The following is a 56,537-nucleotide window of genomic DNA, read 5'->3' on the forward strand; positions in this document are numbered from 1 at the left end:
CAGGTGAAATTGTAACTCGAATCAATAATTTAGATTCTTTAGAGAAAATAATTTCAAGTGGAATATCAAGTTTGTTAATTGATCTATCTACAATTATTATCGCTTTTATAGCTATGGCAATGATTTCATTATATTTCACACTTATAATCACATGTTTTGCTATATTTTTGTTTATTGTTTTATATTTTTTGTTAAAAAAATTGGAAGAAAAGAACTCAAACTTTATCAGTTCTAAAGAATTGACTCAAGGTTATTTGATGGAAATTTTTTCTAATTTATTATTTTTGAAAGTCTCAGCAAAAGGAGATGTTTCATATACTAAGTGGAAAGAAATGTTTAGTAATGAGCTTAAATTTGATGTAGAGCGTGAAAATTATCTAAATATTTTTCAGACTTTTATTTCTATTTATAGACTCGTACCAAACTTACTAATTTTAATTTTGGGAGGACTAGAAGTACAGCAGCATATGATGTCTCTGGGGAGTTTAATGTCATTTTTATCATTGGTTTCTTTGCTTCTTTCACCTATTACTCTAATCGTACAAAACTGTTTTCAATTTCAATTTTGTTTTACAATTTTAGATAGAGTGTTTGATATCATTTATACTCCAGAAGAAAAAAATCAATTTTCTATTTCTAAACTACCCCCATTTGAAATGATGACTTTCAGAAATTTGAGTTTTGCTTATAGTAGTGCCTATAAAGTTATTTATGATATATCATTAACTATTAAGAAAGGTGAACGTATTGCTATAGTGGGGAGGACAGGTTGCGGAAAAACTACACTTATTAAATTATTGCTACGGCTGTATGATGTAGAGAAAAATACGATTTTATATAATGGTAATGATATTAATTTATTTGATTTAAATAGTTATAGGAAGAGTTTCGGAGTTGTTTTACAAAATGATGTAATGTTTAACGACACTGTGATTTCCAATATAGATTTAACTCATAGCCATTCTATGGAGGATGTCATTTCTGCAGCAAGTTTAGCTGAATTAGATATAGAGATTAATAATATGCCCATGGGATACTATACTAGTATTGGGGATAATGGTAATAATTTATCAGGTGGGCAAAGGCAACGCTTAGCAATAGCTCGAGCTATTTTGCAAAATCCAGAGATTATGATTTTTGATGAAGGTACTGGTCAATTGGACACTATAACAGAGAAGAAAATAATGGATAATTTAAAACATAAAGGAATTACCCAAATTTTTATAACTCATAGACTATCTAACGCTCAGGAATACGATAATATTGTTGTTATGGATAACGGTAAAATCATAGATAGCGGAAAACATGATGAGTTATGTGGTAAAGAAGGTATGTATAAAAGGCTTTTTGAAACCTCATATAATTAATTTTGATTAGGTTTTATGAGTCTGTACAAGAAGTCTCGAAAAGCAGAACACGCATAGTATCAAGTAGAAGGTAAATCAGATGAAGAGTGTGCTGATTACGCAATTGCTGAGATTGAGAAGATTTCTGAGACAGTAGGTATTCCTAAGAAATTGACTGAACTTGGTATTGAAGAAAAAAATTTCGATTTTGAATACATTTCTAAGAATGCCTTGATTGATGCATGTGCACCAGGAAACCCATTTATGCCAACTTTAGAAGAAACGATTGATTTTTATAAAGAGTTGTTTTAAGAAATAATCATTTTAATTGTTTGCTAACTTAAATGTTATTTAAAGGATTGAGTTTTGTACTGTACAATGCTCAATCTTTTTTTGTAGTATGGATTAAAATATAGATTATCCTTCCCTTCTTATTGAAATCTATTTGGTAGTTTTTAAACTGAAAATATTTATTTTTTTTTTGTGTTATACTAATTTTATAATTACTTTAGGAGGAATAAAAATGGATTTATCATTTTTAGATTGGATTAGTCTAATAGCAAATATTGTAACTATTTTAGGGATAAGTGGGTTTTTAAATGATTATCTTAATAAAAGAAAAGATGAGAAAAAAATTTCTAATGACGTTTTATCTAACGCGATAAAATTAGCAAGTTTAAGTCTCGATATTTATGATCTAAAGGAACAAAAAATTTATAGAGCTTCTGATTATATCAAGGTAATAAAAACAAATCTTGAAGAATGGAAAGATTTAATAAATAATTTTGAGATAAATAGAGACTGGCAACAAGAAGAAAAATATAATCTACCAGATACAGAGGAGCATAATTTGACTTCAACTGAACAGTATAATGATGGGGAAGAGTATATGAGTACAGATTATGTATTTTGTGATGGAGAAAGTCAGCAATGCTTGTATGAGGAAGAGATACAGGATTATATAAATAATTTCAAAAAACTTTCAAAAAATGAGCAAGAGAACATATTAAAAATTGCAATATATAATGATATTTTTGATCAGCATTGGAAAAATTTCGAAGGGGATTTAAGATTATCAGAAAGCATTATTAGAGATTTTGTCGATGCAATTCTTTTATCTATTACATCAGAAGGTTTAACTTATAATGCTTATTTAAATAGTGATTTTGAGACATTAAGAGTAATTCAAATTGAAATAGATGAGCTACTAAAGTATATAGAATTGTATGTTAATTCAAATGTTAAATATGCAATTGCTCTTAAAAATCCATTTATTATTTTCCAAGAAAAATGGAAATCAAATCATAATCTTCCAATTAAATTTTCAATGGAGGATTATGCTATTCGTAGATTATCAATTATTGAAAAATTACTACTGTTACTAGATAAAATTGATAGTGAACTCCCAAAGTAAAAAATTGTTAAAGTTTTATACAATAATGGAATCTAAAATATATAATAAAAATTAGAATTTAGGTGTAAAAATATCTCTGGATAAAACTTTTATTTAGAGATATTTTTATATAAAATTTTTTATAAGGAAAAAGTTAGTCAAAAGACTTTATCTGAATCTAAATTCGGATAAGGTTTTTTATTAGCCTTGATTCTTTCATACACTTTATAGCTAAATTGGAGCAATAATTTATGATAATTTTTATCCTTACTATTATTACTTGTATTTATGGCTTGTTTATGTCGTTCAATATGAGAAAGAGCTCTTCTCAAATTTTCTTCTTTTAATTTGTTCATATTTATATTATAAACTGAAGACAGCTAATTTTGATATTTTTCTCTGAACTGTACGATTTTGCGCCTGAAATGTAGGAATCACCTTTTATTATGGTGTGATAAAACTTACAAGTCCTTTTTGTTATTCTTGACCTAGTTTTTATAGAAAGAAGGTCTAAGATGTTAAATAAAGTCAAAACTCAAGCCTTAATTAGTGTCGGAGCAGTGGCTGCAACTAGCTTTATTCTCATGATGGGATATACTGCTGGTCAACATTCTACTGCTAAACAAAGTCGCAAAGAAATCGAATTGGCTGCAGCTAAACTTGTAGAGGACAAACAAGCAGAAGATAAAGCAAGTATTTTGTCATCGGATACTGTAAAAGAATTTTTGACTCAGTACTATACGAAAGAAAAGCTCGGAGAAAATAATACACGTATTCAACCTTATATGACTGAATCGGCTTATTCTCAAGAATTGTCAAGTCAAAATGATGCCATGAACCAAGTGTATAAGGACTATATTTTGGATTATCATTTTGAAAAAGCAGATATCTTTGTCAATCAGACTACGAATCAAGCCATTGCCATGGTCTCTTATAATGTAACCTATGTATCTGATTTAAAGAATGCCAACCAATCAAAGACCAATCAGACAGAAACCAGAACGGTTAAGTTGTCTTATTCGAAACTACCTGGTAAGTTATTGGTTAATCAAGTACAGGTTTGGAAATCTGGGTTAGATGATTTGGATAAGGCCACTCCCAAAACTTTGGAAGAATCCTCATCTGTTCCATCACTACCAAATACTACAACAAAATGATGATATTGCATGGAAATAGAAGAATGTAAGCAAATTTCAATTCTTGATGTAGCCAATCGTTTAGGTATCTCCTTTAAACAAGTTTCGAGCAGTGTCTATGAACATCCTGAACACGATTCATTTCGGATTTTTTCAACTACCAATACTTTTAAATGGTTTTCAAGAGATATTCAAGGTGATGTCATTGATTTTGTTCGACTTGTTCAGGGAATTTCCTTTAAAGAAGCTCTAGCCTTTCTTTCTGAAGAACCTTTTCAAAAAGAAGCTGTTCAAGAAAAAAGAGAGAGACCATTTTATTATCCTTTAAAGAGAATAGAAGATTCTAACTGTAGTCTGGCCAGATATTACTTAACAGAATGTAGAGGAATTTCAGAAGAAATCGTACAAAGGATGATTCAACAAGGTTTAATAGCACAAGCCAGCTGGAAAACAAATGAAACAGTTGAACCTGTTATTGTTTTTAAAAGCTTTGATCATCGTCACATACTACAGGCAGCAAGCTTACAAGGGATTCATAAGAATCACTCTCTTCCTAGAGAGAGGTTAAAAACGATTCTAAAAGGAAGCCATGGACATGTTGGAATATCCTTTGATATTGGTAAACCTAATAGACTAGTCTTTTGTGAATCGTTCATCGACTTAATGAGCTATTATGAGCTGCATCAACAAAATCTATTTGATGTTCGTTTGGTATCTATGGAAGGATTAAAAAGGTCTGTTGTTGCTTATCAAACTTTACGACTGATAGCTGAAGAAAATCAGAAGTTAGAATTTTTAGATACAGTAATACCTTCTAAGTTATTGCCTTTGATTAATACAATTCGTGATACCACCATCTATTTTGATAATCATCCTGATTTATTGACACTTGCGGTAGATTGTGATGATGCAGGTAAAGATTTTTCTGATAAGTTATCTCAATCAGGATTTCCTGTTTTCCTGGATTTCCCTGATAATGAATCTGGGAAAGAAAAAGTAGACTGGAATGATGTCCTTAGAGAAAAGAAATCAGATTTACAATTGATGTTCGAGACTGCAAAAGAGACATTGAGGAATCAACCAGTAAGACAAACCTCTCAATGTTTAGAATTGTGATAACAAAATCAAGATGTTTTAGCTAATATTAGAATGAAGGAGGATCGTATATGACCATTATTGAACGCTTAGAAGAAAAGGTCACTAGGCAAGAAAGTAAGGTAGCAAGGGAGACAGAAAAACTAGCTGCTTACAAAGAGCAACTGGAGACAGCGATGTTTGCGACGTTCAAAAGACGTCAAAGCATTAGTCACATGAGTTTTGAAGAAGCTCTTGACCATGCCTTTGGTAAAGAAAGACAATTCGATGATTCTGAATTTAGAAAGGATGAAATGAGTGAATGACAAAAGATTGGAATTTTAATCAACCATTAGAAAGTAAATCAGAAAATCAAGAAGATCCAGATAAAATTGCAGCCTTATTTGGAAATCATCAAGGAGGTAATGATGTAAATTATGAAGCAGCTTTTCAAAAGCGAAAACAAGCGCCTGTGACGGAATCAAATTCTAGTTCTAAACCTAAAGTTACAGAGGTTAGAACAGGAAAAGAGACAGATATCACTACAAGTTATCAGCAACATCTTAAAAGACTTATTGCGGATAACAATAGCGATATTCAAAGCAGTCAAAAGAAAATTGAAGAGCTACATACGTTGATTGACACAAAGAATAAAGACAATAAGAAATTACAGTCCATTTATGATGCGATTTCGGAATTACACTAAGCAGTCCTGATAGGCTGCTTTTTTTGAGAGGTTATAGATGTTTACAACATTTTTTAAGAAAAATCACGACAATAGTGATGTATTTAAAAAGCTGATTCATAGACTATCTGATATGTCTGTCCAAGATCTTGAAAAAATAGACCGACTGTTAGATATCATTTTCACTCCAGATCAAGAATCAGAACAAGTAAAAACAGAATCAACTTATAGGGAAGAAACTTTGGACGACACATTAAAGGAAGCTAAGAATCAACTTCATAAGGAACAATTGGAGAAGAATTTAGAGAGATTTAGGAAAGACGGAAGGAAGTGAATAGTTTTATACAATTTTCTTTTACTTGAATAAAGTCTTGTGTTATACTTTTAGTATAGACTAGAGAAGGAAGTAAATATTTTGGAGTTGACTACCAAGCAGGAAAAGCAACTAGGTCAGACGCAGTGGTTTCATGCTACATTATTGAGACATTTAGAATCCTTAAAAAGTGGTATAGATGTTAAATTTAATTTAGGAAGTGAGCTAGATTTTGGTCCTGGTTTCTATATCACGCCTGACTTTGAACAAGCTAGAAAATTTATTAACAAGCAAGTTGAAGTATTAAATCGAAGCAGCTCTAATAATAATATTTTTGACTCAGAAGAAGAAGTAGGAATTATAGTAGAATTTCGTATTTCAAATTTTATAGAAATTTTTAAGAACCCTGACTATCATTGTCACTATTTTGCAAAACATAAAAAGTCAGAGTCAGATTTAGATTTTGCTGAATTTGTCGTTCAAAATCGGGAAAATCCAGATGAATTACAACACCATTTTGATTTTATCTATGGTGTTCAGACTGATGACAATCCAACCCAAGCTTTAGCTCGTTTTCGTCAGAATGAAATTACAAAAGAAGAAATGCTTGCTGAGTTTAGAAAACCATATTCTTTTAAACAATTATCCATCCACAACCAATCTTTTTGTGATATAATGAAAATAGAGAAGGTTTATCAATCAAAAACAGGAGAGGAGTTACAAAAATGGCAGTAGTATCATTGGAAAATAATATTAAACTATATAGTTCAGAATTATTTCAAGCACTATTAAAAGCCTCTAATTATAAATTGGATAAGCGTATTGCTCAGACTGTTGCAGAAGGCTATGCTCGTAATCTAGATTATTCTGATCCTGAACTGATGCATGTTGGTGTAACTTCGGTTGCTAACAATCTGCTTACAAAAATTAAACAAGAGTATTTTAATGTATAGTATTTTGAGAAAAGCCACCTAAAAAGAAATAACTCTTTAGGTGGCTTTTATAGAAGTAAAGTTTAGTTAGAAAAATAAGAAATAACGCACCAATTTTGGTGCGTTCTGCTTTTTTATGCTATAATGGAATTATAAAAATAAAGGAGTTTACCATGATTGGAAAGAACATTAAATCCTTACGTAAATCACATGATTTAACACAACCCGAATTTGCACGGATTGTAGGTATTTCACGAAATAGTTTGAGTCGTTATGAAAATGGCACTAGTTCAGTCTCTACAGAATTAATAGACATCATTTGTCAGAAGTTTAATGTATCTTATGTCGATATTGTAGGAGAAGATAAAATGCTCAATCCTGTTGAAGATTATGAATTGACTTTAAAAGTTGAAATTGTGAAAGAAAGAGGTGCTAATCTACTATCTCGACTCTATAGTTATCAAGATAGTCAGGGAATTAGCATTGATGATGAATCTAATCCTTGGATTTTAATGAGTGATGATCTATCTGACTTGATTCATACGAATATCTATTTAGTAGAAACTTTTGATGAAATAGAGAGATATAGCGGTTATTTGGATGGAATTGAACGTATGTTAGAGATATCTGAAAAACGGATGATAGCCTAATGGAAATCCAAGATTATACCGATAGTGAATTCAAACATGCTTTAGAGCGGAACCTTCGCTCACTGACAAGAGGAAAAAAGTCCAGTAAGCAACCTATAGCGATTTTGCTTGGAGGGCAAAGTGGTGCCGGTAAGACTACAATTCATCGTATTAAACAGAAAGAATTTCAAGGAAATATTGTTATCATAGATGGTGATAGTTTTCGTTCTCAGCACCCACACTATTTAGAACTTCAGCAAAAATATGGCAAAGATAGCGTTGCATACACCAAAGATTTTGCAGGGAAAATGGTAGAGTCTTTAGTAACAGAATTGAGCCATTTGGGATACAATCTTTTGATTGAGGGAACTTTACGGACAATTGATGTTCCAAAGAAAACAGCACAACTCTTGAAAAGTAAGGGATATGAGGTACAATTAGCCATAATCGCAACCAAGCCCGAATTGTCCTATCTGAGCACTCTTATCCGATACGAAGAACTGTATGCTATTAATCCAAATCAAGCACGCGCAACTCCAAAAGAACATCATGATTTCATTGTAAATCATCTGGTTGATAATACACGACAATTAGAAGAACTAGCTATCTTTGAAAGAATTCAAATTTACAAACGAGATAGAAGTTGTGTATATGATTCAGGAGAAGATACAACTTCAGCAGCAACCGTTCTTCATGATTTACTATTTGGAGAATGGAATCAAGTGGAGAAAGAGATGTTGAAGGTGGGGGAAAAGAGACTTAATGAATTACATGAAAAATAAACAATTGATATTTTTAGGAGAGTAGATGTGAGAGGGTTTAATAACAAGATAAAGTCTGTTTATCAAGAACTAACAAATTCCAAAGAGAAATTCGGTAGCTTTCACAAAACTTTAATTCATTTGCATACACCTGTTTCTTATGATTATAAGCTATTTTCTGATTGGACTGCAACGAAATATAGAAAAATTACTGAAGATGAACTATATAATATATTTTTTGAAAATAAGAAAATAAAAGTTGATAAGACAATTTTTTTTAGTAATTTTGATAAGATTGTTTTTTCTAGTTCAAAAGAATATATTAGTTTTCTTATGTTAGCAGAGGCAATCATAAAAAATGGAATAGAAATAGTTGTAGTAACTGATCATAATACTACCAAAGGTATTAAAAAGTTGCAAAAGGCAGTCTCAATCATAATGCAAACTTATCCGAATTATGATATACATCCTCATATTTTACATGGAGTAGAAATTAGTGCAGCGGATAAATTGCATATTGTATGTATATATGATTATGAACAAGAGTCATGGGTTAATCAATGGTTAAGTGAAAATATTATAAGTGAGAAAGATGGAAGTTATCAACATTCACTGACTATAATGAAGGATTTCAATAATCAAAAAATAGTTAACTATATTGCTCATTTCAATAGTTATGACATTTTGAAAAAAGGTTCTCACTTATCAGGTGCATATAAACGAAAAATTTTTTCTAAAGAAAATACACGATTTATTGGAGTTAAAAATATAAATTCTATTGAAGGTTCTAGAAAAAAACTATTAGCAGATTTTAATTGTGAGCCCAACTTTCTATTAGATAATGATTCTCACGAAATTGATTCACTCGGGAAGAACAATCTGTGGTTGAAAGGTGGAAAAATTTCTTTCAAGATGTTTCAAGAAGCATTGTTTGATTATAACGTATCAGTTAGTTTATGTGAGCCAAGCTTTAAACAAAAGTCTTACATAAAAGGATTATATATAGAAAATCGTGGGGGAAATAGAAGCTTTCTTGCAGGTGATAAATTAAAAAAAGATAAAGACTTCTTTTTAACATTTTCACCATCTATGAATTGTTTAATTGGAGGGAGAGGTACAGGGAAAAGCACATTAATTGATATGCTACAATTTGTACTTTCTCAAGATTGTGATAAGCAAAGCAAATTGGAATTTCTATGTAACCATGCAAATGCTTTTGTACTCTATGTTTTAGAAGAAACTGAATATATTATTGAAGTTAGTTTGCCAGATGTCAAACAAGAAAATAAGGATAATATTTTACAATATTATGGGCAAAATCGAGAGAATAGGTTTGGCTATTCTTATAGATTTAATTCTGACTCTATTAAAGAATGGACACGGTCTCAGTACACAAAAGTTTATAAAGTTGAAGGTAACTATTTTAGATTAGTTGATAAAACTAGAATTTTAGAGAAAATGTTTGATAGGAGATATTCTGTTAATGAATTAGTTAGAACAGCTGACGGTGAAAAAATTACAGAATTTATTTCTAATTTAATGATTAAAAATAAAAAATTACCGAGACCAGACTATGGGCTAAGAACTCAGACACTCGAATCGTTTGAAGTAAAATTAAAGGAACTTGATGAATATTTAAAACAGCGGAAGCAATTAATACTCGAAATTATTGAGGATTTTAATGAAACTCAGATTGGTAAGTTAAGAATTTGTTATGAGCAAATTGATAGATGGGAAGAACCGCATTTCGAAAGTTATCTTTTCAAGAATAATCGTTCTTCGTTTGATAATTATAGAATTAGTATGCAAGATGTAGCAGACGTTTTATATCTTATCTATCGGGAATTAGGAATGAAAGAATTTGTTAAAGTCATTGTAAGACAAAATATCCCTAATAAGTATTTTATGCTTTTAAAAAGTATCTCTGAAGATAATTTTGCAAAACAAGAAAATAATTGGAGAGATAAATCTGAAATTAATGAATACAACATTACGCATTTAAAAACGAGTATCTACTCTTTAATTGAAAATAGTAGTTTATTAAATGAGTTTAAAAGAGTCTTAAAAGCGCATGTAGCTAATGAAAGGTTATTTTTGGAATTTAATATTAACTCCAAAGAAACCTCACACCAACTTGATATTCTCTATAAAGAAGTTGGTGTATTAAGTTTGGGACAAAAAGTTGTAGCCATGCTTGATTTTTTATTAGCGTATAGTGATTATTCTAAAGACTTCAGACCATTGATTATTGATCAGCCTGAAGATAATCTAGATAATCGTTATATTTACATGCATTTAGTTCAGCAGTTTAGAGATGTGAAAGCTCAACGTCAAATTATTTTAGCAACACATAATGCTACAATTGTAACAAATTCTATGACAGATCAAGTTGTTATTATGGAGTCAGATGGAGTTAACGGATGGATTGAATCACAGGGATATGTTAGTGAAAAATATATAAAAAATCATATCATCAATCAATTAGAGGGAGGGAAAGATTCCTTCAAGCATAAAATGTCTATATATGAGACGGCTTTATCAGAGTAGAGCCAGAAAAAGTAGGTTAGAAATTTAGCCTACTTTTTTCTTTGTTCGACAGGCATAGTGTACATCTGAGGTCCAAGTCCTCTGTGGATATCTGCTGCAGATGAAACCAATAGCGACTCCTAAGGGTGAATATCGTGAGGTAGGGGGGAGAGGAAGGAATTAGCGGAATCAAGGCTCTATAAACGGAATCGTGACTTGAAGCCATATATCGGATGAGGAACTCTAAAATCCAAATAGGTGTCGTAACCTATATACGTAAATTACGAGAGTAAACTAGGAAAGATGTACGGCTTATTCCGTGAGCGTTTAGGACGTAGTACAACGAATCATGGGAGTCAGCTGAACCCATAGTATTGAAGAAATTTCTGTAATGGAAATGGAGCGAAGGGTGAATAACTAAATGAATATCTCTCTAATTAAATTTGTCAATCCTAATTCCTCGCCTGAAAAGACAGTGAACTGAAAATGTAAATGATGGAAGCTGATTATAAATATAGGACGGCACTGATAGAACGAATTGTAAAATGAGAAGATGAGTGAGAATAATGCTTTCGTTAAAACTTAGTTGGCCCTCTGTGTGCCGAACGGTACGCACAGTGGTGTGAGAGGGGCTAGAGATTAGTCCCTAATCGATCTGTGATAACTTCTTCAAATAATCCTTGCTATCCTAATATCATCCAAAGAAAATCGATCCTCAAATTTAAACTGGGGGTTTGGGGGCGAAGCCACCAAGTTATCTTATCGTTGGCTGTCAAAACTAGAAGGTTTTGGTCGGCTGGCGATATGATTTTTGGGATATTGTGGACACAATATCTGAGCTCGCAAAGCCTTACAAGAATGAAAATCAGTTGGTGTAAAAGTGTACGGACATTGTACGGTAGCAGACATTGTCAGTACAGGTATTTTGGAAAGGAAGTAGCAGTATGAAACGAGACGTGCGTGATATTCGGAAACAATTTCGCCTAACAGATGAAGAGGAAAAGCAAATTTTAGCTTTGATGAGAGAGCAGGGAGATACTAATTTTTCAGATTTTCTCCGTAAAAGTTTACTCTCCTCTGATTTACAAAAACAGATAGAGATATGGTTCACCCTTTGGCAATCTCAAAAACTAGAACAAATCAGCCGTGATGTTCATGAGATTTTAATTTCGATCCAGTCAGAACGTCAAGTCACCCAGGAACATGTATCTATTCTCTTAACCTGCGTACAGGAATTGATTAAAGAAGTTGGCAACTCCATTCCTCTCAGTCAAGACTTCCAAGACAAATATATGAGGTAGACACATGGAACATCGTTACCGAATCAATCTCAAGAAAGTGTTTTTGTCTGATATTGAGTTGAACCAACTAAATAGAAATATCGACCAAAGTAGCTGCCAATCTTTTTCTGAATATGCGAGACGCACCCTACTTGACCCTGGAATGAATTTCATCACCATTGATACAAATGGCTACCAAGACTTAGTGTTTGAGTTGAAGAGGATTGGCAATAACATCAATCAGATTGCTCGAAGTGTGAACCAATCTCAGTTGATTTCTAGCGAAGAATTGCAAGAGTTGAAAAAGGGAATCGCTGAATTGATAAAAGAAGTTGAGAAAGAATTTACAATACAAGCTCAAAAGCTGAGGGAGTTCCATGGTCATCACTAAGCATTTTGCCATTCATGGAAAGAGTTATCGCAGAAAGCTCATCAAGTATATTCTCAATCCTGATAAAACAAAAAATCTTACCTTAGTGTCGGATTATGATATGAGGAATTTTCTGGACTTTCCTAGCTATGAGGAAATGGTGCAGATGTATCATGAAAATTTTATCAACAATGACACGCTTTACGATTTTCGACACGATAGGCTGGAGGAGAAACAACGACAAATCCATGCTCATCATATTATTCAGTCCTTTTCGCCAGAGGACAATCTCACTCCTGAACAAATCAATCAGATTGGTTATGAGACCATGAAAGAATTGACTAGTGGAAAGTTTCGCTTTATCGTTGCGACCCACGTTGATAAAGACCATCTGCATAATCACATCATTATAAACTCGGTTGACAGCAATTCTGACAAAAAACTTAAGTGGGATTATAAAGTGGAGCGAAATCTTCGAATGATTTCAGATAGATTTTCTAAAATTGCAGGGGCGAAAATTATAGAGAATCGCTATTCTCACCAGCAGTATGAAGTTTATCGCAAGACCAATCACAAGTATGAACTCAAGCAGCGACTCTATTTTTTGATGGAACATTCTAGAGACTTTGAGGATTTCAAAAAGAATGCTCCACTACTACATGTAGAAATGGATTTTAGCCACAAGCATGCGACCTTTTTTATGACGGACTCATCCATGAAACAGGTGGTGCGTGGCAATAAACTCAATCGCAAGCAACCTTATACAGAAGAATTTTTTAAGAATTACTTTGCCAAAAGGGAAATGGAAGAACTCATGGAATTTCTCTTATCAAAGGCTGAGAATATAGATGACTTGATTGAAACTGCGAAACTTTTTGATCTAACTATCATTCCCAAACAAAAGCATGTGTATTTCCAGTTGGCAGGAGTGGAGGTGAAAGAGACAGAACTAGACCAGAAAAATCTTTATGGTGTAGAATTTTTCCAAGATTATTTTGAGAGTAGAAAAGATTGGCAAAATCCAGAAATTGAGGATTTGGTTCAATTTTATCAAGAAGAAAAATTTTCCAAAGAAAAAGAACTCCCAAGAGATGAGAAGTTCTGGGAATCCTATCAAGAGTTCAAGAGCAACAGAGATGCCGTTCATGAGTTTGAGGTAGAGTTGTCACTCAATCAAATTGAAAAAGTAGTAGATGATGGTATTTACATCAAGGTCAAGTTTGGTATTCGTCAGGAGGGGCTTATCTTTGTGCCGAATATGCAGCTCGATATTGAAGAGGAGAAGGTGAAAGTTTTTATTAGAGAAACTAGCTCCTACTATGTCTATCATAAAGACGATCCTGAGAAGAATCGCTACATGAAAGGTCGAACCTTGATTAGACAGTTCAGCTCTGAAAATCAAACGATTCCATTCCGCAGAAAAACGACAGTCGATATGATTAAAGAGAAGATTGAGGAAGTGTATACTTTACTTGAGCTGGATATGGATAAGCACTCTTATATTACAATTAAAGATGATTTAATTCATGAATTGGCAGCTTCAGAATTGAGAATCAATGCTTTGCAAGAACGAGTGACAACCTTAAATCAAGTAGCAGAATATTTACTGGCTTCAGTTGAAAATAAGCAAAAAATGAAATTGAATCTTTCAAAATTGAATATAACTGATAAAATTGGCATTGATGTTGTTGAGAAGGAATTGAATGAGTTAGGTATCCAGATAGAATTAGAGAGCAATAGATATGAGAATATCGTATTTAAAGTGAATAAGTTTATCAATCGTTTGAGTAAGAAAATTTCAAAAGAAGAAGGGATATGTTTTCAAAAATAGGAACCCAGACAACCATTATATAAAATGTGTATCTTTTATAAAACATATTTGGAATTATGATAATTTTTATTGCATCAGTCGTAGATTTAGTTATCACATACGATACAAAAAAATCATCATTTTGAGCAAATATCTCCTTATATTTATTCACTTATTTCCTTACTAGTTTTTTTATTGATTTGTTGGATAAATTCAACTGCTCAATGGTTTTATCTTATCGTTTACTCTTATTTATCATTTTTCTTTTCAATCTCTTTGCCAAGATGAACCTGACTTCAACTATCAAACTGGAGCAGGTGGAGAAATAAATCTGGAAAGACTACATTATTAAAAAGTATAGTAAATCAAGAAATAGATGGATATTTTTCAAAAGGTTTAAAAATTGGGTATTATAGTCAAGAATTAAATACACTAGACCAAGATAAAACACTCTTTGATAATATATATGAAACAAGTAGTCATAATAAACAATTAATTATAAACTTTCTTGCAATGCTAGATTTAAAATTTGATAAAATATTTGTTCCGTTTGGCAAGCTCTCTGGGGGTGAGCAAGTTAAAGGCCAACTTGCATCAGTCCTTCTGAGCGATTCAAATTTTCTTATTTTAGATGAACCAACAAACTTTCTTGATATTACCTCACTTAATGCACTAGAAAAATTCTTATTAAGTTATCCAGGTTCGATACTTTTGGTTTGTCATGACACATATTTTCAAGAAAGATTACATTTTAAAAAGTTATGCATTCTAAATAATAACTTGCTTCTAGAGGATTACTTTGAAGGTTGATTTAGTAAACTAAATAGGTGAACCATTTTATTTTTTTGATAGCTAATCAATATCCATGATGTAAAAAGCAGCGTAAAATCGTTGCTTTTTTTCTTTGTACGACTTATCCCGTGAGGTCTCATGGGAGTAAATAAGACGTAGTAACAACTAATCATAAGAAGTACCCTCGCCTATTGTTGTTATCAACTTATTCTTCGTTGAATAACAATGGCTGGGGCAGGCTCTCAGCCGAAGCCATAGTAGTGATGAAATTTCTGTAATGGAAAGGAATTCTCTTGTTACCCTTTGATAGAAGATCTTGGTATTGATTTTTACTTTGAGGATACCTATGCTTCTTGGCAAAGGGGAAATAACGAAACCTCCAATGGTTTACTCAGAGAATATTCCCCTAAGAAGGCTGATTTAACAAGCTTTAGTGATGAAGACTTGTTCTCAGCACTGTTTCATATCAACCATCTACCACGCAAATGTTTAGGTTACAGAACACCCTTCGAGGTACTTTCAAATAAGTGGTAAAAATGTTGCACTTATTCTTGCAATTTATCTTTTAAAAAAATAGGGGTAATCAGAGAAACATGGGTGCTTCATACTAGAAAAAGCTTGTAAAGATTGAAAAAAAGATGTAAAATGTTTGAAAATACAAAAAAACTATTTAAAGCTAGAATTTTCACAAGATAATTTAAAAGTGATTCAAAGTAATTTAAAAGTTGAGCGTTTTCTTTTATCACTAATTGTACGATGTTTTGCAATGATATCTCAAAAAAATAATATTCAAGTTATGTTAGAAGGGCATGGACGAATGTTTAAAGACTTTTTAGAAAATGTTATTGATGTAGTTGGGTGGTTTACTTCAGAATATCCAATAAATTTTGATGTAAAAAGAGATTTTGTTGCTCAATGTGATGAAATTGAAAGAAGAATGTTAGCAGTTCCAAATAATGGCCTCATGTATAGCAAGGTGAAAAAATCTTTATCAAAGGTTGCTTGCCCAGATATATTATTTAATTATTTGGGTGACTCTTTTGCAGATACTTCATGGAAAGTTTTAAAAAGAACTAATTATTCAATTAATAACATGATATCGGATAATAATTATCAAAAATCAATTTTTATGGTACTTCTTGAAAAGACAGACAATGCATTTGAAATTAGTATTACTAGCGACTCACAACACTATTCACTAGAATTCATGGAAGAGTTTTGTAAACTAGTCAAACAAGAATTTGAGAATTTTTTATCTTGAATATCATGGGAGGGATATTTAGATGGAATCAAAAAACAACAAATTAGAAAAAAAGAATATTTTTCTATTAATTATCAGTAGTCAATTAAATGAATTTGGCACTACAATTTATGATTACGCCAATAAATTGGTTATAGCTTCTTCGGAGAGTAAATCAAATTACTACATGAGGATTTATCAATTTTCAGAGATCATTGTACAATTGTTATTCAGCCTTTTTGGAGGTGTATTTGCGGACAGTAAGAATAAGAAAAAAATATTAATTGTTACTGATTTTATAGCTAGTTTACTTACCTTTATAGTTTTTATGTTTTATAGTGAAAGTAATGTATATATGTTGATAGTTACAAATATTTGTTTAGCGATTCTATATGCATTTAATGCTCCTGCTTATAGAGCAATAGTAGGAGATTTATTAAGTAAAAATAACATTATTAAATATAATTCTTATTCAAAATCAATTTCGGAATTTTTGAGTATCCTATCTCCAGTTATTGGGATCCTCACGATAGCATTAGTAGGATATAAATATGGAATGCTAATTAATTCTCTTAGCTTTTTATTATCTGGGTGTTTATCAGTTTTTTTCACTGAATTAAATTTTTTTGATGACTCTCCCCAAAAATCTGACGCCTTTTCAATAAAGTATGGATTTAGTTACATTTATAACAATAAAGAGTTACTTCTTTTACTGATTTCAAGTTCGATGATTAACTTCTTTTCATCAGGAATAAACTTTTATTTACCGTTTATTAATAAAATGTACGATTTGGATAAGTTATATGGCATGATTTTAATTGGTCAAGCAGTTGGGAATATTATTGGGGCTGTATCGAATAATTTTTTTAAAAGAAGTTTTTCGTCAAACCAATATAGTACATTCCTTTTGATATCATCTTTACCACTGATTATGATTCCTTTAGTGAAGATCTGGTCGATTACTTTACTTTTGTTTTCATTATCATCATTAGCTATGACAATTTTTAATGTTCAAATGCTATCGTATTTACAGTCTACAATTGAAAAGGAATATTTAGGAAGGGTATTTAGTATAATTGCATTTTTTGCTTTAATGTTAATGCCTTTAGGAACGGTTGTATTTTCATATTTTAACTTTAAAACATTACTTGTTTTTGGAGTTGTAGGAGTAGGTGACTTACTAACTTGTATACTCTTAAAACTTGCATTGAAGAGTTTAAAATGAATTCGAAATGGCATTGAAGTAATTACTATGATGAGTTATTCAATCGGTGTTGATTTTTGTAAAAAATAGACAGAGAAAAAACTTCTGTCATATTATGACAATTTCCTAGCTTTTTCTGAAAGTGACATATACTTTTCTTAGGAGAAAGCTAGATGTACTAACGGATAAGAGATTTGAGAGAAGATCACGATTTCACCCAAAAATTTGTTGCAAATTTACTTTCCTTCCCTCATACAAATTATGCACAATTGAGAGAGGAGAGGTTGCCCTAACGGCAGATGTCCTTGTGCAACTTTCTAAACTCTATAACGTTAGTACGGATTACCTATTAGGGTTAACAGATTGTCCAGATATGATAAAACATAAAATGAAATAGTCTCTCCTTGATTTGTTCATTGACAATTGAATAAACCGAGGTGGGACTTTCTTATTTGTCGAGCAATTTAGTGATATACGCCGTGATAGGTGCGAAAATTATTAGCTATAAAATAGAGTGGTTCTCTATCTGTCATGACACAAGTGAGGACAATGATACTTCTAACCGTTTAGGCTGCCATCGTAAAAAGATAGTGGGTGAAACTCCCATGAGTAGTAATATCACCAGTCATTCCCACTGGGATCAACTTAGAGTAACTTGTTATTAGGAGGGAATGTTTTGGAATAATCAGTAGTAAAATATAGTGTGCAACTTTCAATGCTTAATTTTTTATACTCCTGAAATATGCTGACTAATATTCACATAATCAAAATGTTGGAATTTATAAGTGTGAATAAAAATTTTCATACTATGTCTCCTTGGTTTTTCTTTCTTCACTTATGTGAACTCTGTCAGAAAGTCAGGCTAAATCTTATTTAGTTATAAGTAATGGCTAACTTCTATAGATTGATAATGAAAATTCTAGATTGGATTTGCATAATACTGTTATCAGTAGATCTTCTATCATTGATTTGTTTCACCGGTGTTACAGAATCTCGGTTAGTTTTACAAGTAAAAATAGAATGTTTTCTATCCTAACAACGAGCAGTATAAGCAGTTTTTTCCTTTGTTTAAATAAAACTAAAATTTAGTATTGTTCAGCTTCAGAGAAGTGCTTGTATGATTGATTTGTGAACATTTTCCTATAATTTTGTAATATTTTTGAGACTATAATATATTAGATAAACATGTCTTTTGTGTTTCACTTGATTTTACAATAAGACTAATTTTTGAAAGTCAGTAATTTTAAATAGTTGATAAAATCTTTGCTCCCAGACGGTTAATAGATATGCTTATGAGAAGTGTTTAATAAATTAATTTTAGTTCAAAATGTCCAGTTTGGACACTTTGAAAGATATCTTAGTTTTATATATTATACTTTTCTCAGGAGAAAGCTAGATGTACAGACGTTTGAGAGATTTGAGGGAAGATCACGATTTAACCCAAAAACAAATAGCTAAAATACTTTCGTTTACAAACTCAGCTTATGCTAAAATTGAACGGGGTGAGCATGCCTTGACGGCAGATGTATTGGTAACTCTCTCAAGCTTTTACGATGTCAGTACAGACTATCTATTGGGATTGACAGATTTTCCTGATAAAATTCGCTTTAGAAAATAATCTCCTCAATTTCATAGAGTGTGAAAATGAGGAGATTTTTTATTTGTTCTTTGACAATTAAATAGTCCAAAATGGTACTTTCCTCATTTGTGGAGCAGATTTGAATGGCTCGCCATGACAAGAGCGATTTTAAAACCATCAATAAAATAGAGCGATACTTTATATGCCATGATACAAATGATATACAATGATACTTCTGACCGTTCAGGCTGCCACCGTAAAAGAGCAGCAAGTGAAATTCTTATGATGACTTCATCAGTCATGCCATTGAGGTGAAAAAAATCTAAGAAAGGAAGTAGTAAAATCATGGAAACGGTAAACTATAAAGATTTAGTTGCGATTGGTTTTCCAGAGCACACATCGAGAAATATTATTAGACAAGCAAAAAAGATTGCTGTAAAAAAGTTTGAAGAAGCTAGAAAAAATGATAAGAATGCGGTACAATTAGGATGTTCACCTTTCGATAATAAAAGGTTAGGCATTGCTCCTAAAAATATTGTAGAAAATTTAATTGGTATTTCTTTTTCAGATATAGAAGGTGAGAAAAATGGTTATATCAAAGACAAAGAAATATAAAGGTGTATACAAAGATTCAAAAGGAAAAATTTATTTTCAAATTGAATTAGGAGTTGATCCAATAACTGGGAAAAGAATTCAAAAGAAAGGAAGGAAAAATCAACAGGGACTACCGTTTAATTCTTTTAAGGAAGCATATGAAGAGATACTTCGTTTAAAACATGAATTTGTGAACTCTACTATTAATAATAGTTTTCTAACTTTTAGAGAGTTTATGGAAGAGATTTATTTAAAATATTATCAACAAAAAGTTCAATTTGTAACTTATCAGACCGCTTTACCACATCATCAGTTATTTATTAAGCAATTTGGTAGTAAAAAATTATCAGATATTAGTACTATTGACTGTGAAAGATTTCGCTTAGCTATTATAGACAAGTATTCTAGTAACTATGCTAAAAATATGTGGTCTAGATTTAAAGCATGTCTGGGCTATGCAGAAAGATTGGGTTATATTGATAGAGTTCCTTTTAAAGGATTAGATAATCCTAGAGGAAAGCACCCTGATACAAAATTTTGGACATTTGATGAATTTAAGAAGATAATAAACTCTTTTGATATTAGTGAGTATGAGGGACTCCATAATTACATGACGATCTGGTTATATTTTATGACTGGCTTAAGAGTTAGTGAGGGTATTGCTCTTAAATGGGAAGATATTGATTTTGAACGTAAATGGATTCATGTTCATTCGACAATTGAGAAAGACAAAAACGGTGTATGGTATGCTAAACAACAAACAAAGACAGTAGCAGGTAATCGTAAAATTGATTTAGATGATTTTACGATTACAATACTTAAAAAATGGCGAGAAGTTCAAATCAAGAATGATGATAAAGATTATGTAATATCACGTTTTGGTGCCCCCTTGTGTAAGTCTACAATTTCTAGGATAATAAAAAGGCATGCTAAGATTACTGGTGTACCAGAAATTACGGGGAAAGGATTAAGACATAGTCATGCATCTTATCTTATAAATGTGTTACATAAGGATACTTTATATGTTTCATATCGATTAGGACACGCTGATAAGTCAACCACGTTGAATACATATAGTCACTGGTATTATTCAGGTGATTCAACAATTTCAGAAGAGATTACAAACAGTTTAGATAATCTTGGATTATCAATTTACCTACCAAATTCCTGCCAAAGTTGAAAATGGAGGAATTAACCCACTAATACTGGGAGAAAATAAGATTAGCAAATTGTTACTCTTAAATAATAGAGCAACTACATTAGTAGCTTAAAAACATGATTAAACCGCTATTCTTAGGAGTAGCGGTTTTTATTTTTTCGTGTCAGGGGGCAAAAAAGGGGAGAGTAAGTAATTTTCCAACTGTTTAACTCAACCTAAAAATCCCCAATCATAGTGATTGAGGATTGAGCCAATAAATCTTAAACAATACCTTGTGCAATCATAGCGTTTGCTACATTTTCAAAGGCAGCAATGTTTGCTCCTGCAAGGTAGTCTTTATCAAGACCATATGTTTCTGAAGTTGTTTTAGCTGTGTTGAAGATGTTTGTCATAATGTCTTTAAGACGTCCGTCAACTTCTTCACGAGTCCATGAGAGGCGAAGGCTGTTTTGGCTCATTTCAAGAGCTGAAACGGCTACACCACCAGCATTGGCAGCTTTTGCTGGTCCATAGAAGATACCATTTTCTTTGTAAACTTTGATGGCATCAAGGTCGCTTGGCATGTTGGCACCTTCAGATACACAGAACACGCCTTGAGCAACCAAGCGTTTGGCTGCTTCACCATTGATTTCGTTTTGAGTCGCACATGGAAGAGCGATATCATAGTTACCAGCGTAAGTCCAGACAGAGCCTTCATGATAAGTAGCAGTTGCTTTCTCAGCTGCATACTCAGTCAAACGAGCGCGACGTTTCTCTTTAACATCAACCAAAAGATCGAAGTCGATACCATTTTCATCGATGACATAACCATTTGAGTCAGATACAGAGATAACAGTTGCACCGAGTTCAGTTGCTTTTTGAAGAGCGTATTGAGCCACGTTACCAGAACCTGAAATAACGACTTTCTTACCAGCAAAGCTGTTGCCATTTGCTTTAAGCATTTCTTCAGTGTAGTAAACCAAACCGTAACCAGTTGCTTCTGGACGAATCAAGCTACCACCAAATCCAAGAGGTTTACCAGTCAAGACACCAGCATCAAATTGGTTAAGGCGTTTGTATTGACCGTAAAGGTAACCAATCTCACGTCCACCGACACCGATATCACCAGCAGGTACGTCAAGTGATGGTCCGATGTATTTTTGCAATTCTGTCATGAAGCTTTGGCAGAAGCGCATCACTTCAGCATCAGTTTTACCTTTAGGATCGAAGTCTGAACCACCTTTACCTCCACCGATAGGAAGTCCAGTCAAGACATTTTTAAAAATTTGTTCAAATCCGAGGAATTTCAAAATCCCTTGGTTTACAGTTGGATGGAAACGAAGTCCACCTTTATATGGTCCAACAGCTGAGTTGAATTGAACACGGTAGCCACGGTTTACTTGAACTTTTCCATCACGGTCAACCCAAGGAACACGGAAAGAAATCACGCGCTCTGGTTCAGTAATACGTGCCAAGATATTTTCTTCGATATACTCAGGGTGTTTTTCAAATACAGGTTCTAAAGTGTTGAAAAATTCTTCAACAGCTTGGAGGAACTCAGCCTCGTGCCCGTTACGAGCTTTTACAGTTTCAAACACGCTTTGGATATATTCTTTAGCAGATGTCATATCGTTCTCCTTTTGTTGTCATATTTTATTACATGAGTCATTATAGCAGAATTTTTTTTTACTGTAAAGAAAAAAACATAAATTTTCTAAAAATTCTTTCAATTTAGTTTTTTGTTTGAAAGTAGATAAAAAACGAACGTTTTTCTTATAAATGACTTTCTTAAAGAGAAAATCTGAAAATATGGTATAATATTAGCAATAAAAGGAATCCGGAGGATCAGAATCATGGTATTAACGAAAACACAAATTGCTGGTTTTGAGTTTGACAATTGCTTGATGAATGCAGCAGGTGTGGCTTGTATGACGATAGCGGAGTTAGAAGGGGTTAAAAACTCAGCGGCAGGAACTTTTGTCACTAAGACAGCGACCTTGGACTTCCGTCAGGGAAATCCTGAGCCTCGCTACCAAGATGTTCCACTTGGTTCTATCAACTCTATGGGTTTGCCAAACAATGGCTTAGACTATTATTTGGACTATCTTTTGGATTTGCAGGAAAAAGAGCCGAACCGAACTTTCTTCTTATCTCTAGTCGGCATGTCTCCAGAGGAAACCCATATCATCTTGAAAAAAGTCCAAGAGAGTGACTTTCGTGGCCTGACTGAGCTAAACCTCTCCTGTCCAAATGTTCCAGGTAAACCTCAGATTGCCTATGATTTTGAGACAACAGACCGGATTTTGGCAGAAGTATTTGCTTACTTTACAAAACCTCTGGGAATTAAATTGCCACCATATTTTGACATTGTTCATTTTGACCAAGCGGCAGCTATTTTCAACAAGTACCCGCTCAAGTTTGTCAACTGTGTCAACTCTATCGGAAATGGCCTTTATATAGAAGACGAGTCTGTCGTTATCCGTCCTAAAAATGGTTTCGGTGGCATTGGTGGAGAGTATATCAAACCGACTGCTCTAGCCAATGTTCACGCTTTCTACCAACGCTTAAATCCTCAAATCCAAATCATCGGAACAGGTGGCGTTTTGACTGGTCGTGATGCCTTTGAACACATCCTCTGTGGAGCCAGTATGGTGCAGGTGGGAACAACCCTTCACAAAGAAGGCGTTGGTGCTTTTGACCGAATTACCAATGAACTAAAAGCAATCATGGCGGAAAAAGGATATGAGAGCCTAGAAGATTTCCGTGGGAAATTGCGCTATATCGATTAAATTCATTAAAAATCAGAAGAAAGGAGAGAAGATGCTTGCCATTGAAGAAAGTCAGAAGTTGACTTTATCAAATTTACCGAGCTTGAGCCTATTTACAGGGACAGATCAGGGTCAGTTTGAAGTTATGAAGAGTCAAGTGTTGAAACAGATTGGTTATGATTCTGCTGACCTCAACTTTGCCTACTTTGATATGAAAGAAGTAGTCTACAAGGATGTGGAACTGGAGCTGGTCAGTCTCCCTTTCTTTGCGGATGAGAAAATCGTGACACTAGACCATTTTGTTGATATCACGACAGCCAAGAAACGCTTTTTGACAGATGCTGAGCTCAAATCTTTTGAGGAATACCTTGACAATCCTTCACCAACAACCAAGTTGTTAATCTTTGCAGAAGGAAAGCTGGATAGCAAAAGACGGTTGGTCAAATTACTTAAGCGTGATGCCAAGGTCTTTGATGCAGTAGAAGTCAAAGAACAAGAACTGCGCCAGTATTTTCAAAAGTGGAGTCAGAAACAAGGTTTGCAGTTTGCCAATTATTCTTTTGAAAATCTCCTTATCAAATCTGGTTTTCAATTTAGCGAAATTCAGAAAAATCTCCTCTTTTTACAGTCCTATAAGGAAGACTCTGTTATCGAGGAAGAAGATATTATCAATGCTATTCCTAAGACCTTACAGGACAATATTTTTGATTTAACTCAGTTTATTCTGACTAAAAAGATGGACCAGGCGCGCGACTTGGTTAGAGACTTGACTTTGCAAGGGGAAGATGAAATCAAACTGATTGCAGTCATGCTGGGACAATTTCGGACTTTTACCCAGGTGAAGATTTTGGCGGAGTCTGGTCAAACAGAATCGCAGATTGCAAGTAGTTTAGGCAGTTATCTGGGACGCAATCCTAATCCCTATCAGATTAAGTTTGCGCTGAGAGATGCGCGAGGACTGTCCTTGAGCTTTTTGAAGCAAGCTATTTCTTATTTGATTGAGACAGATTATCAGATTAAGACAGGTCTTTATGAAAAAGGTTTCCTTTTTGAAAAGGCACTCTTACAGATTGCTAGTCAGGTAGATTGATACTATTTTTGAAACTACAACCCGCGTCAGGATTATCTTGTCGTGGGTTTCTTAGTGATTTGCTTGTTTTATACTCAATGAAAATTAAAAAGCAAACTAGGAAGTTAGCCGCAGGTTGCTCAAAGCAGTGCTTTGAGGTTGTAGATAAGACTGACGAAGTCAGCTCAAAACACAGTTTTGAGGTTGCAGATAGAACTGACGAAGTCAGTCACATATATAATCCAAGGTGAAGCTGACGTGCTTTGAAGAGATTTTCGAAAAGCATTATTAGAAAATATTCAGTGATTTCCCTATCTATAAGCAAAAAACTTGAAAAAAGTGAATGTTTGCGTTATCATTTTCATATAGAAAGAAAAAGAGGTATTACAGATGGCTATTATCTTACCAGATCTTCCATATGCATACGACGCTTTGGAACCATACATCGATGCTGAAACAATGCACTTGCACCATGACAAACACCATCAAACTTATGTCAACAATGCTAATGCAGCTCTTGAAAAACACCCTGAAATTGGTGAAGACCTTGAAGCCTTGCTTGCTGATGTAGAATCTATCCCAGCTGATATCCGTCAAGTGCTCATTAACAATGGTGGTGGACACTTGAACCATGCTCTTTTCTGGGAATTGATGACTCCTGAGAAAACAGCTCCATCAGCAGAACTTGCAGCAGCAATCGATGCAACATTTGGTTCATTTGAAGAATTCCAAGCAGCCTTCACTGCAGCAGCAACAACTCGTTTCGGTTCTGGATGGGCATGGTTGGTTGTCAACAAAGAAGGTAAACTTGAAGTGACTTCAACAGCTAACCAAGACACACCAATCTCAGAGGGTAAAAAACCAATCTTGGGATTGGACGTTTGGGAACATGCTTACTACGTGAAATACCGCAACGTGCGTCCTGACTACATCAAAGCTTTCTTCTCAGTGATCAACTGGAACAAAGTAGATGAATTGTACGCAGCTGCTAAATAATGATATACGGAGGGAAGAATTGTTCTTCTCTTTTTTAGGTTATATGATTCTGGTCTGACAAAATCGTCAGACTTTTTTCATTTTTATGAGAAACGTGCTAAGTGTTAGAAATTATGGTAGAATAAAGTATTAATACTCTTCGAAAATCAAATTCAAACTAGGTCAGCTTCACCTTGCCGTACTCCAGTACAGCCTGCGGCTAGCTTCCTAGTTTGCTCTTTGATTTTCATTGAGTATAAGTAATCGTGGAAAAAGGATATCTATGCGAAAAGAAATTGCACCTGAATTATACAACTATAACAAGTTTCCTGGTCCTGAGTTCCATTTACACGGGGACAAGGTCGAAACGGAAGGGATAGCTTTTTCCTTGGTGGAAAATATCAAGGATGCCTTTGATGTGACGGCTTTTAATCAGCGTTTTTCAGAAGTCTTAACCAAGTTTGATTATATCGTGGGGGACTGGAGCAACGAACAGCTTCGCCTACGAGGTTTTTATAAGGATGACCGAACAGAAGAAAAACTTGAAAAAATCAGTCGTTTACAAGACTACCTTTTAGAGTATTGTAGTTATGGTTGTGCCTATTTTGTCCTAGAAAATGAAGCCCCTAAGCGAGCATCATTTGACAAGAAAATGCGTAAGAAGGAAGAAGACCAGACTTCTAGAAAAGGAAAGAAAACGACTCAAACCAAACGAAAACCGAATGCAGATAAGAAAAATAGACGTCGTCAGAAGGACCAACATTCTCAGAAAGAGGACAAGGGGCAACGTCATTTTGTCATTCGTCAGAAGTGAGTAGAGAATAAGGAGAAGAAATGAAACCGTCAATTTATAGTTTAACACGTCAAACCATGCAGGAATGGGTATTGGAGCAGGGAGAAAAGAAATTCCGTGCAGATCAAATCTGGGAATGGCTCTACCGTAAACGTGTCCAGTCATTTGAAGAAATGACCAACCTTTCTAAGGATTTGATTGCTAAGCTCAATGACCAGTTTGTGGTCAATCCCTTGAAACAGCGTATCGTGCAAGAGTCTGCCGATGGTACGGTCAAATATCTCTTTGAGCTGCCTGATGGTATGTTGATTGAGACTGTACTGATGCGTCAGCACTACGGTTTGTCAGTCTGTGTGACGACTCAGGTCGGCTGTAATATCGGTTGTACCTTCTGTGCCTCTGGTTTGATTAAGAAGCAACGGGACCTCAATAACGGTGAAATTGTAGCGCAAATCATGCTGGTTCAAAAATACTTTGATGAGCGTGGTCAGGATGAACGCGTCAGCCATATCGTTGTCATGGGAATAGGTGAGCCATTTGATAACTACAATAATGTCTTGAATTTCGTCCGTACTATTAATGATGACAAGGGAATGGCTATCGGTGCTCGTCACATCACGGTTTCAACCTCAGGTTTGGCCCATAAAATTCGTGACTTTGCTAATGAAGGTGTACAGGTCAATCTTGCCGTTTCCCTTCACGCACCTAACAATGAATTGCGCTCAAGCATCATGAAGATTAACCGTGCCTTTCCGATTGAAAAACTCTTTGCGGCTATTGAGTACTACATTGAGACAACCAACCGTCGTGTGACCTTTGAGTATATCATGCTCAATGAAGTCAATGACGGTGTAGAACAAGCCTTGGAATTGGCTGAATTACTCAAGAACATCAAGAAATTGTCTTATGTCAACTTGATTCCTTACAACCCAGTTAGTGAGCATGACCAATATAGCCGTAGCCCCAAAGAGCGCGTGATGGCTTTCTATGATACGCTTAAGAAAAAAGGTGTCAACTGTGTGGTTCGTCAAGAGCACGGTACAGATATTGATGCGGCTTGTGGACAATTGCGCTCTAACACAATAAAACGTGACCGCCAGAAAGCAGTCGCAGCAGTCAATCCTTAATGATGAAGAAAACTTATAATCATGTTTTGGTCTGGGGAGTCATTTTCTATAGCAGTTGCATTGTCTATTTTTGCTTTACTCCTCAAGAACAATCTCCTGTGGGAGTGGAAACTCCAGGTATTCAGCATCTTGGACGCCTGGTTTTTCTTTTGACTCCTTTCAATTCTCTCTGGAAACTGGGTGAAGTGAGTGACATTGGACAATTATGTTGGATTTTTTTACAAAATATCCTCAATGTCTTCTTGCTTTTTCCTCTGATTTTCCAACTCCTTTATCTCCTTCCAAACTTGCAGAAAACAAAAAAGGTTCTTCTTTTTAGCTTTCTAGTGAGTCTTGGAATCGAGTGCACACAGCTAGTTTTAGACTTTTTCTTTGATTTCAATCGGGTATTTGAGATTGATGATTTGTGGACCAATACCTTGGGTGGCTATCTGGCTTGGCTACTTTATAAACGATTACATAAAAATAAGATAAGGAATTAAAATGAGTATTTTAGAAGTTAAAAATCTGAGTCACGGTTTTGGTGACCGTGCAATTTTTGAAGATGTGTCCTTCCGTCTTCTCAAGGGAGAACATATCGGTCTGGTCGGTGCCAATGGTGAAGGGAAATCAACCTTTATGAGTATTGTGACTGGTAAGATGTTGCCAGATGAAGGGAAGGTTGAGTGGTCTAAATATGTTACTGCTGGTTACTTGGATCAGCACTCAGTACTTGCTGAAGGGCAGTCGGTGCGTGATGTTCTCCGTACAGCCTTTGATGAGCTTTTCAAAGCTGAATCCCGTATCAATGACCTTTATATGGAAATGGCTGAAGACGGAGCGGATGTTGATGCTCTCATGGAAGAAGTTGGCGAACTTCAAGACCGTCTGGAGAGTCGTGATTTCTATACCTTGGATGCTAAGATTGATGAAGTAGCGCGTGCCCTTGGTGTTATGGACTTTGGTATGGATACAGATGTAACTTCTTTGTCAGGTGGGCAAAGAACCAAGGTGCTTTTGGCCAAGCTTCTCCTTGAAAAGCCAGATATCTTGCTCTTGGACGAGCCGACCAACTACTTGGATGCTGAGCATATTGAATGGCTCAAGCGTTATCTGCAGAATTATGAGAATGCCTTTGTCCTTATTTCGCACGATATTCCATTTCTGAACGACGTTATCAATATTGTTTATCATGTGGAAAATCAACAGCTGACGCGTTATTCTGGTGACTATTACCAGTTCCAAGAAGTTTATGCAATGAAGAAATCTCAGTTGGAGGCTGCCTACGAACGCCAGCAAAAAGAGATTGCCGACCTCAAGGATTTTGTGGCTCGAAACAAAGCGCGTGTTGCAACACGAAATATGGCCATGTCTCGTCAGAAGAAATTGGATAAGATGGATATTATCGAGTTGCAAAGTGAGAAACCAAAACCATCCTTTGATTTCAAACCAGCTCGTACACCAGGGCGCTTTATCTTCCAAGCCAAGGACTTGCAGATTGGTTATGATCGTCCTCTTACTAAGCCTTTAAATCTTACCTTTGAACGCAATCAAAAGGTTGCTATTATCGGTGCTAATGGTATCGGGAAAACAACTCTCTTGAAGTCTCTCTTGGGGATTATTCCACCGATCGCTGGGGAAGTGGAACGCGGTGACTACCTAGAACTTGGTTACTTTGAGCAGGAAGTAGAAGGGGGCAATCGTCAAACACCACTAGAAGCAGTTTGGAATGCCTTTCCAGCCCTTAATCAAGCAGAAGTCCGTGCAGCCCTTGCTCGTTGTGGTTTGACAACCAAACATATCGAAAGTCAAATTCAGGTCTTGTCAGGTGGGGAACAAGCCAAGGTGCGTTTCTGTCTCTTGATGAATCGTGAAAACAACGTTTTAGTACTTGACGAGCCGACCAACCACTTGGATGTGGATGCCAAGGATGAACTTAAACGCGCTCTCAAAGAATACAAGGGATCTATCCTTATGGTTTGCCACGAACCAGACTTTTATGAAGGCTGGATGGACCAGATTTGGGATTTTAACAATCTAACTTAAAAATAAGGATAAAAGAAATACAGTACCGAATGTGGATACTGTATTTTTTGGATTTTTAATACTCTTCGAAAATCTCTTCAAACCACGTCAGCGTTGCCTTACCGTAGATATATGTAACTGACTTCGTCAGTCTTATCTACAACCTCAAAGCAATGCTTTGAGCAACCTGCGGCTAGCTTCCTAGTTTGCTCTTTGATTTTCATTGAGTATAAGAATGAGAGTAAAAGAAATACAGTATTGAATGTGGATACTGTATTTTTTGGTTTTTTAAGATTTAAAATCGTAGTCTTTCACCACTTCGATGCTATCGATAGTAATAGCAGTCGTTGGCTTGTCTTTTTCATCTTTTTCAGCTTTAGCAATCTTATCTACAACATCCATACCGTCAATGACCTGACCAAAGACTGGGTGTTTGCCATCAAGACTAGGGTTTCCCCCTTCTTTGTAGGCTTCAATGATTTTCTTTGGATACTGGCTTGTAGGCAGTTTAGCAGAGGTATCTGTAGAGTTTTGGTTGATGAAGAACTGGCTACCATTGGTGTTTGGTTGACCAGTATTAGCCATAGCAAGAGCCCCACGGATGTTATAGAGATAAGGAGTAATTTCGTTCTTGAAACCAGTTCCCTTGTCTTTTGTCTTATCCTTGTCATGCCAGATAGACTGACCACCTGTACCATCTCCTTTTGGATCTCCAGTTTGTATCATAAATCCATCAATTACACGGTGGAAAGTAACACCATTGTAGTAGCCTTCTTTAGCATGAGTAAGGAAGTTCTCAACCGCAAGTGGAGCTAACTTTGGAAAGAGCTTGATGCGAATATCTCCTTTACTTGTGTGAAGAATAACTTCAGCTTCATCGTCGGCAACTTCTTTAGAAAGTTGTGGAAATTTTGCATTTTCGTTGGTTAAAGCATCGTTTAACTCCTTGGCAGATTGGGCAGCTGCTTTGGAGCTTTCTTCAGCAGCAAGGCTGGAATCAACATAGTCATCACCACGCAGACTGCGTTGGATACTGCTACATCCAGCTAGGGCCACAGTGGACAGTAAAAAAAGGGTTGCTAGTTTTTTCATTCTATTCCTCTCAAAAATTCATTTCTACCATTGTACCCTAAAAGGAAGGGGATTTCAAATATTAGTGACAATACAATTTTAGAGAAAGTCAACCAAAAAGTCGCTTGCTTAGAGATTTTTATTTGGATAACGGTCGATAATTTCCTGGTACTGTCTCAGTATATGCTCTCCTTTTGGAGTCAATTTGTAGCCACGAATGGTAAAGTGACTTGCTAATTCTTCCTACGTCAAGTTGTCATGAAGGGGTTGGTCCAGATCTGTATCCTTCATTTTAGAAAGACCTGTAATTCCCTTTCTTTTCAGGATACTCTTTTTCATAGTAGCATTTAGATGGTAAAGCGAGTCAAAGGCGGTTTCGATATTAGCATATCCTTTTTCAACAAGCGTATCTAAATGTTTTGGGATATCAATGCCATAAGAATTACTATATTTTAAAAGAGCACATCTTCAAAGGATTTTTTCTTTTGGCTTCAATTCCTAATTAATCAATGAACTTAATACTAGGTCTCGAAAAGAATTATGCTTCCTCTTTCTGTCTGAGTTCAAAGAGGTCTTCTACTTTCAGATTAAAAACTTGAGCAATTTTAAGAGCCATTTCCAGCGAAGGATTGTAACGGTTATTTTCCAAGTGCAGAATTGTCTCGCGTCGCATGCCGATGAGGTCGGCTAACTCCTGCTGGGTCATGCCTGTGGACTCACGAACAGATTTGAGATTAGTAATAATCTTGCTTTCTTTGGCCATGCTTATCCTCTACGTTCCAAGATAAAATAGACAACCGCAAAGATGAAAATCAAGGCAGCTATGCTAATAAATATCTGTCCCATGTAAAGAGTGAGAGACCCCATATACCCAATGATAACTGCTAGTATCATCAGTGCGCCTAGTATAAAAACAAACATCAAGCTAGCTGCCTTGGCTAAATTAGCATAAAAGCGTTCGTCCGGAGTTTCCTTGACATTTTTCAAACAGAAAAAACCAAATACAATCACTTCAATAACGAGGCCAATTCCTAAAATCCATTCTTTAATACCAGAACTTTCGCTTGGGTTCGCAACCCAAATTCCTACTGTATAAAAAATGCTTGCTGCAAACACAAGTATCGCGTAAAGCTTAGCAGACAAGTCAAAAATAATCTTTTCCTTACCTTTCTGACTCTTATGAGGCCGTGGTTTCCTATGTAGCCAGCCCCAAATAGCTACAATTTGACCTAACACTGAAATACCAGTAATAACTAACTTGGGTTCCCAACTAAGATTAGAACCAAATAAAACAGTAAAATCAATAAAGAGAGCTACGGCAATCACTGCAATGAGGCCACGCATTTTTTGACTTTTTTTCATGATAGACTCCTTTTTGTGTTATAAATATATAACATTTAAATTTTTATGTTATAAATATATCACATTTAAATTTGGAAAGCAAGAATTTATTTGCCAAAGTGGAAAATATTTGAAAAAATTTTTTAATAAAAGCCCTCGATAGTCAAACAACTAAAGAATTCTTTGAAGCAATGCATCGGATTTGGTTTGGATAGTTTCGTTAATAATATTTGATGATAAAGAATATTTGGAAAATCTAGATACTGTATGAATCTCTACTTTTTTCTTAGACTATTATAAAGTCTGTCAGAATAAGCTTTGTAAGTGTAAAAGTTAGTTTTTACAGAAGTGAAGTAAGCATTCAATACGAATCAATACATAAGAAAAACTCTGATTTCAAGCGTTTTTTCTTTTTTCAATTTTAATACATTTCACTATATTTCAGTCCAATCTCTACCTTCTTATCTATACTTTGATGGAGCTGAAGTTGACATCTACAAAGTTTAATGTTAAAATACATTCAAAAATATATTTGAATAAGGTGTTTTATGATTCAAAATATTGTTACTTCAATAATCCTGTATTCTGGGACAGCCGTAGACTTACTTATTATCCTAATGTTATTTTTTGCCAAAAGAAAAAGCAGAAAGGACATCATTAACATCTATTTAGGACAATTTCTAGGCTCTGTTAGTCTAATATTCCTAAGTTTGCTTTTTGCATTTGTCTTGAATTATATTCCTAGTAAAGAGATTTTAGGTTTACTCGGTTTGATTCCAATTTTCCTAGGCCTCAAAGTTTTGCTTTTAGGAGATTCTGATGGAGAAGCTATTGCAAAAGATGGTTTGCGCAAAGATAATAAAAACCTGGTTCTTCTAGTTGCTATGATTACTTTTGCAAGTTGTGGTGCTGACAATATTGGTGTTTTTGTCCCATATTTTATTACCTTAAATTTAGCGAATTTGATAGTGACTTTACTTACTTTTCTAGTCATGATTTATCTCTTGGTTTTTTCTGCCCAAAAATTAGCACAAGTCCCTTCTGTTGGAGAAACTTTGGAAAAATATAGCAGATGGTTTATTGCCGTTGTCTATTTAGGATTGGGGATGTATATCCTGATTGAAAACAACAGCTTTGACATGCTATGGGCTGTGTTAGGCTAGGAGAAAAAATTATGAAAAAAGATAGTATCTGTCAAGTGGATGTTATAAATCAACAAAATGTTACAACCGCAACGAACTACCTTGAAAAGGAAAAAGTCCAAAAATCACTTCGTATTTTATCAAAGTTTACCGATAATAAACAGATAAATATCATCTTTTATCTCCTTGCTGTTGAAGAACTCTGTGTCTGCGATATAGCCTGTTTACTAAATCTCAGTATGGCATCTGCCTCCCACCATCTTCGTAAACTAGCCAATCAAAACATCTTGGATACTAGAAGAGAGGGGAAAATTATATATTATTTTATAAAAGATGAGGAAATCAGAGAGTTTTTTAATCAACTAGGATAACAACTATTTTTACTACTTTACCATGATTATATATAGGACTTATCTATGAAATTTTTTGATGAAAATTACTCACAAGAAATACCTACTCGTATCAAATGTTTAAGAAAAAAGTATAATTTAAAGCAAAGCGACCTAGGTAATGCAGGTCAAGTTAGCCAAGTTGAAAAGGAAGAAATCTGAAAGAAAATGTATCTTTGATAGTAGTCATTTATTGTGAAATATGATATATTTATTGATTAGATGGATGAATATTTCTAAAGTTAAATAAAATATGACAGATACATGCTTTTTAGTGTATCTTGTTTGTACTCAAAATATGAAGTGACTATCCAATATTTAAGATTAATAAATATTATACGATGAGATAGAATGCTACAAAATGAAAGGCGATGTAATCTGATGAAGAAAGATAGATTAATTGCATTGACAGATGCGGTTCTAGCAATTATAATGACTATCCTAATCTTAGAATTAGAAAAACCAACGACACCAAGTCTTCAAGCTTTTTGGGATTTACGGCAAAATTTCTTTGCTTATTTTCTTTCTTTTTTCTGGTTGGGATCGTTATGGATGGCGCTAAACACATTATGGGAAAAGGTTGAGAAAATTTCTCAACAAATTGTTTGGTGGAATTTGTTTCTTTTATTTTTTGTTTCATTTATGCCCTACGCTACTGGAATAGTTAGTAGTCATTTCATGAATCATACGGCACAGCTCTTTTATGGACTGATCGTTATTGTTTCAACGGTAGCAAACTGGTTTTTACATAAAGTAATTGATAAACCCAATATAGATCAGAAAGAATTACTTGAAGCTACCGCACAATATAGAAAGTTATTGATACCTGACCTAATAATTAAAGGAGTGGGATTGATTCTATCCTTAATTCTCTATCCTCCGATTATGATGTATAGTGTTTTAATTGCGGCATTTTACATCATAACTTTAAAAACACTATCCGAAAAAAGAGTGAATAACTAAAAAATGGTGACCAAAGTTAGGTGTATTATTTTAATGATTACAGACCTAAACTATTCCCCTATTTAGAATCTATTAATTCATATTTTATAAATTAATTAGTAGATATCGTTCTTAAAATCCTTGATATTTCGCTGTTTTTAGTCCAACTGAAACGCATACTTTCCAAACCAGATTTTAAGAAAGCTCGTAAAGCTAGGTAGCTCTCTAAACGTTAAGAACTAGCTACAATACAGCATTTACAACACTTCATGGTTCACACCATGGGGTGTTTTTGATGATTTTAAGCAAAATTCACACCATTTAATTGAGAGTTATTTAAATTAGATGAAAATTTGTTTGCTGAAAAAGCGGGAAAACATTGATTTTAAGCGAATTTTGAAACATATTCGAATGGGAGTTTTTAAAATCATGTTTCGGTTGTAAAAGCGCCAAACTGGACTCTCCATAGGAGGGTGATATCATCTGCAAATAGATTGTCTTCTAGTAGTTCCATTTTGCGTTTTGGGATAGGTTTAGGGCCTTCCATATCAAGATTAGGAAAGATATAGAGCTTGACAGGGTAGTCTTTATAGACAGTATCAAAAGTAGTATTCATAAATTTTTTCTTTCTAATTTATCCCTATTAGTCTAAAAAATTTAAAAATTTTAAAGTCTGTCAAGTTTTTTTCTTGACACCTCTCAGAAATCTGTTATAATAGAACATGTGCTAAATAGCTTAGCTATTTCACCGAAATAAAAAATAAAAGAAAAGAGATATTAAAAATGGCAGTAAAAATCCGTTTGACTCGTATGGGTTCTAAGAAAAAACCTTTCTACCGTATTAACGTAGCAGATTCACGTTCACCACGTGACGGACGTTTCATCGAAACAGTTGGAACTTACAACCCACTTGTTGCTGAAAACCAAGTAACTTTGAAAGAAGACCGCGTTCTTGCATGGTTGGCTGATGGAGCTCAACCTTCAGATACAGTACGTAACATCCTTTCAAAAGAAGGCGTATTGAAAAAATTCCACGATTCTAAATTCTCAAAATAAGTTTAAAGTAGGTTGACAGATGGATACGATTGAAAATCTCATTATTGCGATTGTGAAACCCTTGATTTCACAACCAGATGCCTTAACTATCAAGATTGAAGATACACCAGAATTTTTGGAATATCACTTGGATCTTGATCAAAGCGATGTGGGTCGTGTAATCGGTCGTAAGGGTCGCACTATTTCTGCGATAAGAACGATTGTCTACTCTGTCCCAACTGAAGACAAAAAAGTAAGAATCGTTATTGACGAAAAATAAGAAGGGCGGGACGAATGTCTCGCTTTTTTGTGAGGAATAGAGGATGAAAGATTTAACGTTTAGACAATTACAAGACTACTTACTCGAACATTACCGGCAGTCTAGGACTGAGGAAGGTCTTTTTATCAAGCTAGTGGAGGAAGTCGGAGAAGTAGCCGAAGTTTTGAATGGGCGCTCTGGTCGAAAAGAGGGGGTTCAGGACTCGAACGAGGAACTTGCCAAAGAACTGGCTGATATCATTCACTACACCGTCGCAATCGCAGCTATTAATCATATTGACCTTACTAAAACTATCTTTGAGAAAGATAAAACTGCAGCCATTAAGTACCAACATGAACGAGATTTGGAAGGATTTCTGAAAGGAAACTGAAAGAAGAATGAATATTGATTGTGTTTTTAACATAGATTGGTCAATGTGTATTGATTGGCTATTACGAATTTTACAAATTGCGACATTTATTGCTGTGATTATAAAGATAACTTTCCAGAATAAGGTTTATATCAATAATATTGAAATCAAGGAAATTAAACCATTCGAGTTTGAATCTTTACATACAAAGTTTCACTATATTCATGAATTTACACATAATGTAAGTAGCAAACCTTTTAATCATTTGATTTTTTATCCCAAAGAAGTTGATATTGAAATAGTAGAATTTTATTCTTTAAACTATGATTCAAAAAGCAATTGTTTGATTGTTAATAATAAACTGCATACAGTTAAAAATTTAAAGAATTATACATGCTTATTGATTCATACAAATTTACCAGAGAATATGCCTAGTTTAAGAATGAAATGGAAAACAAGTCAGGGTGAAATTGGGGAATATACATTTTATAGCAATATGTATAACGGGAATGTAAATATCTCATCTTTTAAATATAAATTAACATTAAAGAGAAAATTATTAGCACTTTTGGGACTATAGGGCCCCTCTATGTATCTTCCTCCAACTTGTGAAAATCCATAGAACGTGATAAAATAAAGGATAGAAATAGATACAGGAGACAAGATGAACTACTTTAATGTTGGGAAAATCGTCAATACGCAAGGGTTGCAGGGTGAGATGCGAGTCTTGTCTGTGACGGATTTTGCAGAAGAACGCTTTAAAAAAGGCGCTGAGCTGTCTTTGTTTGATGAAAAAGATCAGTTTGTCCAAACAGTGACTATCGCTAGTCACCGTAAACAGAAGAATTTTGACATTATTAAATTCAAAGATATGTACCATATCAATGCGATTGAAAAATTCAAGGGATACAGTCTCAAGGTAGCTGAGGAAGATTTGAATGACCTAGACGATGGTGAATTTTACTATCACGAGATTATCGGTTTGGAGGTCTATGAGGGGGATAACTTGATTGGAACCATCAAGGAAATCCTGCAACCAGGTGCCAACGATGTCTGGGTAGTCAAGAGAAAAGGCAAACGTGATTTGTTACTGCCTTATATCCCACCAGTGATTCTCAATGTGGATATTCCAAATAAACGGGTCGATGTGGAAATCTTAGAAGGATTAGACGATGAAGATTGATATATTAACCCTCTTTCCAGAGATGTTCTCTCCACTGGAGCACTCAATCGTCGGAAAGGCTCGAGAAAAAGGGCTCTTGGATATCCAGTATCATAATTTTCGAGAAAATGCTGAAAAGGCTCGCCATGTAGACGACGAGCCATACGGAGGAGGACAGGGGATGTTGCTCCGGGCGCAACCTATTTTCGATGCCTTTGACGCTATTGAAAAGAAAAATCCGCGCGTCATTCTCCTCGATCCAGCTGGAAAGCAGTTTGATCAGGCCTATGCTGAGGATTTGGCTCAAGAGGAAGAACTTATCTTTATCTGCGGGCACTACGAGGGTTATGATGAGCGTATTAAGACCTTGGTAACAGATGAGATTTCCCTAGGAGACTATGTCTTGACTGGTGGAGAACTGGCAGCAATGACCATGATTGATGCTACGGTTCGCTTGATTCCAGAGGTGATTGGCAAGGAGTCTAGCCACCAAGATGATAGTTTTTCATCAGGACTTCTCGAATATCCTCAGTATACCCGTCCTTACGACTATCGAGGAATGGTCGTCCCAGATGTTCTGATGAGTGGTCACCATGAAAAGATTCGTCAGTGGCGTCTGTATGAGAGTTTAAAGAAAACCTACGAGCGCAGACCGGATTTGTTAAAACATTATCAACTGACAGCAGAAGAAGCAAAAATGCTGGCAGAAATCAAGGAAAATAAAGATTAAAGGAGAAACCAATGCAAGTAATCAAACGTGATGGTGAAATTGCTGAATTTAATCCAGATAAGATTTACCAAGCTATCTTAAAGGCGGCCCAGACTGTCTATGTATTGACAGATGATTTGCGTCAAAACCTTGCACAAGTAACTAAGAAAGTGGTTTTGGATTTGGAAGAAGCCAAGGTAGAACGTGCTACCATTAGCATGATTCAGTCTTTAGTTGAACATCGTTTATTGGGTGCAGGTTACATTACCATTGCAGAGCACTACATTTCCTATCGTTTACAACGTGACTTGGAAAGAAGTGGTTATGGAGATCATATCGCCGTTCATTTGCATTTTGAACAAGTTCGCTAAGAAAAAAGAGTGGGATGAAGCAAGACATCTCACTCTTTCTTAAATCTATTTTTTTGGGCTGTTTGGACAGTTGAAGGGACAAATCGCAGGCGTTGAATATCGCTTATGCGGATAATACGGGTCACATTTTTGGCAAAATTTTTCACGATAATTTGCTGGCGTTGCTGATCGTATTTGATGATATCACCTGTAAAACTTGTCTCTGACAAGATAAGGTGAACAGCGGTTTGTTTTTGGATCGCCTCTTCAATAGTAGCCGTAAGGGAGTTGCTTTCAGTCTGGTCTGGTTGGTCATGTCCATTTAAAAAATCATGTATTTTATCTAGAACTTGCTGGAATTTATGTCTCATATTAGCCTCCCTTCTTTTATATCAATATTATATAAAATTTTCCTAAAATCTACAAGATTTTACGAATAATCAGATGAAAGCTAAAAAAGGAGAAGAAAATGGCAGAATTTACATTTGAAATCGAAGAGCACTTGTTGACTCTTTCTGAAAACGAAAAAGGTTGGACCAAGGAAATCAACCGTGTGAGCTTTAATGGTGCCCCTGCAAAGTTTGATATTCGTACTTGGAGCCCAGACCATACTAAAATGGGTAAAGGAATTACTCTCTCCAATGAAGAATTTCAAACGATGGTGGATGCATTTAAAGGCAACTAAGTTTTCAAAACGAAAGAAAAGGATATTGAGTCATGACAACTCGATATCCTTTTTTATACTCAATGAAAATCAAAGAGCAAACTAGGAAACTAGCCGCAGGTTGCTCAAGGCACTGCTTTGAGGTTGTAGATAAGACTGACGAAGTCAGTTACATATATCTACGGCAAGGCGACGTTGACGCGGTTTGAAGAGATTTTCGAAGAGTATTAGTTAGCAAAGTACGCCTGATTTTCAAGGCGTTGAAGTAATGGGCGGCTAATAAAACTAATAGCAAGAAGTTTACCAAGATCTGGGATGATAAAGGGAAATACCCCCACAACAAGAGCTTTTTCAAATGGCATTCCAGCTAGGAAATGCAAGCTGAGAATTCCACCAACAAAGACAAGTGTATCTCCCAAGAGATTTGCTAGAAAAATTCTGACAAAACCACTATCGCTGTTAGTTAGAGAGGAGGTAAGTCCAGAGTAAACAAGATAAAACCAAAGAAAACCTGCAGTAGGACCAATCAAAGCATGAAATCCAGCTCCACCTCCTGCAAAGACAGGAAGACCGATAGCACCTAGAAGAAGATAAAGTCCAACAGAAAGTACAGCCTCTCTCGGTCTAAAGACAGTAGCAATCAAGCCGATTGCAAAGTTCTGCAGAGTGAAGGGAACAGGCCCAATTGGGAGACTGATTTGTGCCAATACAGCAATGAGAGCAGCCCCAATAGCAGGGATAGCATAAACGTGAGCTTTTTTCAAAATAGTTAACCTCTTTTCTAATATATAGTAACTATTATACTTAAACCAACATCATTGTCAACCTATTTACGTAACGTGGGTAACAAAAACTGTAACGGCCGATTTGATTGACAAGAGAAGCTGAATAATTGTTCTTTCATATGTCTAGAAGTTATCAAAAAAGAAGCAGACACATTTGTATCAGCTTCTTTTGTTTCGATTAACGCATGGTTACAAATTCCTCAGATGCAGTTGGGTGAATCGCCACAGTTGAATCAAAGTCAGCCTTGGTTGCTCCCATTTTGATAGCAACAGCAAATCCTTGAATCATTTCATCAACACCGTATCCAATTCCATGAAGTCCGACAACTTTTTCTTCTGGACCAGCTGTTATGAGTTTGAAACGGGATTCTTGTCTATTGCTAGTAACGGCAGAGTACATAGATGCAAAGCTTGATTTGTAAACCTTGATTTGCTCTTGACCGTATTCTTTAATAGCTTGCTCTTCTGTCAAGCCAACAGTTCCGATAGTAGGGTGTGAAAAGACAACAGTTGGAATAGTTGAGTAGTCCATTTTTGCAGTTGTTTTTCCGTTAAAGAGACGTTCAGACAAAGTACGTCCAGCCTTGATAGCAACTGGAGTTAGCTCTTTTTCACCCGTTACATCACCTAGAGCGTATATTCCCTCAACAACAGTATTTTGGTATTCATCCACTTGGATAAAACCACGTTCGTTCAGAGTTACTCCAGCTTTTTCAAGTTGCAAGCCCTTAACGTTTGGACGGCGACCTGTAGCCCAGATAACTTGGCTAGCTGTGTGACTAGTACCATCTTCGAAATGAATGGTAATGCCTTCAGCAGTTTTTTCTAACTTGACAGGGACTTTGTGAGTATGAAGTGGCAAGTTTGTTCTTTCCATTTCCTTGACCAAACCTTCAACGATGTAAGAATCAAAACTACGTAAAGGACGATCTCGGCGAACAAAGAGGTCTGTCTTGACACCAAAGGTGTGGAGTACGCCAGCCAATTCAACGGCGATATAACCAGCGCCTAGAATAGCAACTGATTCTGGCAATTCTTCCCAAGCAAATACATCATCAGAAGAACCACCTAGTTCAGCACCAGGAATATTTGGAATGCTTGGGTGGGCACCTGTCACAATCACGATATGTTTAGCACGAATGAGTTCACCATTTACACTGACAGTATGAGAATCTACAAATTCAGCATGACCTTCAATCAAGTCTACACCGTTACGTTTAAAACTTCCGTCATAAGAAGAACGAGCGCGATCAATGTAGGCTTCACGATTGCGACGTAGGGTTGCAAAGTCAAAGTTAAGATCAGTAGTCTTAAAGCCGTAATCTTCTCCAAATTGATGGAAAGTCTCAGCTATTTGTGCTCCGTACCACATGATTTTTTTAGGAACACAGCCGACGTTGACGCAGGTTCCACCTAATTTCTTTTCCTCAATAACGGCCGCTTTGGCTCCATGTTCGCCAGCACGGTTCATGGTAGCAATTCCTCCGCTACCTCCGCCAATAGCAATGATATCGTATTCTCTCATTGAAAACTCCTTTGTACTCTTTGAAATAGTAGAGTGTCATTTTTGATAGTCATATTCTATCTTTTTTTTGATTTGATTGCAAAAATCTGCTACGTTCAAAAAAATTAAAGAAAAAGCTTGCAAAAAGGAAAAATAAAGTGTATGATATAACTAGTACAATAACAGAAAATAAATTCCGAACAATTATTGAATCCTGAAATGTCATTATTTCGTTCTGAGCTGTTATTGTTTCTATTTGCTAATTTTTGTATAATATTGTTAAGGACTTTAAATCAAAAAAGGAGTTTCATTATGAAAAAGAATCGTAAAGCTAAAAAATGGCAATTGTATGCAGCAATTGGTGCAGCAAGTGTAGTTGTATTGGGGGCTGGGGGGATTTTGCTCTTTAGACAACCATCTCAGACCGCAGTAAAAGATGAGCCTACTCATCTTGTTGTTGCCAAGGAAGGAAGTGTTGCATCTTCTGTTTTATTATCAGGAACAGTAACAGCAAAAAATGAACAATATGTTTATTTTGATGCTAGTAAGGGAGATTTAGATGAAATCCTTGTTTCTGTGGGTGATAAGGTCAGCGAAGGGCAGGCTTTAGTCAAGTATAGTAGTTCAGAAGCCCAGGCGGCTTATGATTCAGCTAGTAGAGCAGTAGCTAAGGCAGATCGTCATATCAACGAACTCAATCAAGCACGAAATGAAGCTGCTTCAGCTCCGGCTCCACAGTTACCAGCGTCAGCAGGAGGCGAAGGTGCAGCAGCCCAAACTCCAGCTCCAGTCTCAGGAAATTCAGTGTCTTCTATTGATGCACAACTAGGTGATGCTCGTGATGCTCGTGCAGATGCAGCGGCGCAATTAAGCAAGGCTCAAAGTCAGTTGGATGCAACGACGGTTCTCAGTACCCTAGAGGGAACTGTGGTTGAAGTTAACCACAATGTTTCCAAATCTCCAACAGGAGCTAGCCAAGTGGTAGTTCATGTCGTAAGTAATGAAAACTTGCAAGTTAAGGGTGAACTATCTGAATATAACCTTGCCAACTTATCTGTTGGACAAGAAGTAACCTTTACTTCTAAAGTTTACCAAGATAAGAGCTGGACAGGTAAGATTAGCTATATCTCTGACTATCCTAAAAACAATGGCGAAGCAGCAAGTGCAACGGCTGCCGCAGCAGCTGGTAATTCTGGCTCTAAATATCCATATACTATTGATGTTACAAGTGAAATCGGTGACTTGAAACAAGGATTTTCAGTTAGTGTTGAGGTGAAGAATAAGAGTAAAGCCATTTTGGTTCCTCTAACAAGTATTGTGACTGAAAATGATAAAAACTATGTCTGGGTACTTGACGAGCAGAAAAAGGCTAAGAAAGTGGAAGTTGGGTTGGGCAATGCTGATGCAGACAACCAAGAAATCACTTCAGGTCTGACAAATGGAGTCAAGGTCATCAGTAACCCAACGTCTTCTCTAGAGGAAGGAAAAGAGGTGAAGGCTGATGAAGCAACTAATTAGTCTAAAAAATATCTGCAGAAGCTACCGTAATGGTGACCAAGAGCTGCAGGTGCTCAAAAATATCAATCTAGAAGTGAATGAGGGTGAGTTTGTCGCCATCATGGGACCATCTGGTTCTGGTAAGTCCACTCTGATGAATACCATTGGCATGTTGGATACACCAACCAGTGGAGAGTATTATCTTGAAGGCCGAGAAGTGGCTGGATTGGGTGAAAAACAACTAGCCAAGGTCCGTAACCAACAAATCGGATTTGTCTTTCAGCAGTTCTTTCTTCTATCCAAACTCAATGCTCTGCAAAATGTAGAATTGCCCTTGATTTACGCAGGAGTGTCGGCTTCAAAACGGCGCAAGTTAGCTGAGGAATATCTAGATAAGGTTGAATTGACTGAGCGTAGTCATCATTTGCCTTCGGAATTATCTGGTGGTCAAAAGCAACGTGTGGCTATTGCGCGTGCCTTGGTAAACAATCCTTCTATCATCTTAGCAGATGAACCGACAGGAGCCTTGGATACCAAAACAGGTAACCAAATCATGCAATTATTAGTTGAACTGAATAAAGAAGGAAAAACCATTATCATGGTAACGCATGAGCCTGAAATCGCTGCTTATGCTAAACGCCAGATTGTCATTCGAGATGGAGTCATTTCGTCTGATAGTGCTCAGTTAGAAAAGGAGGAAAACTAAGATGCAGAATCTGAAATTTGCCTTTTCATCTATTATGGCTCACAAGATGCGCTCTTTTCTCACTATGATTGGGATTATTATTGGTGTTTCATCAGTTGTTGTGATTATGGCTCTGGGGGATTCTATGTCTCGTCAGGTCAATAAAAACATGACCAAGTCACAGAAGAATATTCATGTCTTTTTCTCGCCTATTAAAAGTAAAGACGGTTCTTTTACCCAAAAACAATCAGCTTTAACAGTTTCTGGGAAAGAAGAGGTAGTTCCTGTGGAACCACCAAAACCACAAGAATCCTGGGTTAAAGAAGCTGCCAAGCTGAAAGGTGTTGACAGTTACTATGTAACCAACTCAACAAATACCACCCTGTCATATAAAGATAAAAAAGTGGAACGCGCTAGCTTGACAGGTGGGAATATTACCTACATGAAGGCGGTTGAAAATGAAATTGTTGCAGGACGAAGTCTCATGGCTCAGGATTATAAAGATGTGGCCAGTGTCATTTTACTAGACCAAGAACTTGCTAATAGTCTGTTTGGGTCAGCTCAAGAAGCTGTTAACCAGATTATAGATGTTGGTGGCTTTAGTTATCGTGTCATTGGTGTCTATACTAGCGACGAGTCCAAGGCTGCCAAGACTTTTGGTATTGGTGGACTTCCGATTACAACTAATATTTCTCTTGCCAATAACTTCAATATGGATGAAATTTCTGATATTGTCTTCCGTGTTAATGATACCAGTTTGACACCAACAGTGGGACCAGAATTAGCTAGAAAATTGACCGAGATTGCTGGTCTTCAGCAGGGGGAGTATCAGGTGTCAGATGCGACTGCAGCCTTCCAAGAAGTACAACAACTTTTTGGCTTTATAACAACGATTATTAGTGCTATTGCGGGGATTTCCCTCTTTGTTGGAGGGACTGGTGTTATGAACATTATGCTGGTTTCGGTGACGGAGCGTACGCGTGAGATTGGTCTTCGTAAGGCTTTGGGTGCAACACGTGCTAATATTTTAATCCAGTTTTTGATTGAATCCATGATTTTGACCTTACTAGGTGGAGTCATTGGTCTAACCATTGCGACAGGCTTAACAGCTATAGCTGGGATACTTTTACAAGGATTGATTGCGGGTATAGAAGTGGGAGTATCAATCCCAGTTGCCCTATTTAGTCTCGCAGTTTCGGCTAGTGTGGGTATGATTTTTGGAGTCTTGCCAGCCAACAAGGCATCGAAACTTGATCCAATCGAAGCCCTTCGTTATGAATAACATCAACAAGATGGACACTTGTCTATCTTGTTTTTGTGTGGATTTCCTTATCGAAAATCATCAAAATATGATATAATGAAGTATTAGAAAAACAGGTTTCATTAGCCTGGAAAGGAAAAATTATGTCTGAAAAGAATTTTTATATTACAACACCGATTTACTATCCATCTGGTAAACTTCATATCGGTTCTGCCTACACAACCATCGCCTGTGATGTCCTAGCACGTTACAAACGCCTTATGGGCTACGATGTCTTTTATCTGACTGGTCTTGATGAGCATGGCCAAAAGATCCAACAAAAAGCAGAAGAAGCTGGGATTACACCACAAGCTTATGTTGATGGGATGGCAGTTGGAGTCAAAGAACTCTGGCAATTATTGGATATCTCATATGATAAATTTATCCGTACTACTGACGATTACCATGAAAAAGTGGTAGCGCAAGTTTTTGAACGCTTGCTTGCTCAAGATGACATCTATCTAGGTGAATATTCTGGGTGGTATTCAGTCTCAGATGAGGAATTCTTTACAGAAAGCCAGCTTGCGGAAGTTTTCCGTGATGAAGCCGGAAATGTAACTGGCGGTATCGCTCCATCAGGTCACGAAGTGGAGTGGGTTTCAGAAGAGTCTTATTTCCTTCGTCTCAGCAAATACCAAGACCGTTTGGTAGAATTTTTCAAATCTCATCCTGACTTCATCACTCCTGATGGTCGTCTCAATGAAATGTTGAAAAACTTTATCGAGCCAGGTTTGGAAGACTTGGCGGTATCACGTACAACCTTTACATGGGGTGTGCCAGTTCCATCAAATCCAAAACACGTTGTCTATGTTTGGATTGATGCCCTTCTCAACTATGCGACTGCTCTTGGTTATGGTCAAGATGAACATGGCAACTTTGACAAGTTCTGGAATGGAACAGTCTTCCACATGGTAGGAAAGGATATTCTTCGTTTCCACTCAATCTACTGGCCAATCCTTCTTATGATGTTGGATATCAAATTACCTGACCGTTTGATTGCCCACGGTTGGTTTGTCATGAAAGACGGCAAGATGTCTAAGTCTAAAGGGAATGTCGTTTATCCTGAAATGTTAGTAGAGCGTTATGGTCTCGATCCACTTCGTTACTACCTCATGCGTAGCCTTCCAGTTGGTTCAGACGGAACCTTCACTCCAGAAGATTATGTAGGCCGTATCAACTATGAATTGGCAAATGACCTCGGAAACCTCCTCAACCGTACGGTTTCCATGATTAACAAGTACTTTGATGGGCAAATCCCTGCTTACGTAGAAGGTGTGACAGAGTTTGACAATGCTCTTGCTCAAGTAGCAGAACAATCAATCGCTGACTACCACACCTATATGGAAGCAGTTGACTACCCACGTGCCCTTGAGGCAGTCTGGACTCTTATATCACGTACCAACAAATACATCGATGAGACAGCTCCATGGGTACTGGCTAAGGATGAAGCTCATCGTGACCAATTGGCCAGTGTTATGAGTCACTTGGCAGCCAGCCTTCGTGTCGTAGCCCACTTGATTGAGCCGTTTATGATGGAAACCAGTCGTGCAGTCTTGACTCAACTTGGTCTCGCAGAAGTTTCTAGCCTTGAAAACTTGAGTTTAGCTGATTTCCCTGCAGGAGTAACAGTAGTTGCTAAGGGAACGCCAATCTTCCCACGTCTCGATATGGAAGAAGAAATCGCCTATATCAAGGAACAAATGGAAGGTAACAAGCCAGCCGTCGAAAAAGAATGGAATCCAGATGAAGTCGAACTCAAACTAAACAAGGAAGAAATCAAGTTTGAAGACTTTGATAAGGTTGAAATCCGTGTCGCAGAAGTTAAAGAAGTTTCTAAAGTAGAAGGTTCTGATAAGTTGCTTCAATTCCGCCTAGATGCTGGTGATGGTGAAGATCGTCAAATCCTCTCAGGAATTGCAAAATATTATCCAAATGAACAAGAATTGGTCGGCAAGAAAGTTCAAATCGTTGCCAACCTCAAACCACGTAAAATGATGAAAAAATATGTCAGCCAAGGGATGATTCTCTCAGCTGAGCATGATGGCAAATTAACCCTTCTCACAGTTGACCCAGCTGTACCAAACGGAAGTGTGATTGGGTAAAATTTAAAAGGACCAGTTTGAACTGGTTCTTTTCTTTTGTAAGGTGGCAGTTGATAAAAGTGTCATTCTACTTTATAATAAATGAAAACGGAGGAAGTTGCCATGCAATACATTACATTTGGTCAAGAGAAAAGAGAACTGTCAGAAATTGTCCTAGGGATGATGCGCATCAGTGACAAGTCGGTCAAAGAAGTTGAGGAGCTAGTTGAAACAGCTCTGTCCGTTGGAATCAATGCCTTTGACTTGGCAGATATATACGGTGGTGGACGTTGCGAAGAATTACTGGGACAAGTGTTAAAGAATCGCCCTGATTTGCGAGAAAAGATGTGGATTCAGTCCAAATGTGGCATTCGCATTGAAGAATTTACCTATTTTGATTTTTCAAAAGAGTATATTCTAGAATCAGTAGATGGTATTTTAAAAAGATTGCAGGTTGACTATTTAGATAGCTTGCTTCTTCACCGTCCAGATGCTCTGATGGAAGCTGACCAAGTGGCGGAAGCCTTTGATATTCTCCACACATCAGGTAAAGTTCGAGACTTTGGTGTGTCCAACCAAAATCCTATGATGATGGAGTTGCTGAAGAAAGAAGTCAAACAGCCTTTATCTATCAATCAATTACAACTAAGTGCAGCTTTCACGCCTGGTTTTGAAGCAGGATTTCATGTCAATATGGAAGGGAACAAGGCGGCTTTGCGTGATGGAAGCGTCTTTGAATACTGCAAATTAAACGACATGGTTATTCAGGCCTGGTCAGTCTTGCAGTTTGGTTATTTTAAGGGTAATTTTGTTGGAAAAGAGCAATTTCATGATCTAAATGAAGTTCTAAATCGACTAGCCTTAAAATACGGTGTAAGCCCATCGGCTATTGCTATTGCTTGGGTGTTACGCTATCCAGCTAAGATGCAGGCAGTAGTAGGAACAACTAACCCTAAACATTTGATAGAAGCAAGCCAAGCAACTCATGTCAACCTGACTCGAAAAGAATGGTATGAGATTTACCTAGCAGCAGGGAATGATTTGCCATAGGAAAAAATGCATTTTAGAAATCACAGTCAAAAAGCCGTTGGTAAACGGTTTTTTGTTATAATGAAATTAAGATTTATAGATAACAAAGGAGAGAAACATGACATTTGAAGAAATTTTGCCTGGACTAAAGGCTAAGAAAAAATATGTACGAACTGGCTGGGGTGGAGCTGAAAATTATGTGCAGCTTTTTGATACCATCGAGCAAAATGGCGTCGCCCTTGAAGTGACACCCTATTTCCTCATCAACGTATCTGGTGAAGGAGAAGGTTTTTCTATGTGGAGTCCAACTCCTTGTGATGTCTTAGCGACGGATTGGGTGGAAGTCCATGACTAAACGTGTATTGATTACAGGTGTTAGCTCAGGGATTGGTCTGGCTCAAGCTCGACTCTTTTTAGAAAAAGGTTATCAGGTTTTTGGAGTGGATCAGGGTGAAAATCCTGATTTACAGGGTGACTTTCACTTTTTACAACGTGATTTAACGCTTGACTTGGAACCCATTTTTAATTGGTGCCCTCAGGTGAATGTTCTCTGCAATACGGCTGGGGTTTTGGATGACTACAAACCTTTACTAGAACAATCTGCTCAGGAAATCCAAGAGATTTTTGAAATCAACTATGTGACACCGGTAGAGTTGACACGACATTATCTTACGCAAATGCTGGAGAATAAAAAAGGGATTATTATCAATATGTGTTCCATTGCCTCAAGTCTAGCAGGTGGAGGTGGTCACGCCTATACCTCTTCTAAACATGCCTTGGCAGGTTTTACCAAGCAATTAGCTTTAGACTATGCTGAAGCTGGGATTCAGGTCTTTGGCATTGCTCCTGGTGCAGTTAAGACAGGTATGACCGCTGCTGACTTTGAACCAGGTGGTCTGGCAGACTGGGTAGCTAGTGAAACACCCATCAAACGCTGGATTGAGCCAGAGGAAGTGGCAGAAGTTAGCCTCCTCCTAGCAAGTGGAAAGGCAAGCGCCATGCAAGGACAAATCTTGACTATTGATGGAGGATGGAGTTTGAAGTAGCAGAGTTGATATTCTGTAAATATGTGGAGGTGAGTCATGAAAAGAGATGAGTTTGGATTTATCTTACCCAATCTCTACTATCAGTTTTTAACGGAGTGGGAAGAGATTGACCCCTATGAAATTGGAGATACAGGTATCTGTTTGTATGCTAAGGAGGATCTCCAAGAGCGTAATGAGACTTATCAGATTGAGGAAGTAGAGCCAGATTACTTTATGATTGGACAGGAAGGAGATTTGGCCTACTTTATCAAGAAAAAATCTGATGATTGCATTTATGAAAATGACTTGGGTGCTCTAGGATCATTAGAAATGCAAAAAGTAGCTACAAACGTCTATGACTTTATTGACAAGATTTTAGAGGAAGAGTTGTAAAACTGGGAGGGAGAAATCATGTTTAGAGTGCTAGAATCAGATTTACCGATTTCAAAAGAAGAACTTTTACAATTTGAAGAGATTCTTGGAAAGAAATTGCCGGAAGCTATGAAGGATTTTTATCTCAAGTACAACGGTGGCCAGCCCCAAGTAAGGGGTGTCCACGATGACCGCCATCTCTTTCCTTTCAATTCCTTTAATTCAATAGGGGAGATGAGGAAGTCTCTTACCTGGTTCGACGATGAGGCTGTACCTGCAGGATTTAAGGCCACAGATCTTCTCCATTTCGCCTATGATCCTGGATCTGGTAACTATGCACTTTCTTTAAGGGCAGAGGATTATGGCAAGGTTTACTTCTATGTTTTAGAAGAAAAAGCTGAGTTGTATGGTCAATGGCTATCTTTTGAGGAATTTTTGAATTCCTTTGTTGAAGAGTGAGACTTAAAAGGAGAAGGGATGCGGAAATACCAAGAACTTTCGCTAGAGCAGATCATCGAGCAGGTGCGCGTGGACGAGTCTTTTTCAGATGATTTTTGCCTCTATGGGAAGGAGGATGGAGTGCTAGCACTAGATAGGCTCTATTGGGTATCAGATTATCCGGATGTCGTAGAAGACCGTGATGTCTATCCGATGGATGTAGCGAAGCAAGATCTCCAGCTAGTCTACTATGGAGAACAGTTGCTTGATGTTCTCTCGGTTGCACTTGAGGAAAAGCCAGATGCAAGTTGTAAAGACTTGGTCGAGGCTTTGAATTATTATCATCAGCACGATAGTTTCATGCCATTTGAACCCTAGTTACAAAGCTAGAATGTTGCAGTTCCATTGACAATATAAAAAGGAGTTAAGAAATGATTGATTACGAAAACATGAATGAAAAAATTGCTCCTTTTAACTTGCTTGTATATGATGAGGATCCTCAAAATGTTCGCGGGTCGCTTATTTATTACCCAGATGGAGAATACAGACAGGAAGTGTTTGACACTCGAGAAGAGGAGGGATTTGAAGGAAATGGCTACGATTGGGCATCCTTGGCTTTGGTATTTTTGGAGGAAAAAATGCTGGAATTAAGCGATGCTATCGACTTTGATCCTGAAGGAAGTATGTTTTGTGCCTATTCTTCCAAGGTAGACGCCTTGTCTAGATTTGCTCAGGGCTTTAAAGAGTTTTGCGATGATATCGATACTATGAAAGATTTGTTCAGTAGAGCAGAGTTGGATTAATTGACTAAAATAGTTTTAAATTTTTTGGAAGATAATAGAAAGGAATTCAGATGAAGCTACCAGAAGTAGTTGAGCTAGTGGAAAATCATCCAGACCTACATCTCTATATAGATAAAATTTTAAAAAAGCATAAGAAGACCCAAGCTAGCTATCTCGAATCACTGAATCATCTGGCCTATTTACTTTATCTGGATGGTCAAGAGGAAATAGCTAAGGAATTATTAGATAGGATCATACAAGTTCCATTTGAAGGGAATTATAACACATGGACCTTTGTTGATAGCTCTCTGGTTTTATTGGCCTATCTGGAAAGAGAAAAAGAAAATCAGGTACTCGTCTATAAAAAACTCATTTTATCTCCATTAGAACAAGGCGAGGAATCCACTCAAAAAATAAGAAGGAGAGTTCATCAGAGATTTTTGAATGGCGATAACTTAGAGCAAAAGCTTGCAAAAATCGAGCAAGCTTCGAGTCCTGAATCAGAAATGGAACGCCGTTTGCTATACTTGGCAGATTTATTGAAGATTCCCCTTTTTATTACTGAGTCAACTTGTGAAGAGACAGATATCCAAGCAAAAATCGAAGAGAATATGGAGATACTAAAGAAGTATATCAAGGAGCATGAAATCTATAGCCTCTTTCCATTTAAGGGATGATGTAAGTTTTCAATCTTGGATTGTTAGAAAGAGTGGAATATGGAAATCAAAAAACACTTTGGTGTATACGGAGTCTGTTTTCAAGACGGGAAATTGCTTTGCATTGAGAAAACGAGAGGACCTTATCAGCATCGTTTTGATTTACCTGGTGGTAGTCAAGAACTAGGTGAGGGGTTGACAGAAACCCTCAAGAGAGAAGTTATGGAAGAGACAGGCTACACGCTTAGCCATTATTCAAATTCTAGAATTTATGATGTAATGGTTCAAGAAGATGGGCAAGACTTCGCAGTACACCATATCATGGCCTTTTATGATATAGTACTTGATTTCGAACGCTCTCAAAAATCCCTTCCTCAAGAGGTAAATGATGGAAGCAATGATTCAGCAAATGCAATCTGGCTTCCTATCGAGCAGATGACCGAAGAAAATGCCTCACCCCTAGTATTAAAAGTTAAGGCAGAGTTAGGAGGATTTCCAGAATTAGAACTGACAAGCTATAGAAATTGGAAGGTGAAGAAGGGGGATAATGGAACTATTTAAAACATGGAAGAAAAATATGGTTCTCTATGGTCTTAAATCTCAAATCGGAACTGTCTACCGAAACAGTGATAGGACAACAAGCTTTTATGATGTTGGGAATTTTTTATACCTAGCAGGGGAGTTGAATTCCAGATTTTGGGAAGATTTTATTAGGAAATATGGTTTAGATTATAAGATTATTATTTCAGAAAATACCAATTGGCAAGATTTTCTGCATCGGAAAGTGGGGCTAATTTCTTTTACTCGCTATTCTTTTAAAGATGAGGCAAATTTTCAAGTTGAATTTCTAATTAATCTAGTTAATCAGTTAGAGGAAGGTTACAAAATTGTGCCTATTGATAATCATATTTATGACTGCTTTTCTGAGGAAGAGTGGTCACAAGATTTACAGGGAGATTTTGAGCACTATCAGGATTTTGATTTAAAAGGTGGATTTGGCTTTGTGATTCTTAAAAATAAAGAACTGATTGCTGGGATTTCCTCAGGGTTAGTTTACCAAGGAGCAGTTGAAGTGGAAGTTGCAACTAGACCAAACGAACAAGGAAATGGATTTGCTAAAAAGCTTGGTGCTGCAATGATTCTAGAGAGTTTAAATAGAGATGTGTTTCCTCTTTGGGATGCTCATAACGAGGCTTCCAAAAAAGTAGCAGAATTTTTAGGATATGAGATAGTTGAACCCTATGAAGCTTTTGAACTAGAGGAAAGTGTCGTATAATGATATCTGATATTGTATCTTTTAAGACGAGGTGAATGGACATGCAAAACCAACTAGCTCTTAGTGGCGAAAAAATTGTTGAAAAAGTTTATCCCCATTTATTGCACCACGTCGGCTTGATTCGTGGGGAATACTTGTTGAGAGAACTAAACCAAAACATACTATTACCAAGTTGTCAGCAATTTGTGAAAGATTATCTAGACACTATTTGTCATTTGTACTCAGATGAAGAAGTCTGGTATCGTTTTTCAGAGTTAACAAATGGAGAAGTAAATAGTCTAGACGGGACTAAAGACTATTTTGATGAACGCCATCCCTTATTTGGATATAGAGGAATTAGGCGTTTACTGGCGTGTTTGGATGAATTTCAGGCTGAGGCAAATGTCGTTACAGATGTTTATCAAAATAATCCCAATCTGTCTCTTATTTTTCCTTTTGTCAATGATGCTGAGCAGTTAAAGCAAGTTATTACAGTATTACGTCAGCATGGTTTTACTGGGAAAATCGGCACGATGATTGAATTACCGTCAGCGTATTTTGACTTGGACAGGATACTGGAAACGGGTATTTCAAAGATTATAGTTGGAATGAATGATTTGACTTCTTTTGTTTTTGCGACTGTGAGAAACAGTCAATGGCATGATATGGAAAGTCCAATAATGTTAGATATGCTGAGAGATATGCAGGATAAAGCAAGTATGAAAAAGATTGACTTTGCTGTAGCAGGCTATCTGAATGCTTCTTTCATACAAAAAATGAATCAGATGGGTATCAAGTGTATTATCCACTACAGTTCTATTCCAGAGATTTTTAATTTAGAGATTGACCATCCAGATCATCTCAAACGTGTAAAAGAAGAAAGTAAAAAAATACAAAGGAGCAACCTATGACACCTCAAGAAATGTGGAATGCCTACAAGCAAATTAACCCCTCTATCGGAGATGAGATAGATGCCTGGGCTTTTGGAGTGGAACCAGACCTTTTAGCGGATCTGGTTTTTAAAGGCGAAAAAACAGCAACAGCCTCTGCCTACGACCTCTATGCAGTAGAGGACGAACCCCTTCCCCAAGAAGGAACTTTTGATGTTATTTTAGACAGCCAAGATCAGGCTGTCTGCATTATTGAAATTACAAAGGTTTCCGTTCAGCCTTTCCATCAGGTTTCAGCCGACCATGCCTACAAGGAAGGTGAGGGAGACAAATCTTTAGCCTACTGGCGTCAGGTTCATGAGGATTGTTTCGCCGAGTGGCTGAGAGAAGCAGGACTGACTTTTACACCTGACAGCAAGGTTGTTTTGGAAGAATTTCGCAAGGTCTACCCTCTGTAGACTGCTAGTAGGAAGAAAGTTTTGGAAATCGCCGTCCAAAGCTTTTTTCTGACTTAAAATATGATAAAATAGGTATGTTTGAACTAGAGCATTCGCTCAGAAATTTAGAATAGGAGAATATGATGCAAGCAGTAGAACATTATATTGAAACATTTGTTCCTGAACATTATGATTTATTTTTAGACTTGAGTCGTGAGACCAAGACCTTTTCCGGGAAGGTGACCATCACTGGTCAAGCAAGAAGTGAACGTATTTCCCTTCACCAAAAAGACTTGGAAATCGCCTCTGTGGAAGTTGCAGGGGCAACTCGTTCATTCACAGTCGATAATGAAAACGAAGCTCTTCATATCGAACTTGCAGAAGCAGGTCAAGTTGAAGTGGTTATCGCTTTCTCAGGAAAAATTACAGATAACATGACAGGGATTTACCCTTCTTATTACACTGTTGATGGTGTTAAGAAAGAAGTCTTGTCTACTCAGTTTGAGAGCCACTTTGCCCGCGAAGCCTTCCCATGTGTGGATGAGCCAGAAGCTAAAGCAACCTTTGACCTAGCTCTTCGTTTTGACCAAGCAGAAGGTGAATTGGCCTTGTCAAACATGCCAGAGATTGACGTTGAAAACCGCAAAGAAACTGGAATCTGGAAGTTTGAGACAACACCTCGTATGTCTTCTTACTTGTTAGCTTTCGTTGCTGGTGATTTGCAAGGTGTAACTGCTACAACTAAAAATGGTACTTTGGTAGGTGTATACTCAACCAAGGCACACCCACTTTCAAATCTTGATTTCTCACTAGACATCGCTGTTCGCTCAATCGAATTTTACGAAGATTACTACGGAGTCAAGTACCCAATTCCTCAATCTCTTCACATCGCCCTTCCTGACTTCTCAGCAGGTGCTATGGAAAACTGGGGTCTTGTGACTTATCGTGAAGTTTACTTGGTTGTGGACGAAAACTCAACCTTTGCTAGTCGTCAACAAGTTGCCCTTGTCGTGGCACATGAATTGGCTCACCAATGGTTTGGTAACCTAGTAACTATGAAATGGTGGGATGACCTATGGCTTAATGAAAGCTTCGCCAACATGATGGAATACGTCTGTGTGGATGCTATTGAACCAAGCTGGAATATCTTTGAAGACTTCCAAACAGGTGGTGTTCCATCTGCCTTGAAACGTGATGCGACAGATGGTGTTCAGTCTGTTCACGTTGAAGTCAAACACCCAGATGAAATCAACACTCTCTTTGACGGAGCTATCGTCTATGCCAAAGGAAGCCGTCTCATGCACATGCTTCGTCGTTGGCTCGGCGATGCTGATTTTGCTAAAGGTTTGCACGCTTACTTTGAAAAACATCAATACGGAAACACAATTGGTCGTGACCTCTGGAATGCCCTTGGTCAAGCATCAGGTCGTGATGTAGCAGCCTTTATGGATTCTTGGTTGGAGCAACCGGGATACCCAGTCCTTACTGCTACAGTTGAAGATGATGTCTTGAAGATTTCGCAAAAACAATTCTTTATCGGTGAATACGAAGACAAGAACCGTCTCTGGGTGGTGCCACTAAACAGCAACTGGAAAGGCCTACCAGATACTCTCGAAACTGAAAGCATTGAAATTCCAGGTTATGCAGCACTTCTTGCTGAAAACAAGACAGCCCTTCGTCTTAACACTGAAAATACTGCCCACTACATTACCGACTATCAAGGTGAATTGCTTGATGCTGTTCTTTCAGAATTAGTTGAGCTTGACAACACAAGCAAGCTGCAAATCGTCCAAGAACGTCGTTTGCTTGCTGAAGCAGGGCACATTTCTTATGCTGACTTGCTCCCAGTCCTTGATAAACTTGCTAAAGAAGAATCTTACCTTGTCGTTTCAGCCGTTTCTCAAGTGATTTCTGCCCTCGAGCGCTTTATCGATGAAGGGACAGAAGCTGAAAGAGCCTTTAAAGCATTGGTTGCTAAATTGGCTCGTCATAATTATGACCGTCTTGGTTTCGAGGCTAAAGACGGAGAATCAGATGAGGATGAATTGGTTCGTCAACTGGCTGTTTCGATGATGATTCGCTCGAATGATGCAGAAGCTAGTCAAGTCGCTAGCCAAATCTTCGCAGCCCACAAGGATCATCTTGCAGGACTCCCAGCAGCAATCCGCTCACAAGTCCTTATCAATGAAATGAAACATCATGAGACCAAAGACTTGTTAGCACTTTATCTTGATACTTATACTCACGCAACAGATGCTGTCTTTAAACGCCAGTTGGCAGCAGCCCTTGCCTACAGTACAGATGCGGACAATATCCAAACCTTGATTGCTTCTTGGAAGGACAAATTTGTGGTGAAACCACAGGACTTATCTGCATGGTACTTCCAGTTCTTAGGTCATCAAGCAACTCAGGAAACAGCTTGGTCTTGGGCGCGTGAAAACTGGGCTTGGATTAAGGCAGCACTTGGAGGAGATATGAGCTTTGATAGCTTTGTCATCCTTCCGGCTCATGTATTTAAGACTCAGCAACGCTTGGCAGAGTACAAGGAATTCTTTGAACCGCAACTTTCTGACCTTGCTCTTAGCCGTAACATCGGTATGGGAATCAAGGAGATTGCAGCGCGTGTTGACTTGATTAACCGTGAAAAAGCTGCAGTGGAAGCAGTCGTTCTTCAATACGGAAATGAATAAATAATAAAATAAAAAGAGAACTCAGCTATCTCATGTAATACTCTTCGAAAATCAAATTGAAACCAGGTCAGCGTTGCCTTACCGTACTCAAGTACAGCCTGTGGCTAGCTTCCTAGTTTGCTCTTTGATTTTCATTGAG

65 protein-coding genes and 4 pseudogenes (1 of these 69 only partly in view) are annotated in these 56,537 nt (G+C 36.6%); 60 read left to right on the forward strand and 9 right to left on the reverse strand.

Annotated features, from left to right (window positions below; all coding sequences use genetic code 11):
* The 3 genes and pseudogenes from QM959_RS03330 to QM959_RS03340 form a co-directional block, all read left to right on the forward strand.
* Positions 1-1,367, forward strand: the 3' portion of a protein-coding gene (locus QM959_RS03330) for a peptidase domain-containing ABC transporter (RefSeq protein WP_084946466.1). 757 nt of this gene lie to the left of the window's left edge; 1,367 of the gene's 2,124 nt are visible here — the last part of the coding sequence; its start codon lies off the left edge, out of view; its stop codon occupies positions 1,365-1,367.
* A gap of 63 nt (positions 1,368-1,430) precedes the next feature.
* Positions 1,431-1,658, forward strand: a pseudogene (locus QM959_RS03335) (lactaldehyde reductase); the annotation flags it as partial.
* 211 nt (positions 1,659-1,869) lie between these two features.
* Complete coding sequence (locus QM959_RS03340; protein WP_084946465.1) at positions 1,870-2,760, forward strand: hypothetical protein; 891 nt, start codon at positions 1,870-1,872, stop codon at positions 2,758-2,760.
* A gap of 137 nt (positions 2,761-2,897) precedes the next feature.
* On the opposite strand, the gene QM959_RS03345 is transcribed toward QM959_RS03340, so the two are convergent.
* Positions 2,898-3,095, reverse strand: a complete 198-nt coding sequence (locus tag QM959_RS03345) for a hypothetical protein (RefSeq protein ID WP_414371428.1) — start codon at positions 3,093-3,095, stop codon at positions 2,898-2,900.
* 159 nt (positions 3,096-3,254) lie between these two features.
* Here QM959_RS03345 and QM959_RS03350 point away from each other — a divergent pair, with 159 nt between their 5' ends.
* The 21 genes and pseudogenes from QM959_RS03350 (at position 3,255) to QM959_RS03450 (ending at position 20,844) form a co-directional block, all read left to right on the forward strand.
* Positions 3,255-3,896 carry a peptidylprolyl isomerase gene (locus tag QM959_RS03350; RefSeq protein WP_414371431.1) on the forward strand — a complete coding sequence of 214 codons (642 nt, stop codon included), beginning with the start codon at positions 3,255-3,257 and terminating at the stop codon, positions 3,894-3,896.
* Positions 3,897-3,905: 9 nt separating this feature from the next.
* The gene (locus QM959_RS03355; protein WP_084946474.1) at positions 3,906-4,991 is read left to right on the forward strand and encodes a toprim domain-containing protein; all 1,086 of its coding nucleotides are present in this window, start codon (positions 3,906-3,908) and stop codon (positions 4,989-4,991) included.
* A gap of 50 nt (positions 4,992-5,041) precedes the next feature.
* Complete coding sequence (locus tag QM959_RS03360; protein ID WP_000152419.1) at positions 5,042-5,275, forward strand: DUF5965 family protein; 234 nt, start codon at positions 5,042-5,044, stop codon at positions 5,273-5,275.
* Complete coding sequence (locus QM959_RS03365) at positions 5,272-5,655, forward strand: DUF5945 family protein (protein WP_002933294.1); 384 nt, start codon at positions 5,272-5,274, stop codon at positions 5,653-5,655. Before QM959_RS03360 ends, QM959_RS03365 begins: the two co-directional genes overlap by 4 nt.
* 37 nt (positions 5,656-5,692) lie before the next feature.
* Positions 5,693-5,968, forward strand: coding sequence for a hypothetical protein (locus QM959_RS03370; protein ID WP_000495441.1), 276 nt, complete (start codon positions 5,693-5,695; stop codon positions 5,966-5,968).
* An 81-nt stretch (positions 5,969-6,049) separates the two neighbouring features.
* Positions 6,050-6,682 (forward strand): DUF3990 domain-containing protein, encoded by a 633-nt coding sequence (locus QM959_RS03375; RefSeq protein ID WP_000424175.1) that lies wholly within the window; start codon positions 6,050-6,052, stop codon positions 6,680-6,682.
* Positions 6,673-6,900: a hypothetical protein gene (locus QM959_RS03380; protein WP_000301903.1), complete on the forward strand. Its 228-nt coding sequence runs from the start codon at positions 6,673-6,675 to the stop codon at positions 6,898-6,900. The genes QM959_RS03375 and QM959_RS03380 overlap by 10 nt, the downstream gene beginning before the upstream one ends.
* A gap of 152 nt (positions 6,901-7,052) precedes the next feature.
* Positions 7,053-7,529 carry a type II toxin-antitoxin system antitoxin PezA gene (pezA, locus tag QM959_RS03385; protein ID WP_070586238.1) on the forward strand — a complete coding sequence of 159 codons (477 nt, stop codon included), beginning with the start codon at positions 7,053-7,055 and terminating at the stop codon, positions 7,527-7,529.
* Positions 7,529-8,290 (forward strand): type II toxin-antitoxin system toxin PezT, encoded by a 762-nt coding sequence (gene pezT / locus QM959_RS03390; RefSeq protein WP_070586237.1) that lies wholly within the window; start codon positions 7,529-7,531, stop codon positions 8,288-8,290. The genes pezA and pezT overlap by 1 nt, the downstream gene beginning before the upstream one ends.
* Positions 8,291-8,317: 27 nt before the next feature.
* Positions 8,318-10,816, forward strand: a complete 2,499-nt coding sequence (locus QM959_RS03395; RefSeq protein WP_414260521.1) for a Spaf_1101 family AAA-like ATPase — start codon at positions 8,318-8,320, stop codon at positions 10,814-10,816.
* A gap of 923 nt (positions 10,817-11,739) precedes the next feature.
* Entirely contained in the window at positions 11,740-12,096 is a 357-nt protein-coding gene (locus tag QM959_RS03400; RefSeq protein WP_000817622.1) for an SAG1252 family conjugative relaxosome accessory protein, read from the forward strand.
* Positions 12,097-12,100: 4 nt separating this feature from the next.
* Positions 12,101-12,466 (forward strand): MobC family plasmid mobilization relaxosome protein, encoded by a 366-nt coding sequence (locus QM959_RS03405; protein ID WP_000401233.1) that lies wholly within the window; start codon positions 12,101-12,103, stop codon positions 12,464-12,466.
* Complete coding sequence (locus QM959_RS03410; RefSeq protein WP_070586235.1) at positions 12,453-14,276, forward strand: SAG1250 family conjugative relaxase; 1,824 nt, start codon at positions 12,453-12,455, stop codon at positions 14,274-14,276. The genes QM959_RS03405 and QM959_RS03410 overlap by 14 nt, the downstream gene beginning before the upstream one ends.
* Positions 14,277-14,591: 315 nt before the next feature.
* Positions 14,592-15,065, forward strand: a pseudogene (locus QM959_RS03415) (ATP-binding cassette domain-containing protein); the annotation flags it as partial.
* A gap of 261 nt (positions 15,066-15,326) precedes the next feature.
* A pseudogene (locus QM959_RS03420) lies at positions 15,327-15,581 on the forward strand (transposase); the annotation flags it as partial.
* A gap of 115 nt (positions 15,582-15,696) precedes the next feature.
* Positions 15,697-16,308, forward strand: a complete 612-nt coding sequence (locus QM959_RS03425) for a condensation domain-containing protein (protein WP_070586233.1) — start codon at positions 15,697-15,699, stop codon at positions 16,306-16,308.
* A gap of 22 nt (positions 16,309-16,330) precedes the next feature.
* Positions 16,331-17,512, forward strand: a complete 1,182-nt coding sequence (locus QM959_RS03430) for an MFS transporter (protein WP_070586232.1) — start codon at positions 16,331-16,333, stop codon at positions 17,510-17,512.
* Between the two features lie 164 nt (positions 17,513-17,676).
* A pseudogene (locus QM959_RS03435) lies at positions 17,677-17,888 on the forward strand (helix-turn-helix domain-containing protein).
* Positions 17,889-18,887: 999 nt separating this feature from the next.
* Positions 18,888-19,109: a helix-turn-helix domain-containing protein gene (locus tag QM959_RS03440; RefSeq protein ID WP_049498444.1), complete on the forward strand. Its 222-nt coding sequence runs from the start codon at positions 18,888-18,890 to the stop codon at positions 19,107-19,109.
* Between the two features lie 306 nt (positions 19,110-19,415).
* Positions 19,416-19,685: a DUF3173 family protein gene (locus tag QM959_RS03445; RefSeq protein ID WP_000450956.1), complete on the forward strand. Its 270-nt coding sequence runs from the start codon at positions 19,416-19,418 to the stop codon at positions 19,683-19,685.
* Positions 19,657-20,844, forward strand: coding sequence for a tyrosine-type recombinase/integrase (locus QM959_RS03450; protein WP_000237019.1), 1,188 nt, complete (start codon positions 19,657-19,659; stop codon positions 20,842-20,844). Before QM959_RS03445 ends, QM959_RS03450 begins: the two co-directional genes overlap by 29 nt.
* Before the next feature lie 239 nt (positions 20,845-21,083).
* On the opposite strand, the gene gdhA is transcribed toward QM959_RS03450, so the two are convergent.
* Entirely contained in the window at positions 21,084-22,430 is a 1,347-nt protein-coding gene (gdhA, locus tag QM959_RS03455) for an NADP-specific glutamate dehydrogenase (RefSeq protein WP_414371443.1), read from the reverse strand.
* A gap of 225 nt (positions 22,431-22,655) precedes the next feature.
* Here gdhA and QM959_RS03460 point away from each other — a divergent pair, with 225 nt between their 5' ends.
* The 7 genes from QM959_RS03460 to QM959_RS03490 all read left to right on the forward strand — a co-directional run bounded on the left by QM959_RS03460 (position 22,656) and on the right by QM959_RS03490 (position 29,559).
* Complete coding sequence (locus tag QM959_RS03460; RefSeq protein WP_414371446.1) at positions 22,656-23,591, forward strand: dihydroorotate oxidase; 936 nt, start codon at positions 22,656-22,658, stop codon at positions 23,589-23,591.
* Positions 23,592-23,622: 31 nt separating this feature from the next.
* On the forward strand, positions 23,623-24,660 hold the full coding sequence (gene holA / locus QM959_RS03465; RefSeq protein WP_414371449.1) for a DNA polymerase III subunit delta: 1,038 nt from the start codon (positions 23,623-23,625) through the stop codon (positions 24,658-24,660).
* A 369-nt stretch (positions 24,661-25,029) separates the two neighbouring features.
* Positions 25,030-25,635, forward strand: coding sequence for a superoxide dismutase SodA (sodA, locus tag QM959_RS03470; RefSeq protein ID WP_414371452.1), 606 nt, complete (start codon positions 25,030-25,032; stop codon positions 25,633-25,635).
* Positions 25,636-25,897: 262 nt separating this feature from the next.
* On the forward strand, positions 25,898-26,428 hold the full coding sequence (locus QM959_RS03475; RefSeq protein ID WP_414371454.1) for a YutD family protein: 531 nt from the start codon (positions 25,898-25,900) through the stop codon (positions 26,426-26,428).
* A 20-nt stretch (positions 26,429-26,448) separates the two neighbouring features.
* Positions 26,449-27,534: a 23S rRNA (adenine(2503)-C(2))-methyltransferase RlmN gene (gene rlmN, locus QM959_RS03480; RefSeq protein WP_414371457.1), complete on the forward strand. Its 1,086-nt coding sequence runs from the start codon at positions 26,449-26,451 to the stop codon at positions 27,532-27,534.
* On the forward strand, positions 27,534-28,016 hold the full coding sequence (locus QM959_RS03485; protein WP_247935351.1) for a VanZ family protein: 483 nt from the start codon (positions 27,534-27,536) through the stop codon (positions 28,014-28,016). The genes rlmN and QM959_RS03485 overlap by 1 nt, the downstream gene beginning before the upstream one ends.
* 1 nt (position 28,017) lies before the next feature.
* The gene (locus tag QM959_RS03490) at positions 28,018-29,559 is read left to right on the forward strand and encodes an ABC-F family ATP-binding cassette domain-containing protein (RefSeq protein ID WP_247935350.1); all 1,542 of its coding nucleotides are present in this window, start codon (positions 28,018-28,020) and stop codon (positions 29,557-29,559) included.
* Positions 29,560-29,826: 267 nt separating this feature from the next.
* Here the strand turns inward: QM959_RS03490 and QM959_RS03495 are convergent, their stop codons facing one another.
* The 3 genes from QM959_RS03495 to QM959_RS03505 form a co-directional block, all read right to left on the reverse strand.
* On the reverse strand, positions 29,827-30,630 hold the full coding sequence (locus QM959_RS03495) for a peptidylprolyl isomerase (RefSeq protein ID WP_414371460.1): 804 nt from the start codon (positions 30,628-30,630) through the stop codon (positions 29,827-29,829).
* A 517-nt stretch (positions 30,631-31,147) separates the two neighbouring features.
* Positions 31,148-31,372, reverse strand: coding sequence for a helix-turn-helix transcriptional regulator (locus tag QM959_RS03500; RefSeq protein ID WP_001041097.1), 225 nt, complete (start codon positions 31,370-31,372; stop codon positions 31,148-31,150).
* 2 nt (positions 31,373-31,374) lie between these two features.
* Entirely contained in the window at positions 31,375-31,971 is a 597-nt protein-coding gene (locus QM959_RS03505) for a DUF3796 domain-containing protein (RefSeq protein ID WP_414371462.1), read from the reverse strand.
* A 527-nt stretch (positions 31,972-32,498) separates the two neighbouring features.
* On the opposite strand from QM959_RS03505, the gene QM959_RS03510 reads away from it, so the two are divergent.
* From QM959_RS03510 to QM959_RS03525, 4 genes are all read left to right on the forward strand, one after another.
* Positions 32,499-33,113: a CadD family cadmium resistance transporter gene (locus QM959_RS03510; RefSeq protein WP_414371463.1), complete on the forward strand. Its 615-nt coding sequence runs from the start codon at positions 32,499-32,501 to the stop codon at positions 33,111-33,113.
* Between the two features lie 11 nt (positions 33,114-33,124).
* Positions 33,125-33,463: a Cd(II)/Zn(II)-sensing metalloregulatory transcriptional regulator CadX gene (gene cadX / locus QM959_RS03515; RefSeq protein ID WP_414371465.1), complete on the forward strand. Its 339-nt coding sequence runs from the start codon at positions 33,125-33,127 to the stop codon at positions 33,461-33,463.
* A 45-nt stretch (positions 33,464-33,508) separates the two neighbouring features.
* Positions 33,509-33,643 carry a hypothetical protein gene (locus QM959_RS03520; RefSeq protein ID WP_000667627.1) on the forward strand — a complete coding sequence of 45 codons (135 nt, stop codon included), beginning with the start codon at positions 33,509-33,511 and terminating at the stop codon, positions 33,641-33,643.
* A gap of 219 nt (positions 33,644-33,862) precedes the next feature.
* On the forward strand, positions 33,863-34,444 hold the full coding sequence (locus tag QM959_RS03525; protein WP_014633791.1) for a TMEM175 family protein: 582 nt from the start codon (positions 33,863-33,865) through the stop codon (positions 34,442-34,444).
* A gap of 406 nt (positions 34,445-34,850) precedes the next feature.
* On the opposite strand, the gene QM959_RS03530 is transcribed toward QM959_RS03525, so the two are convergent.
* Positions 34,851-35,039 carry a hypothetical protein gene (locus QM959_RS03530; protein WP_414371467.1) on the reverse strand — a complete coding sequence of 63 codons (189 nt, stop codon included), beginning with the start codon at positions 35,037-35,039 and terminating at the stop codon, positions 34,851-34,853.
* A 167-nt stretch (positions 35,040-35,206) separates the two neighbouring features.
* Here QM959_RS03530 and rpsP point away from each other — a divergent pair, with 167 nt between their 5' ends.
* The 7 genes from rpsP to QM959_RS03565 all read left to right on the forward strand — a co-directional run bounded on the left by rpsP (position 35,207) and on the right by QM959_RS03565 (position 38,329).
* Complete coding sequence (gene rpsP / locus QM959_RS03535; RefSeq protein WP_000268760.1) at positions 35,207-35,479, forward strand: 30S ribosomal protein S16; 273 nt, start codon at positions 35,207-35,209, stop codon at positions 35,477-35,479.
* A gap of 19 nt (positions 35,480-35,498) precedes the next feature.
* Positions 35,499-35,738, forward strand: coding sequence for an RNA-binding protein KphA (gene kphA, locus QM959_RS03540; RefSeq protein WP_000379617.1), 240 nt, complete (start codon positions 35,499-35,501; stop codon positions 35,736-35,738).
* A gap of 43 nt (positions 35,739-35,781) precedes the next feature.
* Entirely contained in the window at positions 35,782-36,108 is a 327-nt protein-coding gene (locus tag QM959_RS03545; protein ID WP_247935345.1) for a MazG nucleotide pyrophosphohydrolase domain-containing protein, read from the forward strand.
* 7 nt (positions 36,109-36,115) lie between these two features.
* A complete protein-coding gene (locus QM959_RS03550) occupies positions 36,116-36,667 on the forward strand; it encodes a hypothetical protein (protein ID WP_414371469.1) in 552 nt (183 codons plus the stop codon).
* Positions 36,668-36,751: 84 nt separating this feature from the next.
* On the forward strand, positions 36,752-37,270 hold the full coding sequence (gene rimM, locus QM959_RS03555; protein ID WP_247935343.1) for a ribosome maturation factor RimM: 519 nt from the start codon (positions 36,752-36,754) through the stop codon (positions 37,268-37,270).
* Positions 37,260-37,979: a tRNA (guanosine(37)-N1)-methyltransferase TrmD gene (gene trmD / locus QM959_RS03560; RefSeq protein ID WP_414371473.1), complete on the forward strand. Its 720-nt coding sequence runs from the start codon at positions 37,260-37,262 to the stop codon at positions 37,977-37,979. The genes rimM and trmD overlap by 11 nt, the downstream gene beginning before the upstream one ends.
* An 11-nt stretch (positions 37,980-37,990) precedes the next feature.
* Complete coding sequence (locus tag QM959_RS03565) at positions 37,991-38,329, forward strand: ATP cone domain-containing protein (RefSeq protein WP_001196039.1); 339 nt, start codon at positions 37,991-37,993, stop codon at positions 38,327-38,329.
* A gap of 29 nt (positions 38,330-38,358) precedes the next feature.
* Here the strand turns inward: QM959_RS03565 and QM959_RS03570 are convergent, their stop codons facing one another.
* On the reverse strand, positions 38,359-38,679 hold the full coding sequence (locus QM959_RS03570; protein ID WP_001216096.1) for a hypothetical protein: 321 nt from the start codon (positions 38,677-38,679) through the stop codon (positions 38,359-38,361).
* A 98-nt stretch (positions 38,680-38,777) separates the two neighbouring features.
* Between QM959_RS03570 and QM959_RS03575 the strand changes: the two genes are divergently transcribed.
* Entirely contained in the window at positions 38,778-38,993 is a 216-nt protein-coding gene (locus QM959_RS03575; protein ID WP_414371475.1) for a YdbC family protein, read from the forward strand.
* 206 nt (positions 38,994-39,199) lie between these two features.
* Here the strand turns inward: QM959_RS03575 and QM959_RS03580 are convergent, their stop codons facing one another.
* On the reverse strand, positions 39,200-39,736 hold the full coding sequence (locus QM959_RS03580) for a biotin transporter BioY (protein WP_414371477.1): 537 nt from the start codon (positions 39,734-39,736) through the stop codon (positions 39,200-39,202).
* Between the two features lie 199 nt (positions 39,737-39,935).
* Positions 39,936-41,282: a glutathione-disulfide reductase gene (gene gor, locus QM959_RS03585; protein ID WP_414371479.1), complete on the reverse strand. Its 1,347-nt coding sequence runs from the start codon at positions 41,280-41,282 to the stop codon at positions 39,936-39,938.
* 288 nt (positions 41,283-41,570) lie between these two features.
* On the opposite strand from gor, the gene QM959_RS03590 reads away from it, so the two are divergent.
* From QM959_RS03590 to QM959_RS03670, 17 genes are all read left to right on the forward strand, one after another.
* Entirely contained in the window at positions 41,571-42,779 is a 1,209-nt protein-coding gene (locus tag QM959_RS03590) for an efflux RND transporter periplasmic adaptor subunit (protein WP_414371517.1), read from the forward strand.
* Positions 42,763-43,464 (forward strand): ABC transporter ATP-binding protein, encoded by a 702-nt coding sequence (locus tag QM959_RS03595; RefSeq protein ID WP_000811475.1) that lies wholly within the window; start codon positions 42,763-42,765, stop codon positions 43,462-43,464. Before QM959_RS03590 ends, QM959_RS03595 begins: the two co-directional genes overlap by 17 nt.
* Before the next feature lies 1 nt (position 43,465).
* Positions 43,466-44,725, forward strand: coding sequence for an ABC transporter permease (locus QM959_RS03600; RefSeq protein WP_414371482.1), 1,260 nt, complete (start codon positions 43,466-43,468; stop codon positions 44,723-44,725).
* 122 nt (positions 44,726-44,847) lie between these two features.
* Positions 44,848-46,845, forward strand: a complete 1,998-nt coding sequence (gene metG / locus QM959_RS03605; protein ID WP_414371484.1) for a methionine--tRNA ligase — start codon at positions 44,848-44,850, stop codon at positions 46,843-46,845.
* A 102-nt stretch (positions 46,846-46,947) separates the two neighbouring features.
* Positions 46,948-47,874: an aldo/keto reductase gene (locus QM959_RS03610; RefSeq protein ID WP_414371486.1), complete on the forward strand. Its 927-nt coding sequence runs from the start codon at positions 46,948-46,950 to the stop codon at positions 47,872-47,874.
* Positions 47,875-47,971: 97 nt separating this feature from the next.
* The gene (locus tag QM959_RS03615) at positions 47,972-48,208 is read left to right on the forward strand and encodes a DUF2829 domain-containing protein (RefSeq protein WP_000141913.1); all 237 of its coding nucleotides are present in this window, start codon (positions 47,972-47,974) and stop codon (positions 48,206-48,208) included.
* Positions 48,201-48,899 carry a 3-oxoacyl-ACP reductase gene (locus QM959_RS03620; RefSeq protein WP_414371488.1) on the forward strand — a complete coding sequence of 233 codons (699 nt, stop codon included), beginning with the start codon at positions 48,201-48,203 and terminating at the stop codon, positions 48,897-48,899. The genes QM959_RS03615 and QM959_RS03620 overlap by 8 nt, the downstream gene beginning before the upstream one ends.
* A gap of 36 nt (positions 48,900-48,935) precedes the next feature.
* Entirely contained in the window at positions 48,936-49,271 is a 336-nt protein-coding gene (locus QM959_RS03625) for a hypothetical protein (protein ID WP_414371489.1), read from the forward strand.
* A gap of 18 nt (positions 49,272-49,289) precedes the next feature.
* A complete protein-coding gene (locus tag QM959_RS03630; protein ID WP_414371491.1) occupies positions 49,290-49,709 on the forward strand; it encodes an SMI1/KNR4 family protein in 420 nt (139 codons plus the stop codon).
* A gap of 18 nt (positions 49,710-49,727) precedes the next feature.
* The gene (locus QM959_RS03635) at positions 49,728-50,066 is read left to right on the forward strand and encodes a DUF7716 domain-containing protein (RefSeq protein ID WP_414371493.1); all 339 of its coding nucleotides are present in this window, start codon (positions 49,728-49,730) and stop codon (positions 50,064-50,066) included.
* A 53-nt stretch (positions 50,067-50,119) separates the two neighbouring features.
* Positions 50,120-50,491 (forward strand): Imm51 family immunity protein, encoded by a 372-nt coding sequence (locus tag QM959_RS03640; protein ID WP_414371495.1) that lies wholly within the window; start codon positions 50,120-50,122, stop codon positions 50,489-50,491.
* A 50-nt stretch (positions 50,492-50,541) separates the two neighbouring features.
* Positions 50,542-51,147 (forward strand): DUF6707 family protein, encoded by a 606-nt coding sequence (locus QM959_RS03645; RefSeq protein ID WP_414371496.1) that lies wholly within the window; start codon positions 50,542-50,544, stop codon positions 51,145-51,147.
* Positions 51,148-51,186: 39 nt separating this feature from the next.
* On the forward strand, positions 51,187-51,687 hold the full coding sequence (locus QM959_RS03650; RefSeq protein ID WP_414371498.1) for an NUDIX hydrolase: 501 nt from the start codon (positions 51,187-51,189) through the stop codon (positions 51,685-51,687).
* Positions 51,674-52,402: a GNAT family N-acetyltransferase gene (locus QM959_RS03655; protein WP_414371500.1), complete on the forward strand. Its 729-nt coding sequence runs from the start codon at positions 51,674-51,676 to the stop codon at positions 52,400-52,402. The genes QM959_RS03650 and QM959_RS03655 overlap by 14 nt, the downstream gene beginning before the upstream one ends.
* A gap of 41 nt (positions 52,403-52,443) precedes the next feature.
* On the forward strand, positions 52,444-53,292 hold the full coding sequence (locus QM959_RS03660) for a putative PEP-binding protein (protein WP_414371502.1): 849 nt from the start codon (positions 52,444-52,446) through the stop codon (positions 53,290-53,292).
* Positions 53,289-53,729, forward strand: coding sequence for an ASCH domain-containing protein (locus QM959_RS03665; RefSeq protein ID WP_414371504.1), 441 nt, complete (start codon positions 53,289-53,291; stop codon positions 53,727-53,729). Before QM959_RS03660 ends, QM959_RS03665 begins: the two co-directional genes overlap by 4 nt.
* Positions 53,730-53,851: 122 nt before the next feature.
* On the forward strand, positions 53,852-56,398 hold the full coding sequence (locus QM959_RS03670) for a M1 family metallopeptidase (protein ID WP_414371505.1): 2,547 nt from the start codon (positions 53,852-53,854) through the stop codon (positions 56,396-56,398).
* Positions 56,399-56,537: the final 139 nt, after the last annotated feature.

The sequence above is a fragment of the Streptococcus mitis genome (assembly GCF_047459985.1).
Taxonomy (GTDB): Bacteria; Bacillota; Bacilli; order Lactobacillales; family Streptococcaceae; genus Streptococcus; species Streptococcus mitis_DZ.

Bases quoted from the DNA above. Each gene is read 5' to 3' on its own strand.
- QM959_RS03340 (WP_084946465.1), top strand. From the start codon at position 1,870: ATGGATTTATCATTTTTAGATTGGATTAGTCTAATAGCAAATATTGTA.
- QM959_RS03345 (WP_414371428.1), bottom strand. From the start codon at position 3,095: ATGAACAAATTAAAAGAAGAAAATTTGAGAAGAGCTCTTTCTCATATT.
- QM959_RS03350 (WP_414371431.1), top strand. From the start codon at position 3,255: ATGTTAAATAAAGTCAAAACTCAAGCCTTAATTAGTGTCGGAGCAGTG.
- QM959_RS03355 (WP_084946474.1), top strand. From the start codon at position 3,906: ATGGAAATAGAAGAATGTAAGCAAATTTCAATTCTTGATGTAGCCAAT.
- QM959_RS03360 (WP_000152419.1), top strand. From the start codon at position 5,042: ATGACCATTATTGAACGCTTAGAAGAAAAGGTCACTAGGCAAGAAAGT.
- QM959_RS03365 (WP_002933294.1), top strand. From the start codon at position 5,272: ATGACAAAAGATTGGAATTTTAATCAACCATTAGAAAGTAAATCAGAA.
- QM959_RS03370 (WP_000495441.1), top strand. From the start codon at position 5,693: ATGTTTACAACATTTTTTAAGAAAAATCACGACAATAGTGATGTATTT.
- QM959_RS03380 (WP_000301903.1), top strand. From the start codon at position 6,673: ATGGCAGTAGTATCATTGGAAAATAATATTAAACTATATAGTTCAGAA.
- pezA (WP_070586238.1), top strand. From the start codon at position 7,053: ATGATTGGAAAGAACATTAAATCCTTACGTAAATCACATGATTTAACA.
- pezT (WP_070586237.1), top strand. From the start codon at position 7,529: ATGGAAATCCAAGATTATACCGATAGTGAATTCAAACATGCTTTAGAG.
- QM959_RS03400 (WP_000817622.1), top strand. From the start codon at position 11,740: ATGAAACGAGACGTGCGTGATATTCGGAAACAATTTCGCCTAACAGAT.
- QM959_RS03405 (WP_000401233.1), top strand. From the start codon at position 12,101: ATGGAACATCGTTACCGAATCAATCTCAAGAAAGTGTTTTTGTCTGAT.
- QM959_RS03410 (WP_070586235.1), top strand. From the start codon at position 12,453: ATGGTCATCACTAAGCATTTTGCCATTCATGGAAAGAGTTATCGCAGA.
- QM959_RS03430 (WP_070586232.1), top strand. From the start codon at position 16,331: ATGGAATCAAAAAACAACAAATTAGAAAAAAAGAATATTTTTCTATTA.
- QM959_RS03440 (WP_049498444.1), top strand. From the start codon at position 18,888: ATGTACAGACGTTTGAGAGATTTGAGGGAAGATCACGATTTAACCCAA.
- QM959_RS03445 (WP_000450956.1), top strand. From the start codon at position 19,416: ATGGAAACGGTAAACTATAAAGATTTAGTTGCGATTGGTTTTCCAGAG.
- QM959_RS03450 (WP_000237019.1), top strand. From the start codon at position 19,657: ATGGTTATATCAAAGACAAAGAAATATAAAGGTGTATACAAAGATTCA.
- gdhA (WP_414371443.1), bottom strand. From the start codon at position 22,430: ATGACATCTGCTAAAGAATATATCCAAAGCGTGTTTGAAACTGTAAAA.
- QM959_RS03460 (WP_414371446.1), top strand. From the start codon at position 22,656: ATGGTATTAACGAAAACACAAATTGCTGGTTTTGAGTTTGACAATTGC.
- holA (WP_414371449.1), top strand. From the start codon at position 23,623: ATGCTTGCCATTGAAGAAAGTCAGAAGTTGACTTTATCAAATTTACCG.
- sodA (WP_414371452.1), top strand. From the start codon at position 25,030: ATGGCTATTATCTTACCAGATCTTCCATATGCATACGACGCTTTGGAA.
- QM959_RS03475 (WP_414371454.1), top strand. From the start codon at position 25,898: ATGCGAAAAGAAATTGCACCTGAATTATACAACTATAACAAGTTTCCT.
- rlmN (WP_414371457.1), top strand. From the start codon at position 26,449: ATGAAACCGTCAATTTATAGTTTAACACGTCAAACCATGCAGGAATGG.
- QM959_RS03485 (WP_247935351.1), top strand. From the start codon at position 27,534: ATGATGAAGAAAACTTATAATCATGTTTTGGTCTGGGGAGTCATTTTC.
- QM959_RS03490 (WP_247935350.1), top strand. From the start codon at position 28,018: ATGAGTATTTTAGAAGTTAAAAATCTGAGTCACGGTTTTGGTGACCGT.
- QM959_RS03495 (WP_414371460.1), bottom strand. From the start codon at position 30,630: ATGAAAAAACTAGCAACCCTTTTTTTACTGTCCACTGTGGCCCTAGCT.
- QM959_RS03500 (WP_001041097.1), bottom strand. From the start codon at position 31,372: ATGGCCAAAGAAAGCAAGATTATTACTAATCTCAAATCTGTTCGTGAG.
- QM959_RS03505 (WP_414371462.1), bottom strand. From the start codon at position 31,971: ATGAAAAAAAGTCAAAAAATGCGTGGCCTCATTGCAGTGATTGCCGTA.
- QM959_RS03510 (WP_414371463.1), top strand. From the start codon at position 32,499: ATGATTCAAAATATTGTTACTTCAATAATCCTGTATTCTGGGACAGCC.
- cadX (WP_414371465.1), top strand. From the start codon at position 33,125: ATGAAAAAAGATAGTATCTGTCAAGTGGATGTTATAAATCAACAAAAT.
- QM959_RS03520 (WP_000667627.1), top strand. From the start codon at position 33,509: ATGAAATTTTTTGATGAAAATTACTCACAAGAAATACCTACTCGTATC.
- QM959_RS03525 (WP_014633791.1), top strand. From the start codon at position 33,863: ATGAAGAAAGATAGATTAATTGCATTGACAGATGCGGTTCTAGCAATT.
- QM959_RS03530 (WP_414371467.1), bottom strand. From the start codon at position 35,039: ATGAATACTACTTTTGATACTGTCTATAAAGACTACCCTGTCAAGCTC.
- rpsP (WP_000268760.1), top strand. From the start codon at position 35,207: ATGGCAGTAAAAATCCGTTTGACTCGTATGGGTTCTAAGAAAAAACCT.
- kphA (WP_000379617.1), top strand. From the start codon at position 35,499: ATGGATACGATTGAAAATCTCATTATTGCGATTGTGAAACCCTTGATT.
- QM959_RS03545 (WP_247935345.1), top strand. From the start codon at position 35,782: ATGAAAGATTTAACGTTTAGACAATTACAAGACTACTTACTCGAACAT.
- QM959_RS03550 (WP_414371469.1), top strand. From the start codon at position 36,116: ATGAATATTGATTGTGTTTTTAACATAGATTGGTCAATGTGTATTGAT.
- rimM (WP_247935343.1), top strand. From the start codon at position 36,752: ATGAACTACTTTAATGTTGGGAAAATCGTCAATACGCAAGGGTTGCAG.
- trmD (WP_414371473.1), top strand. From the start codon at position 37,260: ATGAAGATTGATATATTAACCCTCTTTCCAGAGATGTTCTCTCCACTG.
- QM959_RS03565 (WP_001196039.1), top strand. From the start codon at position 37,991: ATGCAAGTAATCAAACGTGATGGTGAAATTGCTGAATTTAATCCAGAT.
- QM959_RS03570 (WP_001216096.1), bottom strand. From the start codon at position 38,679: ATGAGACATAAATTCCAGCAAGTTCTAGATAAAATACATGATTTTTTA.
- QM959_RS03575 (WP_414371475.1), top strand. From the start codon at position 38,778: ATGGCAGAATTTACATTTGAAATCGAAGAGCACTTGTTGACTCTTTCT.
- gor (WP_414371479.1), bottom strand. From the start codon at position 41,282: ATGAGAGAATACGATATCATTGCTATTGGCGGAGGTAGCGGAGGAATT.
- QM959_RS03595 (WP_000811475.1), top strand. From the start codon at position 42,763: ATGAAGCAACTAATTAGTCTAAAAAATATCTGCAGAAGCTACCGTAAT.
- QM959_RS03600 (WP_414371482.1), top strand. From the start codon at position 43,466: ATGCAGAATCTGAAATTTGCCTTTTCATCTATTATGGCTCACAAGATG.
- metG (WP_414371484.1), top strand. From the start codon at position 44,848: ATGTCTGAAAAGAATTTTTATATTACAACACCGATTTACTATCCATCT.
- QM959_RS03610 (WP_414371486.1), top strand. From the start codon at position 46,948: ATGCAATACATTACATTTGGTCAAGAGAAAAGAGAACTGTCAGAAATT.
- QM959_RS03615 (WP_000141913.1), top strand. From the start codon at position 47,972: ATGACATTTGAAGAAATTTTGCCTGGACTAAAGGCTAAGAAAAAATAT.
- QM959_RS03620 (WP_414371488.1), top strand. From the start codon at position 48,201: ATGACTAAACGTGTATTGATTACAGGTGTTAGCTCAGGGATTGGTCTG.
- QM959_RS03625 (WP_414371489.1), top strand. From the start codon at position 48,936: ATGAAAAGAGATGAGTTTGGATTTATCTTACCCAATCTCTACTATCAG.
- QM959_RS03630 (WP_414371491.1), top strand. From the start codon at position 49,290: ATGTTTAGAGTGCTAGAATCAGATTTACCGATTTCAAAAGAAGAACTT.
- QM959_RS03635 (WP_414371493.1), top strand. From the start codon at position 49,728: ATGCGGAAATACCAAGAACTTTCGCTAGAGCAGATCATCGAGCAGGTG.
- QM959_RS03640 (WP_414371495.1), top strand. From the start codon at position 50,120: ATGATTGATTACGAAAACATGAATGAAAAAATTGCTCCTTTTAACTTG.
- QM959_RS03645 (WP_414371496.1), top strand. From the start codon at position 50,542: ATGAAGCTACCAGAAGTAGTTGAGCTAGTGGAAAATCATCCAGACCTA.
- QM959_RS03650 (WP_414371498.1), top strand. From the start codon at position 51,187: ATGGAAATCAAAAAACACTTTGGTGTATACGGAGTCTGTTTTCAAGAC.
- QM959_RS03655 (WP_414371500.1), top strand. From the start codon at position 51,674: ATGGAACTATTTAAAACATGGAAGAAAAATATGGTTCTCTATGGTCTT.
- QM959_RS03660 (WP_414371502.1), top strand. From the start codon at position 52,444: ATGCAAAACCAACTAGCTCTTAGTGGCGAAAAAATTGTTGAAAAAGTT.
- QM959_RS03665 (WP_414371504.1), top strand. From the start codon at position 53,289: ATGACACCTCAAGAAATGTGGAATGCCTACAAGCAAATTAACCCCTCT.
- QM959_RS03670 (WP_414371505.1), top strand. From the start codon at position 53,852: ATGCAAGCAGTAGAACATTATATTGAAACATTTGTTCCTGAACATTAT.